The organism is Collinsella sp. AF33-16, from assembly GCF_003475325.1.
Taxonomy (GTDB): domain Bacteria; phylum Actinomycetota; class Coriobacteriia; order Coriobacteriales; family Coriobacteriaceae; genus Collinsella.
Genome location: NZ_QRQC01000012.1, coordinates 1 through 57,541, shown reverse-complemented (window position 1 = coordinate 57,541; position 57,541 = coordinate 1). Strand labels below are relative to the sequence as shown.

Annotated in this window: 57 protein-coding genes (1 of these 57 cut by a window edge); 10 read left to right on the top strand and 47 right to left on the bottom strand. The window is 59.4% G+C overall.

All coding sequences use genetic code 11. The features are described from left to right. From DWZ52_RS06010 to DWZ52_RS05985, 6 genes are all read left to right on the top strand, one after another. Positions 1–345: the end of a CDP-alcohol phosphatidyltransferase family protein gene (locus DWZ52_RS06010; RefSeq protein ID WP_089573364.1), read on the top strand. The gene continues 360 nt to the left of window position 1, outside the view; only the last 345 of its 705 coding nucleotides appear in the window; the start codon falls outside the window, past its left edge; it ends in the stop codon at positions 343–345. A 66-nt stretch (positions 346–411) separates the two neighbouring features. Next, positions 412–846, top strand: coding sequence for an FHA domain-containing protein (locus DWZ52_RS06005; protein ID WP_006236002.1), 435 nt, complete (start codon positions 412–414; stop codon positions 844–846). Between the two features lie 3 nt (positions 847–849). After that, a complete protein-coding gene (locus DWZ52_RS06000) occupies positions 850–1,728 on the top strand; it encodes a MerR family transcriptional regulator (RefSeq protein ID WP_055250118.1) in 879 nt (292 codons plus the stop codon). A 40-nt stretch (positions 1,729–1,768) separates the two neighbouring features. Then, the gene (locus tag DWZ52_RS05995; protein ID WP_118385119.1) at positions 1,769–2,299 is read left to right on the top strand and encodes an adenine phosphoribosyltransferase; all 531 of its coding nucleotides are present in this window, start codon (positions 1,769–1,771) and stop codon (positions 2,297–2,299) included. 32 nt (positions 2,300–2,331) lie between these two features. Next, complete coding sequence (locus DWZ52_RS10260; RefSeq protein ID WP_117639852.1) at positions 2,332–3,429, top strand: NlpC/P60 family protein; 1,098 nt, start codon at positions 2,332–2,334, stop codon at positions 3,427–3,429. 178 nt (positions 3,430–3,607) lie between these two features. Further along, positions 3,608–4,474, top strand: a complete 867-nt coding sequence (locus DWZ52_RS05985) for a DegV family protein (RefSeq protein WP_118385118.1) — start codon at positions 3,608–3,610, stop codon at positions 4,472–4,474. Between the two features lie 73 nt (positions 4,475–4,547). Here the strand turns inward: DWZ52_RS05985 and DWZ52_RS05980 are convergent, their stop codons facing one another. Together DWZ52_RS05980 and DWZ52_RS05975 are read right to left on the bottom strand one after the other, a co-directional pair. Next, positions 4,548–5,159, bottom strand: a complete 612-nt coding sequence (locus DWZ52_RS05980) for a DUF1836 domain-containing protein (protein WP_199579161.1) — start codon at positions 5,157–5,159, stop codon at positions 4,548–4,550. Positions 5,160–5,315: 156 nt separating this feature from the next. Further along, on the bottom strand, positions 5,316–6,251 hold the full coding sequence (locus DWZ52_RS05975) for an NAD(P)/FAD-dependent oxidoreductase (protein ID WP_118064899.1): 936 nt from the start codon (positions 6,249–6,251) through the stop codon (positions 5,316–5,318). 118 nt (positions 6,252–6,369) lie between these two features. Between DWZ52_RS05975 and DWZ52_RS05970 the strand changes: the two genes are divergently transcribed. Further along, positions 6,370–7,671: a glycosyltransferase gene (locus tag DWZ52_RS05970; protein WP_118385117.1), complete on the top strand. Its 1,302-nt coding sequence runs from the start codon at positions 6,370–6,372 to the stop codon at positions 7,669–7,671. Positions 7,672–8,061: 390 nt separating this feature from the next. Here the strand turns inward: DWZ52_RS05970 and dut are convergent, their stop codons facing one another. The 3 genes from dut to DWZ52_RS05955 are packed head-to-tail and all read right to left on the bottom strand — an operon-like array spanning position 8,062 to position 9,457. Continuing rightward, positions 8,062–8,505 carry a dUTP diphosphatase gene (gene dut, locus DWZ52_RS05965; RefSeq protein WP_055250109.1) on the bottom strand — a complete coding sequence of 148 codons (444 nt, stop codon included), beginning with the start codon at positions 8,503–8,505 and terminating at the stop codon, positions 8,062–8,064. Positions 8,506–8,509: 4 nt separating this feature from the next. Beyond that, a complete protein-coding gene (gene nrdR / locus DWZ52_RS05960) occupies positions 8,510–8,953 on the bottom strand; it encodes a transcriptional regulator NrdR (protein ID WP_022093781.1) in 444 nt (147 codons plus the stop codon). 51 nt (positions 8,954–9,004) lie between these two features. Beyond that, entirely contained in the window at positions 9,005–9,457 is a 453-nt protein-coding gene (locus DWZ52_RS05955; RefSeq protein WP_118385116.1) for a LysM peptidoglycan-binding domain-containing protein, read from the bottom strand. Between the two features lie 160 nt (positions 9,458–9,617). On the opposite strand from DWZ52_RS05955, the gene lexA reads away from it, so the two are divergent. Both lexA and DWZ52_RS05945 read left to right on the top strand, forming a co-directional pair. Continuing rightward, positions 9,618–10,262: a transcriptional repressor LexA gene (gene lexA, locus DWZ52_RS05950; protein ID WP_055250104.1), complete on the top strand. Its 645-nt coding sequence runs from the start codon at positions 9,618–9,620 to the stop codon at positions 10,260–10,262. Continuing rightward, on the top strand, positions 10,262–10,966 hold the full coding sequence (locus tag DWZ52_RS05945; protein ID WP_055250103.1) for a heparan-alpha-glucosaminide N-acetyltransferase: 705 nt from the start codon (positions 10,262–10,264) through the stop codon (positions 10,964–10,966). The genes lexA and DWZ52_RS05945 overlap by 1 nt, the downstream gene beginning before the upstream one ends. Here DWZ52_RS05945 and hflX read toward each other — a convergent pair. From hflX to pyrR, 42 genes are all read right to left on the bottom strand, one after another. Beyond that, positions 10,951–12,240, bottom strand: a complete 1,290-nt coding sequence (gene hflX / locus DWZ52_RS05940) for a GTPase HflX (protein WP_117654789.1) — start codon at positions 12,238–12,240, stop codon at positions 10,951–10,953. The genes DWZ52_RS05945 and hflX overlap by 16 nt on opposite strands. Next, the gene (miaA, locus tag DWZ52_RS05935) at positions 12,240–13,178 is read right to left on the bottom strand and encodes a tRNA (adenosine(37)-N6)-dimethylallyltransferase MiaA (RefSeq protein WP_118385115.1); all 939 of its coding nucleotides are present in this window, start codon (positions 13,176–13,178) and stop codon (positions 12,240–12,242) included. Before miaA ends, hflX begins: the two co-directional genes overlap by 1 nt. Further along, positions 13,178–14,548: a tRNA (N6-isopentenyl adenosine(37)-C2)-methylthiotransferase MiaB gene (gene miaB, locus DWZ52_RS05930; RefSeq protein WP_055285164.1), complete on the bottom strand. Its 1,371-nt coding sequence runs from the start codon at positions 14,546–14,548 to the stop codon at positions 13,178–13,180. The genes miaA and miaB overlap by 1 nt, the downstream gene beginning before the upstream one ends. Positions 14,549–14,597: 49 nt before the next feature. Further along, positions 14,598–14,915 carry a stage V sporulation protein S gene (locus DWZ52_RS05925; protein WP_117564291.1) on the bottom strand — a complete coding sequence of 106 codons (318 nt, stop codon included), beginning with the start codon at positions 14,913–14,915 and terminating at the stop codon, positions 14,598–14,600. Between the two features lie 74 nt (positions 14,916–14,989). Further along, positions 14,990–16,075 carry an ATP-binding protein gene (locus DWZ52_RS05920; RefSeq protein ID WP_118385114.1) on the bottom strand — a complete coding sequence of 362 codons (1,086 nt, stop codon included), beginning with the start codon at positions 16,073–16,075 and terminating at the stop codon, positions 14,990–14,992. A gap of 1 nt (position 16,076) precedes the next feature. After that, a complete protein-coding gene (gene rny, locus DWZ52_RS05915; RefSeq protein WP_118205712.1) occupies positions 16,077–17,627 on the bottom strand; it encodes a ribonuclease Y in 1,551 nt (516 codons plus the stop codon). Between the two features lie 257 nt (positions 17,628–17,884). Beyond that, on the bottom strand, positions 17,885–18,577 hold the full coding sequence (locus tag DWZ52_RS05910) for a regulatory protein RecX (RefSeq protein ID WP_118385113.1): 693 nt from the start codon (positions 18,575–18,577) through the stop codon (positions 17,885–17,887). Between the two features lie 11 nt (positions 18,578–18,588). Continuing rightward, entirely contained in the window at positions 18,589–19,737 is a 1,149-nt protein-coding gene (recA, locus tag DWZ52_RS05905; protein WP_022094695.1) for a recombinase RecA, read from the bottom strand. A 257-nt stretch (positions 19,738–19,994) separates the two neighbouring features. Continuing rightward, positions 19,995–20,525: a CinA family protein gene (locus tag DWZ52_RS05900; protein WP_117639874.1), complete on the bottom strand. Its 531-nt coding sequence runs from the start codon at positions 20,523–20,525 to the stop codon at positions 19,995–19,997. A 12-nt stretch (positions 20,526–20,537) separates the two neighbouring features. Next, the gene (gene pgsA / locus DWZ52_RS05895; protein WP_233541118.1) at positions 20,538–21,086 is read right to left on the bottom strand and encodes a CDP-diacylglycerol--glycerol-3-phosphate 3-phosphatidyltransferase; all 549 of its coding nucleotides are present in this window, start codon (positions 21,084–21,086) and stop codon (positions 20,538–20,540) included. A gap of 99 nt (positions 21,087–21,185) precedes the next feature. After that, positions 21,186–22,535, bottom strand: coding sequence for a 30S ribosomal protein S12 methylthiotransferase RimO (gene rimO, locus DWZ52_RS05890; protein ID WP_117776236.1), 1,350 nt, complete (start codon positions 22,533–22,535; stop codon positions 21,186–21,188). Between the two features lie 27 nt (positions 22,536–22,562). Next, positions 22,563–23,060, bottom strand: coding sequence for a YajQ family cyclic di-GMP-binding protein (locus DWZ52_RS05885; protein WP_022094699.1), 498 nt, complete (start codon positions 23,058–23,060; stop codon positions 22,563–22,565). 26 nt (positions 23,061–23,086) lie between these two features. Continuing rightward, positions 23,087–24,580, bottom strand: coding sequence for a RodZ family helix-turn-helix domain-containing protein (locus tag DWZ52_RS05880; RefSeq protein ID WP_089573380.1), 1,494 nt, complete (start codon positions 24,578–24,580; stop codon positions 23,087–23,089). Further along, the gene (locus tag DWZ52_RS05875) at positions 24,580–27,360 is read right to left on the bottom strand and encodes a DNA translocase FtsK (protein ID WP_233547273.1); all 2,781 of its coding nucleotides are present in this window, start codon (positions 27,358–27,360) and stop codon (positions 24,580–24,582) included. The genes DWZ52_RS05880 and DWZ52_RS05875 overlap by 1 nt, the downstream gene beginning before the upstream one ends. Before the next feature lies 1 nt (position 27,361). Continuing rightward, positions 27,362–29,032 carry a ribonuclease J gene (locus DWZ52_RS05870; protein WP_118385112.1) on the bottom strand — a complete coding sequence of 557 codons (1,671 nt, stop codon included), beginning with the start codon at positions 29,030–29,032 and terminating at the stop codon, positions 27,362–27,364. Positions 29,033–29,672: 640 nt separating this feature from the next. Next, complete coding sequence (locus DWZ52_RS05865; RefSeq protein WP_118385111.1) at positions 29,673–31,919, bottom strand: polyribonucleotide nucleotidyltransferase; 2,247 nt, start codon at positions 31,917–31,919, stop codon at positions 29,673–29,675. Between the two features lie 149 nt (positions 31,920–32,068). Continuing rightward, on the bottom strand, positions 32,069–32,347 hold the full coding sequence (gene rpsO / locus DWZ52_RS05860) for a 30S ribosomal protein S15 (RefSeq protein ID WP_099431792.1): 279 nt from the start codon (positions 32,345–32,347) through the stop codon (positions 32,069–32,071). A 138-nt stretch (positions 32,348–32,485) separates the two neighbouring features. After that, positions 32,486–33,235 (bottom strand): DNA repair protein RecO, encoded by a 750-nt coding sequence (gene recO / locus DWZ52_RS05855; RefSeq protein WP_118385110.1) that lies wholly within the window; start codon positions 33,233–33,235, stop codon positions 32,486–32,488. Positions 33,236–33,250: 15 nt separating this feature from the next. Then, positions 33,251–34,318, bottom strand: a complete 1,068-nt coding sequence (gene era, locus DWZ52_RS05850; protein WP_199579158.1) for a GTPase Era — start codon at positions 34,316–34,318, stop codon at positions 33,251–33,253. A gap of 12 nt (positions 34,319–34,330) precedes the next feature. After that, positions 34,331–34,708: a diacylglycerol kinase family protein gene (locus DWZ52_RS05845; protein ID WP_099431794.1), complete on the bottom strand. Its 378-nt coding sequence runs from the start codon at positions 34,706–34,708 to the stop codon at positions 34,331–34,333. A 9-nt stretch (positions 34,709–34,717) separates the two neighbouring features. Beyond that, the gene (ybeY, locus tag DWZ52_RS05840) at positions 34,718–35,227 is read right to left on the bottom strand and encodes an rRNA maturation RNase YbeY (protein ID WP_117654802.1); all 510 of its coding nucleotides are present in this window, start codon (positions 35,225–35,227) and stop codon (positions 34,718–34,720) included. Next, positions 35,224–36,210, bottom strand: coding sequence for a PhoH family protein (locus DWZ52_RS05835; protein ID WP_118385109.1), 987 nt, complete (start codon positions 36,208–36,210; stop codon positions 35,224–35,226). The genes ybeY and DWZ52_RS05835 overlap by 4 nt, the downstream gene beginning before the upstream one ends. After that, entirely contained in the window at positions 36,191–37,483 is a 1,293-nt protein-coding gene (locus tag DWZ52_RS05830; RefSeq protein WP_118385108.1) for a MiaB/RimO family radical SAM methylthiotransferase, read from the bottom strand. Before DWZ52_RS05830 ends, DWZ52_RS05835 begins: the two co-directional genes overlap by 20 nt. Positions 37,484–37,492: 9 nt before the next feature. Further along, a complete protein-coding gene (dnaJ, locus tag DWZ52_RS05825) occupies positions 37,493–38,641 on the bottom strand; it encodes a molecular chaperone DnaJ (protein ID WP_099431798.1) in 1,149 nt (382 codons plus the stop codon). A gap of 81 nt (positions 38,642–38,722) precedes the next feature. Next, positions 38,723–39,826, bottom strand: coding sequence for a DnaJ domain-containing protein (locus DWZ52_RS05820; RefSeq protein WP_199579155.1), 1,104 nt, complete (start codon positions 39,824–39,826; stop codon positions 38,723–38,725). Between the two features lie 58 nt (positions 39,827–39,884). Beyond that, positions 39,885–41,117, bottom strand: a complete 1,233-nt coding sequence (gene hemW, locus DWZ52_RS05815; RefSeq protein ID WP_118385107.1) for a radical SAM family heme chaperone HemW — start codon at positions 41,115–41,117, stop codon at positions 39,885–39,887. A 2-nt stretch (positions 41,118–41,119) separates the two neighbouring features. Continuing rightward, on the bottom strand, positions 41,120–42,163 hold the full coding sequence (gene dusB, locus DWZ52_RS05810; protein WP_118385106.1) for a tRNA dihydrouridine synthase DusB: 1,044 nt from the start codon (positions 42,161–42,163) through the stop codon (positions 41,120–41,122). Positions 42,164–42,167: 4 nt separating this feature from the next. Next, complete coding sequence (lepA, locus tag DWZ52_RS05805; RefSeq protein ID WP_118385105.1) at positions 42,168–43,979, bottom strand: translation elongation factor 4; 1,812 nt, start codon at positions 43,977–43,979, stop codon at positions 42,168–42,170. 96 nt (positions 43,980–44,075) lie between these two features. Further along, a complete protein-coding gene (gene rpsT / locus DWZ52_RS05800) occupies positions 44,076–44,342 on the bottom strand; it encodes a 30S ribosomal protein S20 (protein ID WP_022094714.1) in 267 nt (88 codons plus the stop codon). Between the two features lie 133 nt (positions 44,343–44,475). Next, on the bottom strand, positions 44,476–45,438 hold the full coding sequence (gene holA / locus DWZ52_RS05795) for a DNA polymerase III subunit delta (RefSeq protein ID WP_118385104.1): 963 nt from the start codon (positions 45,436–45,438) through the stop codon (positions 44,476–44,478). A 78-nt stretch (positions 45,439–45,516) separates the two neighbouring features. Next, positions 45,517–47,820 (bottom strand): DNA internalization-related competence protein ComEC/Rec2, encoded by a 2,304-nt coding sequence (locus DWZ52_RS05790; RefSeq protein WP_118385103.1) that lies wholly within the window; start codon positions 47,818–47,820, stop codon positions 45,517–45,519. Further along, a complete protein-coding gene (locus DWZ52_RS05785) occupies positions 47,817–48,530 on the bottom strand; it encodes a helix-hairpin-helix domain-containing protein (RefSeq protein WP_158550964.1) in 714 nt (237 codons plus the stop codon). Before DWZ52_RS05785 ends, DWZ52_RS05790 begins: the two co-directional genes overlap by 4 nt. Positions 48,531–48,743: 213 nt before the next feature. After that, positions 48,744–49,988: a tRNA uracil 4-sulfurtransferase ThiI gene (gene thiI / locus DWZ52_RS05780; protein WP_118385102.1), complete on the bottom strand. Its 1,245-nt coding sequence runs from the start codon at positions 49,986–49,988 to the stop codon at positions 48,744–48,746. Further along, positions 49,989–50,270 carry a DNA-directed RNA polymerase subunit omega gene (locus DWZ52_RS05775; RefSeq protein ID WP_035138532.1) on the bottom strand — a complete coding sequence of 94 codons (282 nt, stop codon included), beginning with the start codon at positions 50,268–50,270 and terminating at the stop codon, positions 49,989–49,991. It abuts the gene before it with no gap. 5 nt (positions 50,271–50,275) lie between these two features. After that, a complete protein-coding gene (gene gmk, locus DWZ52_RS05770; protein WP_099431806.1) occupies positions 50,276–50,845 on the bottom strand; it encodes a guanylate kinase in 570 nt (189 codons plus the stop codon). Continuing rightward, positions 50,846–51,154 (bottom strand): integration host factor, actinobacterial type, encoded by a 309-nt coding sequence (mihF, locus tag DWZ52_RS05765; protein WP_006236130.1) that lies wholly within the window; start codon positions 51,152–51,154, stop codon positions 50,846–50,848. It abuts the gene before it with no gap. 239 nt (positions 51,155–51,393) lie between these two features. Beyond that, positions 51,394–52,110, bottom strand: coding sequence for an orotidine-5'-phosphate decarboxylase (pyrF, locus tag DWZ52_RS05760; RefSeq protein ID WP_117564271.1), 717 nt, complete (start codon positions 52,108–52,110; stop codon positions 51,394–51,396). Beyond that, the gene (locus tag DWZ52_RS05755; protein WP_199408852.1) at positions 52,104–53,012 is read right to left on the bottom strand and encodes a dihydroorotate dehydrogenase; all 909 of its coding nucleotides are present in this window, start codon (positions 53,010–53,012) and stop codon (positions 52,104–52,106) included. Before DWZ52_RS05755 ends, pyrF begins: the two co-directional genes overlap by 7 nt. Positions 53,013–53,026: 14 nt before the next feature. After that, positions 53,027–53,794: a dihydroorotate dehydrogenase electron transfer subunit gene (locus DWZ52_RS05750; protein WP_117639908.1), complete on the bottom strand. Its 768-nt coding sequence runs from the start codon at positions 53,792–53,794 to the stop codon at positions 53,027–53,029. A gap of 116 nt (positions 53,795–53,910) precedes the next feature. Continuing rightward, positions 53,911–55,200 carry a dihydroorotase gene (locus DWZ52_RS05745; protein ID WP_117639911.1) on the bottom strand — a complete coding sequence of 430 codons (1,290 nt, stop codon included), beginning with the start codon at positions 55,198–55,200 and terminating at the stop codon, positions 53,911–53,913. Beyond that, positions 55,184–56,128 (bottom strand): aspartate carbamoyltransferase catalytic subunit, encoded by a 945-nt coding sequence (locus DWZ52_RS05740; protein ID WP_035138537.1) that lies wholly within the window; start codon positions 56,126–56,128, stop codon positions 55,184–55,186. The genes DWZ52_RS05745 and DWZ52_RS05740 overlap by 17 nt, the downstream gene beginning before the upstream one ends. Before the next feature lie 4 nt (positions 56,129–56,132). Beyond that, the gene (gene pyrR, locus DWZ52_RS05735; RefSeq protein ID WP_117583216.1) at positions 56,133–56,717 is read right to left on the bottom strand and encodes a bifunctional pyr operon transcriptional regulator/uracil phosphoribosyltransferase PyrR; all 585 of its coding nucleotides are present in this window, start codon (positions 56,715–56,717) and stop codon (positions 56,133–56,135) included. 451 nt (positions 56,718–57,168) lie between these two features. Here pyrR and rpmB point away from each other — a divergent pair, with 451 nt between their 5' ends. Beyond that, positions 57,169–57,357 carry a 50S ribosomal protein L28 gene (gene rpmB / locus DWZ52_RS05730; protein WP_022094725.1) on the top strand — a complete coding sequence of 63 codons (189 nt, stop codon included), beginning with the start codon at positions 57,169–57,171 and terminating at the stop codon, positions 57,355–57,357. Positions 57,358–57,541 lie beyond the last annotated feature (184 nt).

Below are 57,541 nucleotides of genomic sequence, written 5' to 3'. Positions count from 1 at the left end.
CTGGGCATCGGCACGCTTATCGTTCGTCATTATCACCGTCGCCCCATCGATGTCGTCTTTCCCGGAAAGATTGCCACTGCACTGCTCATGACCGGCTTCTCGCTCATGCTGCTCGGGTTCCCCGTTATTGACGGCCTGCATCTTTTACCTTCAACCCTTACGGCCTTCCCGGGCCTCAACGGAAGCTCGGTGCCCCTCGGCATCTTCTTTGTGTACGGCGGCGTGATCTTCTCCATGCTCACGGCTGTCATCTATTCTATTAAGGGCGGAGTGGCCATTAAACAGGCTCTCGCGCATCCCGAGGACGAGGACATCGACTTTCTGAACCCTGAAATCGAAGACTGATTCGTTGGGGTATGATTACGTACGGTTCATTATTTGCGGCACGTCCGCGATAAGTTAGGGGTTGTCATGGACAACATGGTTAACAATATGCCTCAGAATGATAAGACTGCTGACGCTACCTGCGTATTCCGCGTGCCTTCAAGCGACGTCACCGTTCCCGACCTCATGGCCAACGTGCGCATCACCGCACCCGTTCTGTCCATCGTCAAGGGTCCGCAGACTGGTGCCGCCTTTGAGCTCGAGGACGACGTGACCACCATCGGCCGCGATCCTGCGAACGGCATCTTCCTCAATGACATGACCGTTTCGCGTAGCCACGCGCGCATTATTCGCGAGGGCCTCGGCGCTCGCATTGAGGACCTGGGCTCGCTCAATGGCACCTGGGTCGACGGCGCCATTGTCAACGCGGCCCCGCTGCACGATGGTTCTTCCGTCCAGATCGGTACGTTTACGCTCATCTACCACGAGAGCACGCCGGAGCGCATCGAAACCGGTGAGTAGGGCATGGCCGAACGCAACTATCTGAGTATCGGCCAAGTCGTCAACCTTCTTCGAGGCGCATACCCCGATCTTTCGAACTCAAAAATTAGATTTCTAGAAGATGAGGGGCTCATTACCCCTCATCGTACGCCTAAGGGATACCGTCAGTACTCTAAGGAAGACGTTGATCGCCTGGAGGTCATCCTGCACTTGCAGAAGACCCGCTACATGCCGCTCAACGTGATTAAGCAGCGCTTGGAAAACGCCACGGACCTGTCAACGCTCGCTTACGAGGTGGGCTTGCTGTCCGATGTTCCGCTCAAGACGGAGCCCAAGGAGACTAAGCAAAAGCTGCATCCCATTGAGACCATTCCCGATATGCTGGGCGTCGAGATTTCGTTTATCCGCTCGCTCGCCGAGAACGACCTCATTCGCATCATCAAGAGTCCGCAGAATCGCGAGCTCGTCGATGGTCGCGATTTTCCAATCATCCGCTACTGCTCCGAGCTGTCACGCTTCCATATCGAGCCCCGCAACCTGCGTCAGTACGTGTCTTCCGCCAACCGCGAGTCCTCGATGTTTGAGCAGGTTCTCGTGAGCATGCTCGGTATGGATACCTCCGATGACGAGCGCGACGCCAAGCTCGAGCGTGCGTTTAAGAAGCTTCACGACCTGACCGAGGGTGTGCACACTGCGCTGCTCAAGAACCGCGTTTTTGAGTCGCTCAACGCCGTGGTCGAGGACGCCGACATCGATGCACTCGATGAGGAAATCGCTCGCTCCGAGTCCACCAAGGCCAAAAACGAAGAAACTGCCGCGCCGGCTTCGCACGAGGATTCTCTCGTAAAGCCGCTCAAGGTCGTCGCCCCTTCGCAATCCGGCACCGTCACCGCGGGCAAATAACCGCTGCTGATATTTCGGCAACCCATTGAAAGGTCATGCAATGTACGACTTCGAATCTCATATCGTCGACATCCCCGACTATCCCGAGCCCGGAGTCTTCTTTAAAGACATCACGCCGCTCTTTGGCAATCCCGAGGCGCTCAAAGCCATGACCGATACCCTCGCCGAGCACTTTGCCGACATGGGAATCACCAAGGTCGTGGGTCCCGAGGCTCGCGGCTTTATGGTTGGCGTACCGGTGGCTGTAGCCCTTGGCGCCGGCTTTGTTCCCGCACGTAAACCGGGCAAGCTGCCGCGCGAGACCGTAAGCCAGAGCTACGAGCTCGAGTACGGCACCGATTCAGTTGAGATCCATGCCGACGCTATCAGCTCTAAAGATACCGTGTTGATTCTGGACGACTTGGTCGCGACGGGCGGAACCGTCGAGGCAACAGGTAAACTGGTGCGAGATATGGGCGCAAAGCTTATCGGTTACGGTTGTATACTTGAGCTTGCGTTTCTCAACCCGCGCGAGAAGCTCACGCCGTCTGATGACGATGTGGAGCTCTTTAGCCTGGTGACGGTAGACTAGCCGTTACCCTTAGTTACTGGAAAGGAAGCTACATGCGCACAGCAAACAAGCACAAAAACATGGCACGCTGCGCTGCTACGGCAACCCTCGCTTGTGTTTTGGGCTTGGGCCTCGCGGCTCCTGCCTACGCCGATACCGCATCCGACCTTGCCGCTGCTCGTACGAAACTCGAGCAGATCGGCACCCAAACCCAGCAGATTTACGATGAGCTTGCCACGCAGACGCAGGCGCTCGATCAGACTGCCGGCGAGATCACGCAAAAGCAGCAGGAGATCGCCGATGGTCAGGCCAAGCTCTCGACCTATGTCGCCGGCGAGTACAAAACCGGCGGTCTGAGCCTGCTTCAGGTTTTGACGGGTGTCGATGATCTGAGCGATATGCTCAACCGCCTGTTCTACTACGGCAAGGTGTCCGACAAGCAGGCCAAGACCATCCAAGAGGTAAAGGAGCTTAAGCAGCAGCTCACCGATAAGCAGGCCGAGCAGGAGAAGAACGTCGCCACCACGCAAAAGAAGGTCGACGAGCTTAACGCCCAGCAGGCTGAAGCCCAGAACGTCGTAAATTCCCTGGATTCGCAGCTGCAGGCCGAGCTTGCCGCCGAGGCCGAGGCCAATGCCGCGCTGCAGGCCGGCATCAACGCCAGCACCGCCGAGAAGGCCACGGTGAGCAACGACACCGCCGGTACGACCGAGAACACCAACAATGGAGGCGGCGACACGCCTGCACCCACGCCCGCTCCTGCTCCTACGCCGCAGCCCGCTCCCGCTCCGGCTCCGGCCCCTTCGGCGCCGAGCCAGTCCGTTGACGGCGGCTCCGTTGTTTCGCGTGCCTACAGCAAGCTTGGTTGCGCTTATTCCTGGGGCGGTATTGGACCGAACAGCTTCGACTGCTCCGGCTTTGTGAGCTACTGCCTCACGGGTCGTTACTGCCGTCTGGGTACCACTGGTGACTTTATGGGCTGGACTCGTGTGTCTGATCCACAGCCCGGCGACGTCGTAGTTAACTCTTATCACACCGGCATCTACATCGGTAACGGCCAGATGATCCATGCTTCCGACTACAGCACGGGCGTTATCATCAGCTCCGTCGCAGCCGGTATGAACAACAACTACATCTTCGTACGCTACTAATTTATTACTACAGCGAACGAACATGGGCCTCGCGATCTTGAGTCACGAGGCCCATTCTTTTTGCCCCTACCGTTTGCCATAAAATCAGGATGGCTATCTAGTATTCAAAACTAGATAGCCATCCAATCAATCAAAAAGATGGCTATAATTGTTGAGGAACAAATAGAAAGGACCCTCAATGAGCTGGGCGCTTATCTCCGATTCGAGCTGCAATCTTCGCGATTGGCAGCCAACCGCACCTCATACCACCTTTGCATTTGCACCCCTTAAGATCCGAGTGGGGGAGCGTGAGTTTGTCGATGACCTCACGCTCGACGTTCACGAGCTCAATTGCGCCGTGCAGGCGGAGTCGAGCGCTTCTTCGAGCGCTTGTCCCAGCGTAGGGGAGTGGGCCGAGCTCTTCAAATTGGCAGACAAGACCATCTGCATGCCGATCTCTGAGGGCGTGTCGGGCAGCTACAACGCGGCAGCCACGGCTCGCGATATGGTTCTTGCCGAGGAGCCCGACCGACAGATTCATCTAGTCAATTCACGCGCAGCTGGCGGCAAAATGGACCTCATTTTCTTGCTGTTCGACCGCTATCTTGCAAGCAATCCGGATGTCTCATTCGAGGACGCTTGCGCATACTTCGATAGCCTTGAGCAGAACAGCAAAATCCTCTTCAGTTTGTGCAATTACGAAAACCTCGCCAAAGCTGGACGTATCCCTAAGGCAGCCGGCGTCATTGCCAACAAGCTCAATATCCGCATTTTGGGCACGGCGAGCGAGGCCGGTAAAATCGAACTCGTCGGTCACACGCGTGGCGAAAAGAAGATGCTCAACAAGATCATCGATACCATGGAAGCCGAGGGTTTTACGGGCGGCGAGGTCGTCATCGACCATGTGGAAAATGAGACAGGCGCCCAGGCACTTGCCAACCGCATTGTGGAGCGCTGGTCAGGCTCCAAGACTATCATCATGCCCTGTAACGGGCTAGATTCATACTATGCCGAAATGCATGGGCTCATTATCGGCTACGGCATGGGCGTGGCTTCGGGCCAATAAAGTCCAACCAAGCAAAAATACGGGCGGGACAAAGTGACAGCTGGCTCTTTGTCCCGCCCGTTTTATACGTCGGCTAGCTATTAAACCCATTAAACTTTAGATAGCTCATCAGGTACGCTTTCGAAACGAAGGATGAAACCGCACTGCGCACAAGCAGCGACTCACGCGTTACCTGATGCGCCGTATCGGGAACCGGCGTCTGCTCGACGGAAAACGCCGAACGAATCGATGCCTCGAGCTGATCGACCACATAATCGAAGGCCGTCGGGGCATCGTAGCTCAAACGCTGAATGTTAAAGAGTGCCTGCACCGCAGCAATAGGTAAGACCTGCTTAAAGAGGCAGATAGCGATCAGGCGGGCAATCTGCTCGCGGCCATATTGCTTTTTGACCGGAGCAGGCACCAGGCCGACCTTCACGTAGTTATTGATCATCGATGGCGTAATGACAGGGTGCTCAACGCAAATGGACAGCGGCTCCATCCACAGCGCAACATACTCAATGACCTGGTCGCGGTAGAGCGTCACATTGGGCAACTGGTCATAGCGCGGCAGACTCAACGTATTGAGTTTACGCACGATATCGGACTGAATAAATGCATCGGGCAGCACTGTGGGCTGAATATCCTCGGGCTTAATGCTGACCGACGAATCGGACATCGGAATAACGTATTTAGCGTGGTTCATAAGAGGCCTCCGTTCGTTTTCTATATTGTATTCTAGGTTATCTAGTTTTGCATACCACATAGCCGCCAAGAAAATTGGCGGGACAGTGCACTGATGCATCGTCCCGCCATTTAGTAAATTGATAACAACCTTACATAAGATATATTATCGTACTTATCAACGGAGAAACGCGTATGCGCTCGTTGCTGCTATGGCTCCGTCCGAAACAGCGGTCACAACCTGGCGTAAACGTTTGGAACGGATATCGCCAGCGGCAAATAGACCTGGCGTGCGGGTCGCCATGGATTCATCAGTCAGAATGCCGCCATCAGGCGCCAGATCGACTAGATGCTCAACAAGCTCGGTATGGGGCTGCGTTCCGGTAAAGACAAAGATGCCAAACGAGCCGGGCTCAAATGACTCGGTATGAGTCTCGCCGGATGCATTGTCCTTAAAGGTAATCGTCGTTGGCATGGCTTCGCCCGATAGCTCCACAATACTAGTTTGGTACCTAACTGTAATATTGTCCTTTGCGAGTACTTTCTGAACAACACCATCGGGCGCACGGAACTGGTCGCGGCGCAGCACGATGGTCACACTGTTGGCAATGTCGGACAGGAACAGAGCCTCTTCGCATGCCGAATTGCCACCACCGATTACAAAAACCTGCTTGCCGCGGAAAAACATGCCGTCACATGTCGCGCAATATGAAACGCCACGACCGCGATACGTATCCTCGCCTGCGAAACCTGCCGGACGCGGCGTGGCACCCATGCAAGCGATAACGCTCGAGGCCAGCGTATCGCCCATATCGTGATGCACCGTAAACAACGCTGCATCGGCATCGTAATCGATACCCGTAACCATGCTCCATGTAACCTGTGCTCCCAGGCCCTCTGCATGCTGCTGAAAACGCTCGCCGAGTTCGGCGCCACTCAGGAGCGGGAAACCCGGATAGTTCTCGACCTCATTGGTTGTGGCGATCTGCCCTCCCGACATGCCCTGCTCAATCACGGTCGTCGTCAGGTTGGCACGCGCAGCATAAATGGCGGCAGCATAGCCCGCGGGGCCGCCACCGATAATCGCAACATCGATCGGCTTATCGGTAGTCATGAAGCGTCCTTTCGTCGAAACGTTGTCGTTCTTTGCGCTCATACCCAAATTTACGTGAACGTGACACTCATGCACTACAATGATAAATCCGTATTACAAAGCTGAAGGGGTGTTATCGATGGACCAGGCGCTGACGAGTGACGACGCTCCCCTGCTCACGCACAGCACTCCCCAATCGGAGCAAACCACGCTCCTGGCTCAACAAAAACCTCTCGTGACCATCGTGCACGCCTCCGTTGGCTCGGGCCACAAGGCCGCCGCAAATGCGATTGCGCAGGCATTCGACCTCATCCGCGGCACCAATGGCATCCCCGAGGATATTAAGATTGAAGTGCTCGATATCCTTGATTTTGGACGTATTAAATTCGACGGCAATAAGACCGCGGCTTCTTTTACGGGAGCCACACGCCCCATTTACGACCTGACCTGGCGATATACGCTTACGGGACATCTTCTCTGGGGTGGCGGAACGGCATGGTCGCGAATTATGTTCCCCGCCTTCAACGAATATATTCGTAGCCGCAGGCCCATAGCCGTGGTTGCAACGCACATCACGGCAGCCAATGTTGCCGTGGGCGCCCGCGTAATTACGGGTATCGATTATCCGGTCATCTGCGTACCGACCGACTACGAAGTCGAGGGATGGTGGCCCCACAAGGACACCGATTTATTCTGTGTTGCCAACGAATTTATGGCCGAAACGCTGCGTCCGCGCAAGGTGCTCGAAACAAAGATTCGCATTACCGGCATTCCCATTCGCGCCGGATTCGACACGGATTACGATCGCGAGGAAGAGCTAGCTAAGTTCAACCTCCCCACCGACAAGACCGTCGTGCTGGTAATGGCCGGTGCCAGCTTGCCTCAACCGTACGTTCGCTTTCGCGCGGAGATGGACCGCACCCTCCCCTTCCTACGCAGCTTCGAAGACATGCACTTTGTCTTTTTGCCGGGCAAGGATAAGGAATACGCCGCCCGTCTCAAGACGCTCTTCGATGCCATGAAGCTCGAAAATGTCACGGTTCTTGACTATGTCGACGATATGGCGGCCCTTATGCACGGCTGCGACCTGGCAATTCTCAAATCGGGCGGACTCACCGTCACCGAGTGCCTATGCGCACATCTGCCGATGATCCTGCTGGGCAAATCATACGGCCAGGAAAAGGCCAACACCACGATGCTCACCGGCATGGGCGCCAGCATGCATGTCACCACCGCACGAGAACTCATCGTTACCCTACGTCACTTGCACGACCATCCCGAATCACTCAAAGCCCTACTCATCAACGGCGAAGTACTACGCCGCCCCCACGCAGCCGAAGACATAGCCATCGCAACCATGGAGCTCGTAGGCAAACCCCAAAAGCGCAAAAGAGCCTTCTGCCGCTTCTACTGGGGCGGAAAACCCGCGCATATCCGCTAGGCGATAGTCCGCTGCTCGGCGGGAGCCGCCCATATATCATTCCATGCTCAAACATTCTCGCTGCGCTGCGAAACTGCGCGTGGAACGATATATGGGCGGCTCCCGCCGAGCAGCTACGTTTACGTACTAGCAGCCATACCGGATCCCCACCATTAAAATCTGCAAAGGCGAAACCGAAAAATATAAATACAGTAAGTCGATGCGACAAAGGAGGCGTCCCTTCATAGCATCGACTTACTAGAAAAGTAAATATTGTTTCAAGCGAGTAGCCGCCCGCCCGGGGCTTACCTATATCGTTCCACGCGCAGTTTCGCAGCGAGCGAAGCGACGCGAGAATGTTTGAGCATGGAATGATATAGGTAAGCCCCGGGCGGGAGGGATACGGGCGCCCTAGGCGATGCCGCTGGAGCCGAAGCCTCCTTTGCCTCGGTCGGTTTTGTCTAGTTCTTCTACTTCTACGAGGTTGACCGTGGGGACTTCTTGGATGACGAGCTGGGCGATGCGGTCGCCTTTGTTGATTTGGATGTCGTTGGTGGGATCCAGGTTGATAAGGATAACCTTGAGTTCTCCTCGGTAGTGGGCGTCAATGAGGCCCGGCGTGTTGACTATAGACAGGCCCTGCTTGATGGCCAAGCCGCTGCGGGGCTGGACGAAGCCGGCGTAGCCGTCGGGCAGGGCGATGGCCAGCCCAGTAGAGACCAGACGGCGTTCGAAGGGCTTCAGGACGCAGTCCTCGTTGGAGCGCAAATCCAAGCCGGCATCGGTGGGATGGGCGTATTTGGGAAGCTCGACGGTGGGATCGAGACGCTTTATGTTGACGGTAATGTTGGGCATGGAATCACCTTAGCTTGTCGAGCTCTTGCAGAAACTCATCGACGTCTTTGAAATCGCGGTAGACCGAGGCAAAGCGGATGTACGCCACCTTGTCAATCTTGGCCAAGCGCTTGAGCACCATGTCACCCAACTCATGGGACGTGACGGCCGTCAGCGTGCGAGAGCGCAGCTCGACCTCGATGTCATCGATAATCTCATTGAGCTTCTTAGTGTCGATATCGCGCTTGATGGTGGCTCGCATCAAGCCGACGAGCAGCTTATTGCGATCGAACCGCTGCTTGGTTCCGTCTGACTTAATGACCTCGATTGGGTCTTCGCATCGCTCGAACGTTGTAAAGCGATAGTTACACGAGCAACATTCGCGACGGCGCTTAATGGTGTTATTTGACTCCTGCATACGAGAATCAACGACGCGGGTATGTGCCTTGCCGCATTTGGGACAGCGCATGGTACCTCCTCTTAAACGATAACAAGGGTACCATGCGCAGCGCGATAATGATTACGAACGAGCAGGAACCTTAAGATGCGCACCGGCGGCGAGCGAACCATGCTCCAGATGATTGACGTTACGGATCATGTCGGAAGTCTCTTGCGTGGAAAGGCCTTCGATTGGATATACCTCGGCAAGCGACCAAAGAGAATCGCCAGTCTGAACGCGAATGGTCTCGTAAGTAATGTTGGAAACGGACTCGGCATACGCGGCGTGACGAGCGCTAAAGACCGAAGTAGCGAGGACAAAGAAGAGCGTAAGCGCAACGGCGACGGCGACAATCGTCGGAACCTTCAGGGCAACGCGGGCCGGCGCGACTACAGCCTGCTGATTGCGAGCAGGCTGTACGGTCAAAGGTTGAATGCCGGAGCGGCCACCCTGAACAACCGTAAAAGCGGGTTCTGCAGGCGTCTCGAGCTTAAGGGCGAGGTTTCCCTGGACCATATTCGTTGCGTTCATCATGTTCTCCTCTCGCGTGTTTTGCTGAGAACAGTTTTATCAAGCCGCGCGGACAAAAATGTCTAGCGCGAGAACGAATGTTCGGTTATTATTATCTTCGAACAGTTGTTCCTGTCAAGCAAAATTCGAACATTTGTTTGACATGGGTAGAGAGGATGCCCTGATGGCTCGCAAAATTACCAAGCGTCAGCAGCAAATTTACGACTTCATCAAGGAATATCAGCAGGAGAAGGGTTATCCGCCCAGCGTGCGCGAGATGGCTTCTGCCGTGGGCCTTTCCTCCCCAAGCACCGTGCACGCCCATCTCTCTGCCCTGGAGGCGCGCGGGCTACTCAAGCGCGATGCCACCAAACCGCGCGCCCTGGAACTCTTTAACGAGGACGGTTCCTCTGTCTCAATTTCTAAATCTGACGAGCCCACCGCACCTCGCGGAACGGTCTCGCTACCGCTCGTTGGTCGCGTCGCGGCTGGGATCCCCATTCTGGCCGAGCAGAATATCGAAGACACGTTTACTATCCCGACCGAAATCGCGACTGATCAGGGTTCCTTTATCCTTGAGGTGCATGGGAGCTCAATGATCAATGTCGGCATCTTCAATGGCGATTACATCATTGTCCGTGAACAAAAGAATGCCATGAACGGCGAAATTGTCGTGGCCATGATCGATGGTTCAGCGACCGTCAAGACGTTCTACAAGGAGCAGGGACGCGTACGCCTGCAGCCTGAGAATGACACCATGGAGCCTATCTATGCAACGAATCCCGTTATCCTGGGCAAAGTCGTCGGCTTGATGCGCCGGTTCTCGTAATGCAAAAACGCATCACCATCTTTGATACCGTCCGCGGGTTTACGATGATTTCTATGGCAGGTTTTCACGCTTGCTATGATCTTGCCTACCTGTACGGCTGGGATATGCCTTGGTTTACCCAGACTGTCTTTCAAGACGTCTGGCGCGCCAGCATCAGCTGGGTATTTTTGTTTATCGCGGGTTGGATGTGTACTCTTTCGCGCAACAATATCAAACGTGCCGCCAAATACGCCTTAGCAGCACTCGTTGTCTGGTTGGCAACAACACTTGTCTCAGTCGACGATTCGGTTAATTTTGGCATCATCTACTGCATGGCCGCATGCACCGGCATCGTGGCGTTGACCGATCCCGTCCTTAAGAAGATAACGGCGAGATGGGGCATGCCCCTATGCCTTGTGTTGTTCGCCCTCACCTGGAGCATCCCCAAAACGATCTACCCTGTCCCCTACCTGGCGTGGCTGGGATTTCCGAGCCCTGGGTTTGTCTCGGGTGATTACTACCCCATCATCCCGTTTATCTTTATGTATCTTGCAGGATACTTCGCCGCACACATAGCGCAGGGAATCGATGAGACCGTCCCTAGCTGGGCCTACGCCAACCCCCTGCCGGCGCTCGCCAGCCTTGGACGTCACGCTCTCCCCTTTTATCTGCTGCATCAGCCCATCATTCTGGGCATTTTGGAGCTCGTCTACTCGGTGCGATAACGCTCGAGCCGCGGTGCAATACGAGCCGGCAACTTCGCCACAATGCGAACGCCGTCCTCGAGATATTCCTCATGCAGAAGGGTTCCCTGCTCATGCACCAGCGTGATGAGAGCGCCCTCACGATACGGGATATCAGCGGAGAGCAACACATCGGTGGCAGCTGCCTCGCGAGCAATCCGGTCGACGAGATCGTCGAGCCCCTCGCCCGTTTGGGCCGAGAACAGAACGGCCTCCGGATAGCGACGACGGAAACTCAATCGATCGACGCTATCGAGAAGATCGATTTTATTGAATACGGTCAGCGTTAAACGCTCTCCGGCGCCGATCTCATCAAGCACGCGGTCGACAGCCTCCAGCTGCCGCTCATAGTCCTCGTCAGACGCATCTACGACTTTGAGAATTAGATCGGCACCCAAAACCTCGGACAGCGTCGATTTAAAGGCATCGACCAGACCATGGGGCAGCTTTTGAATAAAGCCGACGGTATCGGTAATCGTCATGCCGCGACCGCCGGGCAGACGATACGAACGCGTCGTCGGGTCGAGCGTAGCAAACAGCTTGTCCTGCGAAAGTACCGTAGAGCCGGTCAGACGATTGAGTAACGTCGATTTACCGGCATTGGTATAACCGGCTAACGCGACGCGAAACGCCGGTGACTCAATGCGACTCTTGGATTGAACATCACGACGCTGTTCAACCTGCTTGAGCTCACGACGAAGCGCAGCGATCTTATTACGAATGAGGCGACGGTCGACCTCGAGCTGACTTTCGCCCTGACCAAAACGTGAGCCGATGCCGCCGCGCGTCTGCTCCTTGGCGAGATGGCTCCACATGCCACGCAGGCGAGGCAACAAATATTGAAGCTGTGCCAGCTGTACCTGCAGGCGTCCCTCACGCGTCTGAGCATGCAGGCCAAAGATATCCAGGATCAGTGCTGTACGATCGATAATCTTTACCGGCTCGCCCACGGCTTTCTCCAAATAGGATTGCTGCGAGGGGGTCAGGTCGTCGTCAAAAATAACGACATCGGCATCCATGCGATGCACCAGGCCGCACAGCTCTTCAACCTTACCGGAACCGATAAACGATTTAGGATACGGCTTTACCAAACGCTGCGACAAGCGTGCCACGCACTGGGCACCAGCCGTGTGGGCAAGGCGTTCCAGCTCATCGAGCGATCGATCGAGTGGCCATGCATTGTCGCGCCACTCAACACCAACTAAAATGGCACGCTCGGGCTCGGGTGCCGTGGGAACAAGGGGGAAACGGGCCATTAGGCAGCCTCAATACGATGCAGGATATCCTCAACGACCCCATCGATCGTACATTCATCCATATCAAACCACACGATACGGTCATCGCGCTTAAACCACGAAAGCTGACGCTTGGCATAACGACGCGAACGCATCTTAATGAGTTCGCGAGCCTCATCCATGCTCATCACGCCATTGAAAGCATCGATGATCTCTTTATAGCCAATTGCCTGCATCGACGTCAGGGCATCTCCCAGCCCCTGGTCCATAAGACCGCGGACCTCATCGACAAGACCCTGCTCAAACATCAGATCGACGCGTAGGTTAATGCGTTCGTAGAGCACCTCGCGATTTCGCGTTAGGCCAAACCATAACGCATGATAATGCTCGCGCGGAACACTAAACTGCGACTTTTGCTGCGCATAGGAAACGCCATCATCGTGCATTTCGAGCGCGCGAATCACACGCCGCACGTTATGGGGATGAATAACAGCAGCAGATTCTGGGTCACGCTCGGCAAGCAGCGCGTGCAGCGCTTCCTCGCCTATGCGCTCGGCAAGCTCCTGATAGCCCGCACGGCGATCGTCCTCAAGTTCACCCGAGGGAAAGTCCATCTCATCAAGGGCGGCCTTGAGATACAGCCCCGTACCTCCGCAAAAAACCGGCAGGCAACCCAAACCAAGGAGACGTTCAACATGCGCGCGAGCGTCAGCCTGATAAAGCGCAGCAGAATATGCCACACCCGGCTCTACAATGTCGACAAGACGCAGCGGCGCCGTACACTCATCGGGCGCCATCTTTGCTGTACCGATGTCCATGCCGCGATAGATTTGCATCGCATCACACGACAGCACTTCGGACGAAAGACGAGCGGCCAAACGGTCGGCAACATCACTCTTGCCTACCGCCGTCGGACCAACGATCGCAACGGCGGAAAGACCTGCCCCGGGAGCAACCATTAGCGCGGCTCGCCCACAACGGAGCCGGACAAATACCAGGTTTTGGCAACGTCAACGTCAACATCAACGATCTTGCCAACAAGCTGATCGATGCTGTAACCCTCGGGGATAGGCGCATGCACGGTCTGATTCTTGGGACTCTTGCCCAGCAGGACCGCGTCGTTCTTTTTACTCGTTCCCTCAATGAGCGCCGGCACCACAGTATGAAGCTCGCCCTGGTTATACTCGTGTGCCGTGGTCTCGATAACCTTAACCAGGCGGTTGAAACGCTCGAGAATAACCTCATGCGGCGTAGGATCGTCAATCTCTGCGGCCGGGGTACCGGCGCGCTTGGAATAGATGAAGGTATAGGCCTGAGCATAGCGGACCGTCTCGGCAAGTGAGAGAGTCTGCTCAAAGTCTTCTTCAGTCTCGCCCGGGAAGCCAACGATAATGTCGGTCGAGAGCGCGATATCGGGCATGCGGTTGCGAATGCGATCGACCAGGCCCAGATAGTCCTCGCGTGTATAACGGCGATTCATCTCTTTGAGGATCCGCGTCGAACCTGACTGCACGGCCAGGTGCAGCTGCGGCATAACGGCAGGCGTCTCGGCCATGGCGTCGATAGTCTCGGGCAGCAGGTCCTTGGGATGCGAGGAGGTAAAGAAGATGCGCTCCACACCCGTATCGCCCACGGCACGCAGCAAATCAGCAAACCGCGGCTTGCCAAACAGATCGCGACCATATGAGTTAACGTTTTGGCCCAGCAACGTAATCTCACGCACGCCTTGGCGTACCAAACCGGTCACCTCGTCGACAATCTCCTCGAAGGGGCGGCTCTTTTCGCGACCGCGCACGTACGGCACGATGCAGTAGGTGCAGAAATTATTGCAGCCCGTCATGATAGGCACCCAGGCGTGATACTGAGTCTCGCGATGCCACGGCATGCTCATGGCATCCGTATCCTCATGCTCATTGGTGCGGATATGACGCTTGCCGTCAAGGAACGCCTCGGCAATGAGCTCGGCCACATGAGCGATGGAATGTGTACCGAAGATGACGTTGACGTTATCGACGTTGGTGAGCAGGCCCTCGCCATCACGCTGCGCGATGCAGCCGCCCACGGCAACCACACGCTTGCCCGAAGGCGAAGGCGGCAGGCTTTTGCAGGAATTGCACTGACCGTACAGGCGAGTATCGGCGGCCTCACGCACACAGCATGTCATGAAGACAACGATATCGGCATGCTCGGGATCGAGCGCCATGAGGCAACCATACGAATCGAGCAGACCGCTCACGCGCTCGGAATCGTGCTGATTCATCTGGCAGCCAAAGGTGCGGATAAAGTAGGTTTTACCGGCAAGAATATCGCGTACGGAACGCTGGTCCATGTGCATAAGTCCTAACGATGGAAGGGAGGCGAATCGAGGCAAGCAGAAGCTATGCCACAGGCTTAACATCATCAATGACGACGTTATCCATAGCAGCTCGATTGATCTGGTGAACGTAGATAGAAAGGCGGATGGCCGTGCGCGACTCCCCGTTAATGAGGATGTCGGAGAACACAGGCGCGCAGGAAATATCAAAACCGGTTGGAATCAAAAAACCGCGCGCGATAGCCACGGCCTTAATGGCCTGGTTGACAGCACCGGCACCGACACATTGGATGTTGACGGGTACACCATCCTTGACCATGCCGGCGATGGCGCCGGCAACGGACGCGGGCGATGATTTGCTTGATACCTTCAGGCAATCCATGAAGAAACTCCTGCGTTTAAAAGTACGTTTTAACTGCAATAACTTTATCGTACCGAGTGGACTCGGTAAAGGCACTATTCCTCTTTGGCAAGATCGAAGGTCACAGTGATTCGATCACGCGAAACGCGAATCTTTGGGTCGCCGCAAAGGTTGAGATAGTACCGGGCGGCAAGGTCATTAAAGTCGCGCTCCACAGCACGCGAAAACTGTGCCATGTCATCCTTGGCAATACGTAGCCCACGACGATCCTTCGCGAGATCGACAGGAGCCGGCGCATGCGAGGATGAGTCACGCTCGCGCAGCAGACGCGCAGTCACACCGCGAACGGGCTTAATCTGCCCTGCCAAAATGCGATGAGCCGTGCGCTCGGACATCTCAAGACCCAAACCCGAACAGATACGGATAAAGTCCTCGGCATCAGAGGCAAGGCCTAAACGGTCGACAACCGGAAGCTCGCTCTCGTCATCAATAAACAGGAGACGAGACGTATCGAGCCGACTTGACGCCTGAGCATAAAGAGTCGCGGCAATCTCAGACGGAGAACCAAGATAGATATCGCAACCACGCAGCTCCTCGAGCGCAAACTCACAGGCAGCGCGAATAATATTATGCGGACCGCGAGCACAGACATAACGTCCGTCCTCATCCTTGACGGCCTGGGGCCAGCTGGACTGATCGGCACGTTCGCTGAGGCGGTCGGCCGCAACGCTCACCTTAAAGGCTGAGCCAAGATCGACACCGGACGTGACCACACGGGCCTCGTCGGTGTTCTGCTTGATCGAAAACAATGCCATGCCACGACCGTGAACGCCCCAACGGTCCATCTTCATGCTCTCGAGCTTGGAGGTAACGCGGGCATCAAAGATTCGCTCTTGCATATCCTGCGGAACGCCCGAACCGTTATCCAGAAAGACAAGCGTGCGGACGCCATCTTCCTTGGTCGTGGCGAGATAGACCTTGTCGGCGCCAGCATCGCGAGCATTACGGAGCATTTCGATGACGATATCCTCGACATGCTGAATGTCGTGCTTTGCCTGGCGCCGCTCGGCCTCCGAAACGCGGAGGCGGACATACCCCTCGCCAAGGTTCTCCTCGACGCGAAGGTTGCCCTCCCCCGACATCGACGCGATAAATGAGATGAGCTCGTTCGCGTCGCTCATGTTATTTAGCGATATCGACAGCGCGGCTCTCGCGAATCACGACGACGCGCACCTGACCGGGATACTCCATCTCTTCCTCGATCTGATGGGCGATATCGTGAGCCAGAACCGTGGACTGGGCATCAGAAATCTTGTCCGGCTGAACCATGACGTGGACCTCGCGACCAGCCTGCATGGCATAGGTACGCTCGACGCCGTCATGGGAGTTGGCGATCTCCTCGAGCTTCTCAAGACGCTTGATGTAGTTCTCGGCAGACTCGCGACGGGCACCGGGGCGAGAGGCAGAGACAGCATCGGCGGCCTGTACCAGGACATCGAGCACCGTGTTGGGGTCGACGTCGGCATGGTGAGCCTCGATAGCGTGGACGATAACGGGCTTCTCGCCATAACGGCGGGCAAGCTCGGCGCCGATGACGGCATGCGGGCCCTCGACGTCATGGTCGATTGCCTTGCCCAGGTCGTGCAGCAGGCCGGCGCGCTTGGCGGTCACAACGTCCAGGCCAAGCTCGGAAGCCATCACGCCGCACAGGTCAGAGACTTCGAGGGAGTGCTGAAGCACGTTCTGACCAAACGAAGTACGGTAGCGCAGGGCACCAAGGGTCTTGACGATCTCGGGGTGCAGGTCGTGAATGCCGGTATCGAAGGCAGCCTGCTCGCCAGCCTCGCGCACGCGCTGCTGAACCAGGTCGGCAGCCTTGTGATACATCTCCTCGATGCGGGCGGGGTGAATGCGGCCGTCGGCGATGAGGTTCTCGAGGGCAACACGGGCGGTCTCACGACGGACCGGGTCGAAGCTCGAAAGAACGACGGTCTCGGGCGTGTCGTCGATCACGAGGTTGACGCCGGAAACCTGCTCGAATGTCCGGATGTTGCGACCCTCGCGACCGATGATACGGCCCTTGAGGTCATCAGAGGGAATGTGCACGGAGGTAACGGTGACCTCGGCAGTGTGGTCGGCAGCGCAGCGCTGAATCGCCAGGGACAGAATCTCCTGGGCGGTCTTGTGGCACTCGGCGCGAACCTGCTGCTCGGACTCGCGAATGATCGTGGCGGCCTCGTGGGTGACCTCGCCACGAACCTTATCGAGGAGCTCCTTGTGGGCGTCCTCGCGGGTAAGGTCGGCGATACGCTCGAGCTCAGAGGTCTGCTTTGCGCAGAGCTCCTCAAGCTCGCGAGAGCGCTTCTCGACCTGGCCGGCCTGGCTGGACAGCTGATGCTCGCGCTTATCAAGAGCATCGTTGCGGCGATCGAGAGATTCCTCGCGCTGCATCACGCGATTTTCGAGCGTGCGAATCTCGCTCTTACGCTGCTTGTCCTCGGCCTCGGCGGCCTGCTTGTTCTTGATGATCTCTTCCTTAGCCTCGAGCAGAGCCTCTTTTTTGAGGGTCTCGGCCTGACGCTTGGCATCACCGATCAGGGACTCTGCCTGCGCGTGTGCCGACTGAATCTTTTCGTCGGCCTCGTGAAGACTACCCTGCTTGGCGGTGCGCATGTAGGCAATGGCGGCGACGGCACCCAAAACGATGCCAACGAGCGCTGCAATGATAGGCATGCTCACTCCTTTTTATGGATTCGTTACACAACAAAGCGAACCGTCCTTACGAACGGCTCGCGACATTTGAGTAATATGGGCGCAGCTTATGCGGGTCGGATACAGATAAACATATAAACAAACTCATCACAGATGAGCACATATCACAAAGCAAATGACAGTGTTTATCGTACGTTGAACCACAACAACTGTCAAATAAATGGCCCCAGCACGGCGGCTAAAACGCGGTGAACGGCAGGGCCACAAAACACATACGCCTAAACCGCACATTCCTCACGTTCGGCATCGAGACGTGCCTTAACGGCATCGGCGGCGATGTGATACGAGAAGCCCTTGCCCATCAAAAACCGAACCAGTTTTTCGAATCCGCGCGTCTCTGGAACACGCCGCTTGGCGAGCAGGGCTGACGCACGCGCCAAATCGTCTTCGACGGCAAAATAATCCTCGGGATAACCGGGAATGTCATCGAGCACGACATGACGACGCTTGAGCTCGGTCTCGATTTTACGCTGTCCCCAACCGCGCCGCTTGCGTTCCTCGATAAAGTACGAGCAAAAGCGGTTCTCGTCTAAAAAGCGATACTCGGTGGCGCGCTCGACGGCGAAATCGATCGCGAGCTGATGAAAGCCGTAGCGAGCCAGCTTGTCACGGACCTCACCCGTCGCATGGTCGCGGCGCGATAACATCTCGGTCACCATGGTAAGCGCACATTTACGCTCGATGAGCTGCACCGCATCACGAAAGTTATCCCAATCACAGGGAAGATCGGGGCGGTTTTTGACATACAGCCGCGCGACCCGCACGGGGATCCAAATGGACCGCTTAAAACCGCCCTCAAGCTCGCAATCGATATGTGCGCAAGGCTTTTTGGACGCATACCCGCTCGAGAACGAGGAGGCCGCCTTCTTATCGGGAAAGACGACCGTGGCCTCGGTCACCGTATACGACATGAGCGTAACCGCTACTCGTCGTCATCATCGAGCATGGCGGAACCATCGATGGCGTAAAGCTCGTCAAACTCCTCAGGCGCAGGCTGATCGGTCAGCTCGACTTCGGACGGAGCATCGTCATCAAACTCAAGCCCGCAGGCAAGGCGGACCTTATGTTCAATCTCATCAGCGCAATCGGGGTGTTCGCGCAGGAACGCCTTGGCGGCCTCGCGACCGTTGCCGAGCTTGTCCTCGCCATAGGCAAACCAGGAGCCCATCTTCTTGCAGATGCCGCACTCGACAGCCATGTCCAAGATCGAGCCCTCCTTAGAGATGCCCGTACCGTACATGATGTCGAACTCAGCAGAACGGAACGGAGCTGCCACCTTGTTCTTAACGACCTTGGCGCGCACGCGGTTACCGATAACCTCGTCCTTAAGCTTAATGCTGTCGATGCGGCGAATGTCGATACGCACCGAAGAGAAGAACTTAAGGGCACGGCCGCCCGTCGTGGTCTCGGGGTTGCCGAACATGACGCCGATCTTCTCACGCAGCTGGTTAATGAAGATGCACGTCGTGTTGGACTTGGACAGCGAGCCGGCGAGCTTGCGGAGCGCCTGGCTCATCAGGCGAGCCTGAAGACCGACCGTAGTGTCGCCGATTTCTCCCTCGATCTCGGCACGCGGGGTCAGCGCGGCGACGGAGTCGACGACGATGGCATCGATGGCACCGGAACGCACAAGCATGTCAACGATTTCGAGCGCCTGCTCACCCGTATCGGGCTGGGAAATGAGCACCTCGTCGATATCCACGCCGATGCGTGCGGCATACGTGGGATCGAGCGCGTGCTCGGCATCGATAAATGCCACAACGCCACCCATTGCCTGGGCCTCGGCCAAGATCTCGAGCGAAAGCGTCGTCTTACCGGAGGACTCGGGACCGTAGATCTCGACGATTCGGCCGCGCGGCACACCGCCGATACCCAGTGCGGCATCGAGTGCCAGAGCGCCCGTAGGGATGGCCTCGACCTCGAGCTCGGGGCCACCGTCGCCGTACCTCATGATGGAACCCTGGCCGAATTTCTTCTCGATCTCGGCCTTGGTGGTGGCGATCATCTCATCGCGCTCTTTACCCGTCGTGCGAGCATGAACGGTACGTACGGGACCTGAATTCTTGGCCATGAATAGCCCTCCTCTTAACAACCTGCATCGATAATAAACGAACGGCTGTTCGTGGTCAACCGTTCAGGCCAATCATATGCAGGCAGTCTTTCCAAAACCCAACCAAACGCCGACCAAACACTGACCAAATGCTTGACCACAAAGGGCCGAATAAGAACAAGGAAGGCAAGAATACACCTATAACCAGCGCAAACGCTAAATTCGTCAGGGGTCCCTATCTCCACAATTAAGGGGCCCTAAGGCCCCTGAAAACACGTCTATTCCATAGAGTTGAGCACAAGGGCAATGCGTCCCAATGCCTCCGCGACCGCATGGGCACGAACACACGAACGGTCGCCCTCATAGTGGCAGCGCACAGAGTCCACGACCGGCACTTCCCCATCAGCCGCGCGATACGCCCAGCCAATATAGAAAGTGCCAGCCGGATCGTCCTCAGTGCCGCCGCCGGGGCCGGCATAACCCGTTGCGCTCACGGCAATATCGCTCTGGTACAGCTCCAGCGAACCCGCCGCCATCTCGCGCGCGGTCTGATGCGACACCGCGGTATAGCGGTCGAGCGTCTCCTGATCAACACCCAAAACGCGATGCTTGATCTCATCGCAGTAGGTCACCGCACCGCCACGCAGCACCGCCGAGGCGCCCGGGATATCGGCAATCGTCGAGGCGATCATACCTGCCGTCAGCGACTCAGCCGTCGAAACCGTCACGCCCCGAGCGCTCGCGCGCTCGACAATATGACGCGCCAGCTCCTCGTTATGTGCGGAAATCTGCTCAAAAGAGTCCGTCATACCCACCAGAACCTAGACCGAAAAGACGATCTTGCGGCAGTTCCAGAAGTACTGGGCGCCCGAGATAACGGTCAGGACAACGGCAACGGCGTACAGGAAGCGCGACACCGAGTAGATGCCGAGCGTCAGCATCAGCGGGCCAAGGTGCAAGCCGGCCATCGCAAAGACGCACAGGTAACCGCAGATGGAGACCATCGTGGTCGCCGTCTTGTACTTGCCAAGCTTATCGGCGGCAACGACCACGCCGGCGGCACTCGCAACCATGCGCAGGGCACTTACCAACAGCTCGCGGAACAAGATGATGAACACGGACCAAACCGACACGGCGCCAAAGTCCAAGAACAGCAGCAAGGCCGAGAACACGAGCAGCTTGTCGGCAATGGGGTCCAAGAATTTACCGAAGTCGGTAATCTCATTGCGCGAACGCGCCAGATAACCGTCGACCTTATCGGTGCACGACAGGATAACATACAGAATGAAGGCTGCAGCGGCGAGCGGGCCGTCGAAGGTGCTCCAATCTGTACCGGCAACACTCGTGTGAGAAAGCGCCGACACGATCATGAACACCGGGATAAAGACGATGCGCACACACGTCACGATGTTGGCGGGCGTCCAAACACTCGTCAGTTCCTTATTGCTCTCGTTTGCCACGATGCTCTCCTACTCCACAACATGACCGATAAGCTCATAGCAGAAGCTATCGGTAAACTCGACCGTCAGAATATCGCCCACGGACGCCTCGCTGGCGTCCAAGTGCACCGCGCCATCGGAATCGGGCGCTTGGAACCAAGCATGGCCGATCAGCTCGGCGCCGTCCTCGGTCTCCTCGATGCCGTCGACGATCACCTGGGCGCGCTCGCCCACATGTGCGGCGGTGGCGGCAAAACCGAGCGACTCGGCCAGGTCCATGGCCTCCTGGGCGCGCTCGAGCTTGACCTCCTCATCGACCTGACCCTCCATCTTAGCGGCCAGGCTGCCCTCCTCCTGCGAGTAGGCAAAGACGCTCGTGTAGTCAAAGCCGACGGTGTCCATAAAGTCGATAAGGTCGCGGAACTCGTCGTCGGTCTCGGTCGGGAAGCCGACCATGGCCGTGGAACGGATCACGATGCCGGGGATACGCTCACGCAGATCGCGGAACAGGTCCTCGAGCTCCTGGCGCGAACCAGAACGGCGCATAGCCTTGAGGATGCGCGCGTCGCAGTGCTGCACGGGGATATCGATATAAGGCAGCACCTCGGGCGTATCGCGAATCGTATCGATAAGCTCGTCGGTCATGCCCTCGGGCTGCAGATAGAGCACGCGGACCCAGACGTTGTGCGGGCGCACGGCCTCGGCGACGGCATGCAGCAGCTGCGCCAGATTGCGCGGCGAGCCATCGGTGACGTCTTCGTCGGCAAAGTCGGTGCCCCAAATACCCGTGTCCTGGCCGATCAGCACGATCTCGCGCACACCGCCGGCAACCAGGTCGCGTACCTCGGAGATAATGCTCTCGGCATTGCGCGAGTGATAACGACCGCGGATATACGGGATCATGCAGAAGCTGCAGAAGCGGTTGCAGCCATCGGAAATCTTGACGTAAGCAACGGCGCCCTCGACAGTGCGCTTGACTTGCGGAATATAGGCAGCGATCTCACGCTCGACACCCAGCACGCCATCGATGACCGCCACGATGCCGTCCTCCTCGTCGGCCTTCACAAAGGCAGCGACCTCGGGCAGCTCGTCAGGCAGGTCGTCGCCATAGCGCGACGGCACACAGCCGCACATGACGATGGGACAAGAACGAACGCCGTCCTGAACCTCGTTGGCGAGCTCGAGCGTGGTCTCGATGCTCTCGGACGTTGCGGAGGCGAGGAACGAGCATGTATTGACGATGGCGATATCGGCATCCTGTGGGTCGAATGCCTCCTCGTAGCCCGCGGCGGTCAAAAGAGAACGCATGCGGTCGGTGTCAACCTCGTTCTTAGCGCACCCGAGGGTGATGTAGAGCACGGAGCCCAACGGTGTATCCATGTTGGAGAGCAGTCCTTTCGAATGATATTAGCGGTAGTTGGTGAACTGCAGCGGCTGGCCGTAGTCCTGGTCGCGCAGGAACTGGATCACGGTCTGCAACGCGTCCTTCGAAGCGGAGGAAACACGAAGCTTGTCGGCCTCGATGGTCACCTTGACCTTGAGCTTTTGATCCTTGATGTCCTTGTTGATCTTCTTGGCGGTCGCCTGGTCGATGCCCTCGACGATATGGCCGAGCACGCGCACGGTGCCGCCCGATGCCGCCTGCGGAGCATCCCACGAGACAGCCTTGAGGTCAATGCCGCGCTTGATGAGCTTGGAGCTCAGCACGTCGATAATCTGCTTGGAGACAAAGTCGGCCGGGGCGTTGATCGTAAAGAGCTTGTCGCCCTTCGAAAGCTCGATCGTGGCGCCGGAATCCTTCAGGTCATAGCGCTGGGAAATCTCGCGCGTGGTTTGCTGGAAGGCGTTGTCGACCTCTTGCATGTTGACCTCGGACACGACGTCGAAGCTGGAATCTTTAGCCATGATGTTTCCTTTCGCGTACGAGCGGCTTAATAGCTATCGTACGAATAGTCGGTAGAATCGGTGGGCGTCTGGCCGTCAGTTGCGGTATCGGCGCCATCCGTGGACTGGGCATCGGTGCCGTCGGTGGTGTCGGCACCATCAGAACTTTCACCATTCTCGGAATCAGTCGTCTCCTTCTTGGGAACGGTGATCGTCACACGCGCCACGCCCGAGGTCTTGGTATCGTAACGGACCTTTTCGCCGTTCTTGGTAACGGTGACATCGGAAGGCTTGGACGTGGTGATCTCGATCGAGGACTCGGGCGTGTACTCCTGCTCAAAGGGGCCAGTCGCCTGGGCGCCATAGACCGACTTTCCGTCGACCTTGACCTCAATCCACGCGGTCTTTCCCTTGGCAACGGAGACCTTAACCTTTGTGACCTCGTTCTCTTCCTTCTTGGCCGTCGTCTTGGCGGCGTCCGAATCAGTCGACTCGTCAGTCGGCTCATCGGTGTCTTCGTCCTCGTCGACCGTTTCGGTCTTCTTAGAAGACTTCTTGGTCGTCGTCTTGGTAACAGCGGGCGTCTCGGGCGTGGTCTCGGGCGTCGAAGATGCGCAGCCGCGCAGAAGTACCACGATGAGCACGATCAGCAGCAACGCCACGGCACCGATGCCGGCGTAGACGATACGCGGATCGAGACCGTTGTTTTGAGGAGTACGGGAACCGCCGCGTCCACGACTGGAACTGCTGCGGCCGCCTCCCTGAGGCATACGACCACGATTGCTGTCGGAACGGCCGCGATAGCCACCCTGGCCCTGAAGGCTGCACTGACCCGAGCGGGGCGCAAGTTCACCGCGGCCTTGATAGCCACGCTGGCCCGCACGCGGAGCCGAAGAGCGCTGGCCATACGGCTGTGGTTGAGAGCGAAGACGCGGCGTCACCTGCGTGGTATCGGCGTCCGCATAGCCACTGCGAGAGCGTCCGGTGGAGATACCACGGTGACCGCGATCAGAATAGCCGCCGTCGCCGTAGCCGGCACGAGGGTCACGCGCCACGCCGCGGGCAGCGGGAAGCGCACGGTCCTCGGGCATCGGCGTACTGCGGAACCGGTCACGCTGCGAGCGAATCTCCTCGCCCGAACCCGTCTCGGTAATATAACCGGCCTGCTGAGGACGCTGTCCATAGCGGGTCGAACGACCGCCCTGAACCATCAGGAAGCGCCCGTTATCGACAGAGGAACGCGAATTGACATAGCCGGCGGCGTCCTGAAAACGACCGCCCCGCTGCGACGTCTCGCGCTCGTATGCCATCAGCTCGTCAAAGTAGGCATTGACGACCTCGCGTGGATTGAGGCCCAAAAAGCGAGCATAGCTCGAAATCATGCCCTGCGCATAGCCGCGCGGCGGCATCGAAGCAAAGTTACCGGTCTCGAAAAACTCGATGATCTGCGGCCTGATTTTGATGGTGTTGGCGACCTGCTGAATGGAAAGGCCCATTCGGCGACGCTGCTCGAGCAGCATGTCACCAAAGCGTGCAGCCATCAGAATCCTCCAAACTCACGATCTTCACGTGCCATCTCGGCGTCGACAGATTCCAGCGCGGCAAGCCCCTCCTCGTCCAACAGGACCTCGCGCGGCTTGGAACCGTCGGGCGGGCCGACGACACCCTTTTCTTCCAGCATGTCCATAATACGCCCGGCACGCGCATAGCCAACCTTCAGACGACGTTGCAGGCCAGATGTGGAGCCAAGCTGCGATTCCACCACAATATGGGCGGCTTCCCAAATGAGCGGATCATCGTCTTGCGGCTCGGCTACTCCGGTGCGGACAATGCCGCCGCCACCCGCCATGGACATGGAAGCGGGCGCCACGGCAGACAGGATCTCCTCGTGGTAGTCTGGCTCACTCTGCGACTTGACGAACTCGACAATCTCGTTGATCTCATCATCCGAGACAAAGCAGCCCTGGATACGGCGGGGCTTGCCCCAGTCGACCTTGGAGAACAACATGTCGCCCAAACCGGTGAGCTTCTCGGCGCCCATCTGGTCGATGATGACGCGCGAGTCGATGCCCGTGGCGACGTTAAAGGCGATGCGGTTGGTGATGTTGGCCTTGATGAGGCCCGTCACCACGTTGGAGCTGGGGCGCTGCGTGGCAACGATAAGATGAATACCGGCGGCACGGCCCAGCTGTGCAATACGCACGATCGAGGCCTCGACATCCTTACCGGCGACCATCATCAGGTCAGAGAGCTCGTCAATGATAATGACAAGGTAGGGCATCTTTTGCGGCGGATTGTCGTAATGCTCAAACTCGCCAGCAGCCTGCTTTTCGTTGTAGGTCGAGATCTTACGCACGTTGAGACGCTCGAAGACCTTCAGGCGACGCTCCATCTCGGACACAGCCCATTGCAGAGCGCTCGCGGCCTGCTTGGGCTCGGTCACCACGGGCACATAGAGATGCGGCAGACCGTTATAGCCCGCAAGCTCGACGCGCTTGGGGTCGACCATGATCAGGCGAACGTCCTCGGGAAGGGCGCGCATGAGCAATGTCGTGATGATGGAATTGATCATCACCGACTTACCAGAACCGGTCGTACCGGCAATCAACAGGTGAGGCATCTTGGCGAGGTCGGCGACAACCGGCGTGCCCTCGGCGTCGCGGCCGATGGCGAGCTCGAGCGGACCGCCCTTCACATAGGGCAGCACGTCGCCCAGATTGACGTTCTGGCGCTTGCGGTTGGGAATCTCGATGCCCACGAGCGAGGTGCCGGGGATCGGGGCAAAGATACGCACCGACTGGGCAGCGAGCGAAAGCGCGATATCGTCCTCGAGGCTCGAGATTTTGCTCACACGCTCGCCCTCACCGGGCTGCAGCTTAAAGGTCGTCACCGTGGGGCCGGCGATCCAGCCGACCACGCGGGCACTGCGGCCAAACTCAAGCAAGGTGGATTGCAGTGACTCAGCGGTCTGCTCCAGCTCCTTGTCCGAAGACGCAGCGGAAGCCGACTGCGGGTTGGCATGCAGGATTTCGAGCGGCGGAAGCTTGAGGCCGTCCTCTTCTTCGCCCTCGGCGTCAGTTGCGGTGTCGCTCGCTCCCCCATTGTCAGCCGCAGCAGGAGCGGCAGAGGCCGTAGAGGTTGAGGCGTCAGCGACCTTGGGGTGCTTCAGGAAGTCGGGGATCTGGGGGGCGGCCGAGACGGGATTCACGGAAAACGGCGGCTCGGACTCGTCAACCTTGTCCGGATCGTCCTCCATCGAAAGCTGTCCGGTGACCTGGCCGCGCTTTGCATGGCGACGCGGCAGCAAAGTTGTCTTTGCGGTCTCAATCGGAGCCTCGTCGTCCTCGTCATCGCCCTCGGTGAGCTCAATCTCGCTATCGGACCAAGACGGGTCGGGCTCACTCGTATTGAGCTTGGGAACCGTCTTGCCCTTCTTGGCATGACGGCGCGGCAGCAGCGTGGTCTTGGCCCGCTCGGCTTCAACCGACTCGGATACGTCGACAAACGGGTCATCGTCCTCGTCGTCATCCAAAACCGGGTCGACATCGCCACCCATGACCGTGGTCACCGCGGCGTCAGTCCCCTTCTGGCGCAAAATGCTCAGGTGCGGACGAGCGACGCCGGGAACCGACAGGGCCTCTTCATCGCCCCACGGGCTCGCATTAACATCGGCGCGGCGACGCTCGGCAAAATCGGCAGCGCGATCGCGCGCGGAACGCAAAACACCGCCCACCGAAAAGCCGATAATGACCAAGCCCACGACGACAAGGCCCAGCAGGACTACCATCGCGATAGGCTTACCCAGGGCATTCTGCAGCGCACTCGCAATAAACGCACCGATGTAGCCACCCGAAGCGGACAGATTTTGCGGCGTGAACATAAGGTCGCACGAGTCGCTCGTACCCGGCACCATCAGCGAAAGAATGGAGACGACGGCGACAAAGACCACGGCGCCGCCCGCAACAGAGCGCACGTTGAGCGGCGAGTCCTCGCCCAAAAAGAGCGTGGCGGCAAACAGCAAAATGACGATCGGCAACACGTAGGCGCCCAGACCAAAGCCCAGGTGGTAGAACCCGGCAACGGCAGCCGTAACGGGCGCTGTTGCCGGAGAAATCACGGCAATAAAGGACGCAATCGCCAAAACGGCAATGACCACGCCGGCGATATCGCGATTGGCTGAGGGCTCGACCAGGGGCTCGAACTCATCAAACTCGGACTCGTGGCCCTTATTGGCACGCAGATGGGAACCGGCACCCTTAGCAGATGCCGGTTGGTTATTGGCCTTATTGCCTTTGGCGTTTTGTGCAGATCCGCGCGCCAAACTAAACCTCCATGACGACCGGGATGATCATCGGGCGGGTGCGCGTACGGCTCCAGATAAAGTTAGAGAGCGAATCGCGTACGGCCTTGCGAATGGCATCGGAACCGCTGCTCGTAAAGCCGAACTTGCCCTTCTCGATCGTCTTCATAATGGATGCGGAGGCATCCTCGGAGAACTGGTCGTCGATGGCAAACGAGACACCACGGCCCGAGAACTCGATGGCCTCGATCTTCTTGTGCTTAAGCGAGACGATGGCAACAGCGGTAACCATACCGTCGTTGGCGAGCTTCTGACGATCGCGCAAGACGATGGGGTCGGTATCGCCGATACGCAGGCCGTCGACGTAGACGACGCCGGACTCGACGGGCGTACCGCGCTTAACGATACCGCCACGCATCTCGAGCGTGTCGCCGTTGTCGAGGATAAAGATATGATCGTCCTTGAGACCCATCTTGCGGGCCAGCTGGGCATGGGCGCGCAGATGCACGGCTTCACCGTGAACCGGCATAAAGTACGTGGGCTTGGCCATGGCCATCAGGAGCTTGAGCTCCTCCTGGCTACCGTGACCGGAGACGTGAACGAGAGCGCGGTTCTTATCCCACACGTCGCAGCCGAGCTTGGCCAGGCTGTTGACGACCTGCTGAACGGCCTTCTCGTTACCGGGGACCGGCGTTGCCGAGAGGATGACGGTATCGCCCTCGTGGATGGAGAGCGTCTTGTGCTCGCCGTTGGCCATGCGGGACAGGGCCGACAGCGGCTCGCCCTGCGAACCGGTGCACATGACGACAATCTTATCGTCGGGCAGGTTATCGATATCGAAGGCATCGATGATATCGGCGTCATCGATGTTGAGGTAGCCCAGCTCACGCGCCACGCGGGTGTTCGTGAGCATGGAGCGACCGGTCACAACGACCTTACGGCCGCACTTGCGGGCGGCATCGCAGATCTGCTGCAGACGATGGATGTGGCTCGAGAACGACGCGACGAACACGCGACCCGGGGCGTTCTTGATGGCGTGCAACAGGTTGGGACCAACCTCGGCCTCGGACTTGGTAAAGCCGGGAACCGTGGCATTGGTGGAGTCGGAAAGCAGCAGGTCGATGCCCTGCTTGGCAAAACGGCTGATAGCGGCATAGTCGGGCGTGACGCCGTCGATGGGCGTCTGGTCGAGCTTAAAGTCGCCGGTGTGCATAACGGTGCCCTGGTTGGTGCGAATGAACACGCCCAGAGCGCCGGGGATGGAGTGCGTCATCGAGAAGAAGTCGAGCGAGATGCCGCCGAGGTTGACATGGCTGCCGCCCTTGACCTCACGGAACTTGGGTGCGCGGATGCGGAACTCGGAGAGCTTGCCCTCGATAAAGCCGAGCGTCAGCTTGCTCGAGAAGATGGGCACCTTATTGTTGAGGTCCTGCAGCAGATACGGAAGCGAACCGGTGTGGTCCTCGTGGCCGTGGGTGACGATGATGCCGCGGAGCTTCTCCTCGTTCTCAAGAACATAGGTGTAGTCGGGAAGCACCAGGTCGATACCGGGCTGGGAGTCATCCGGGAACATGAGGCCAGCGTCGACGAGCACCATGTCGTCGCCGCACTCGAAGACCGTCATGTTCTTGCCGATGCCGTCAAGGCCGCCAAGCGGGATGATCTTCAAGGGAGATGATTTTTTAGCTACCATAGGTTAGTGTGGTTTCCTTTCTTCGAAACGGGTCTGGAACAACCGACGGGGCGCTTCTGGCAAACCGACCGCCGGGAACATACAAACATGCATCGCAGAGTCGATGCAATAACCACAGTATGATACCCATTTGCCCACCAACAGACCACCCATGCATCAAAGCCCCATCCAAACCGGTCTATCCCGCCGGTTTCCCGTGGGGCGGGCACTGATGAAGTTTCCTGCTCTACAGTCCTGCTCACGACGGAGGCCACATTAAGTGGCCTCCTGTTCGTGCGGAACTCGCGATAAACTTCATCAGTGCCCGCCCCACGGGAAACCTGCCAAAAAGGGACAGGTTTATTTTGGTCGGTTTTATCTGGGAAGATGCTGCTGCGGCTATCTACAGATCTGAAATCTGACTACTGAATAGACTGTCTAACTAAATAGCGAGCGGCACTAACCAGTCCTTTTGCTTGCGCCCGGGAGGGCCGCATATGAAGTTTATCGCGAGTTCCGCACGCAAAGGAAAGCACTTAATGTGCTTTCCATCTTGCGCAGGACTGTAGAGCAGGAAACTTCATATGCGGCCCTCCCGGGCGCAAGCAAAAGGGCGACCCCTGTCCGGAGTCGCCCTTGCGGTGCTGGTTATGTACGGCTGTTACTCGGCGTCGTGGTGGCGGCGGGGCTTGCGGCCTCCGTTGTCGCCGGGACGGCGCGGACGGTCACTGCGCTCGGAGCGCTCGCGTCGCGAACGCTCACGGCGCTGGAAGTGCTCGCCGTCACCCTCGGAGGCACCCTCGGCGCGAGCCGGGGCCTCGGGCTTGTCGAGACGATCGAGCGAGATCTTGCCGCGATCGTCGACCTCAATGACGACGACCTTGACCTCGTCGCCCACGTTGAGAACATCCTCGACCTTCTCCACACGACCCTTGGCGACGCGGGAGATGTGCAGCAGGCCGTCCTTACCGGGCAACAGGTTCACGAAGGCGCCGAAGGGCTGGATGGAGACCACGCGACCGGTGTACTCCTCGCCCGGCTCGGGAACCTTGATGATGAGCTTGATGCGCTCGACGGCCTGGTCGACGGACTCGCCGGTGCCGCCGACGAAGACGGTGCCGTCCTCCTGGATGTCGACCGAAGCGCCGGTCTCGTCCTGGATGCCGCGGATGACCTTGCCGCCGGAACCGATGACGTCGCGGATCTTATCGGTCGGAACCTGGATGGAGACGATGCGCGGAGCGGTGCTGCGCGTGGTGTGACGCGGCTCGGGGATCACATCGAGCATCTTCTGTAGGATGAAGGCGCGACCCTCCTTGGCCTGCTGCAGGGCGCGGGCCAAGATATCGAAGGTAAGACCGGTGGCCTTGTTGTCCATCTGCAGGGCGGTGATGCCCTCGGTGGTACCGGTGACCTTAAAGTCCATGTCGCCCAGGAAGTCCTCGAGACCCTGGATGTCGGACAGGACCACGGTCTTGCCCTCCTCCTGAATCAGGCCCATGGCGATACCGGAGACCGGGCGCTTAATGGGCACGCCGCCGTCCATAAGGGCGAGCGTGGAGCCGCAGGTCGAAGCCATCGAAGAGGAGCCGTTGGACTCCATGACCTCGGAGACGACGCGGATGGCGTAAGGGAACTCGTTCTCGTCGGGGAGCACCGGAAGCAGGGCGCGCTCGGCCAGGTTGCCGTGACCGATCTCGCGGCGCTTGGGGCTGCCCATGCGGCCGGTCTCGCCGGTGCAGAACGGCGGGAAGTTGTAGTGGTGCATATAGCGCTTGCCCTCGGTGGGCTCGATGGTATCCAGACGCTGGCCCTCGTTGAGCATACCGAGCGACAGGACGGAGAGCACCTGGGTCTGACCACGCTGGAACAGGCCGGAGCCGTGGACGAGCGGCAGGTAGTTGTCCTTCACCATGATGGGACGAATCTCGTCGGCGGCACGACCGTCGACGCGCTCACCGGTCTCGACGACCATGGTGCGCATGGCCTTCTTCTCGAGCTTCTTGAGCGCCACGGGGATCTCGCGCTCCCAGGCGGCCTGCTCCTCGTCGGTGAACTCGGCGCGGATGGACTCCTTCAGAGCCTCGACCTTACCGATGCGGGAAAGCTTGTCGGCGTCGCGCAGGGCAGCGGCCATCTCGTCGTAGTGGGCGAAGATGCGCTCCTGGACCTCCTCGACAGGCTGGTCGAGCGGGTACTCCTTCTTGACGATAGCGCCGTTGACCTGCTCCCACTCGGCGACGAACTCGTCTTGGGCCTGGCAGAAGGCAGCGAGGGCCTCCTGGCCAAACTTCATAGCGGCGAGCATGTCGTCCTCGGAGATCTCCTCGGCGCCGGCCTCGACCATCGAGATGAAGTCGGCAGAGCCGCCCAGCTCCAGGTCCAGATCGGAGTTCTCGCGCTCCTCATAGGTGGGATTGACGATAAACTCGCCGGTCTCCACGTTGCGGCCGATGCGCACGCAGGCAAGCGGGCCCTCGAAGGGCACGCCGCCGAGCGTCATGGCCAGCGAAGCACCCATGACGTTGATGACGTCGAAGGGGTTGACCTGGTCGGCGACGAGCGAGGTAGCGACGATGTGCACCTCGTTGCGGAAGCCATCCGGGAAGCTCGGGCGGATCGGGCGGTCGATCATGCGAGCCGTGAGCGTGGCCTTCTCGCTGGGACGGCCCTCGCGCTTAAGGTAGCCACCCGGAATGCGGCCGGCGGCGTACATCTTCTCGTTGAAGTCGACGGTCAGCGGGAAGAAGTCGTAGTTCTTACGCTCCTTGGAGACGACCACGGTGTCGAGCATCGTGGTGTCGCCCTGCTTGACCAGACAGGCGCCGGTGGCCTGCTTGGCAAGCTCGCCGGACTCAAAGGTGTAGGTCTTGCCGTACAGCTCAAAGGTCTTGGATACGAGTGTCATTGTTCTCCTTTACCCCACAGGCCCCTTGCCTGCGGGCTTCTCATGTGACGCGGGCCCCCTGCCCCCGCCACGCTTCAGAGCGTGATTGTTCACGCCCTTACACAAAAAGAGCGCCCCGCTGCGCAGGACGCTCTTAGCATGTACAAATCCTACTGGATGTTGTCGCGGATGCCCAGAGCCTTGATGAGCTCACGGTACTCGACGATGTCGTTCTTCTTGATGTAGGAGAGAAGACGACGACGACGGCCGACGAGCATGAGCAGGCCACGACGGGTGTGGAAGTCCTTCTGGTGGGACTTCATGTGCTCGGTCAGCTCCTTGATGCGCTCGGTCAGGATGGCGACCTGAACCTTGGGGTTGCCGGTATCGACCGGGGTGTTACCGAACTGGGCAGTCAGCTCCGCCTTGCGCTCTTTGGAAACAGTCATTGTTTCACCTTTCGTTTTGCGTCGCCCACGGGCGACTCGATTCGCCTCGGACTGGGAAGCCGCCGGTGGAGCGAGCAACCAAGGTCGAGGTACCAACAAGTCGGTATGTTACCACAAGCAGCCCGTGCCTGCGCATCATCACCGACCCAACATGAATTCCATCGCACGGAGGCGCTGATCGGTGTGCGTCGCAGCCCACACATGCGAAAGCCCGAGCAAGAACGCCGCCGTATGCGTGTCGATCCTCTCGGCCATAAGCGCATCGAAGGTCATGGACATGAGGGCGCGCAGCCATGCGACCTCACCGGTCGACACCAGCTCGGCACCGGGCACGCTCGACGCGCACGACCCGCACATGAGGCCGCCCGCCTGGGGCGAAAAATACGACAGCATCGGGTCTCCGCACAGCACGCATGCCGAAAAATCGGGTCGGTAGCCAACGTGCGACAGCAATTTAAAGACAAAGGCCGCCACGAGCAGGTCCATATGTGCCGCGTCGAGCCCGCTGCCGACAAGTGTGAGCGCCCGCTGCGTGATGGCAAAGGTAAACGGATCCTCGGCGTCCTCGAACGAGCACACGCGCGCGACCTCGGCGATCGCGCTTGCGGAGCATGTCATCTCGTAATCGGGCGCGGCGCCAACCGGCGCTTCCAAAAGCTCGGCCTGAGAAACAACGTCGAGCGAGCGTCCATGCGCGAGCAACATATCGACGGTACAGAACAGCTCGCAGCGCGCAGCCAGGCGTCCGCCGGGTTTGCGGGCGCCCTTTGCCACGGCACGAACCTGCCGACCCCGCTCGTCAAGCATCGTCAGGATCAGGTCCGTCTCTTTGAGCTTCGTCTTATCGAGCACGAGCACTTTCGTGCGATATGTACGAGAACCTGCCATACGCGCCGCGTGTCCCTAATCCTCGGCGTTATAGCCAAAGCGGCGAATCTGGGCCTCGTCGTCACGCCAGCCGGCCTTGACCTTCACGTCCAGCTCCAAAAAGACCTGGGTGCCAAAGATGCGCTCAAGGTCGCGACGGGCGTCGATGCCGATATGTTTGATCATCTCGCCGCCCTTGCCGATGATGATGCCCTTTTGGCCCTCGCGCTCGACGTAAATGGTGGCGTGCACGCGCAGCACCTTCTTGGTCTGCTCAAGCGCATCGCAAATCACACCCACGGAGTGCGGGATCTCATCACGGGTGCGGCGCAAGACCTTCTCGCGCACAAACTCGGCAACGAGCGTCTCATCGGAAGCGTCGGTACCCATGTCCTCGGGGAACCAACGCGGACCCTCGGGCAAAAAGTGCGCAACGGTCTCGATGAAGGCATCGACGTTAAAGTTCTTGACCGACGACGTCACGATCTCGTCGTCATATTCCATAAGCTCGTGGGCGGCCTTAAGCTGCTCCATGACCTGTGCGGGGGCGGCTTCATCGGCCTTGGTGAGCACCAGGACCTTCTTGCAACGGGCGCATCTGACGCGCTCGGCAACCCAGGCGTCTCCCCTGCCGATCGGTTTGGTGGCATCAATCAAAAACGCGACAACATCGACATCGTTCAGCTCGAACAGCGCACTTTTATTGAGCTCGGACCCTAGACCGTCCTTGGGCTTGTGGATACCCGGGGTATCGACAAAGACCAGCTGGTAGCCGGGGCGGTTGACGACGGCGCGCATGCGGCGGCGGGTCGTCTGGGCCACCGGCGAGGTGATGGCGACCTTTTTGCCATAGCAGGCGTTGAGCAGCGTTGACTTACCGGCGTTGGGGCGGCCGACCAAGGCCACGAAGCCACTGCGGAAACCGGGCTCAACGTCGCCAAAGCCCGCGAGGCTGTCGTCCTCGTCGCACAGGGCGTCGAGTTCCTCGTCGCTCATGCCCTCAAACGGGTCGAACTCCTCGACTTCCTCATAGGCCTCGGTCGCCTTAGCATCCGGGGACTCGTCGTCCAAAATTTCATCGATAGGCTGCATATTGTCGGACATGGGAATCCCTTTCTAAATAAAGCCGAGCGCGTGGGCAAATACCAGCAAGCCCACAATCGCGGCGGTGATTGAAAGTACGTATACCGAGGCGGCGGCGATGTCCTTGGCGCGTTTTGCCAGCGGATGGAGCTCCTGGGTCGCCAGATCGACAATGGCCTCCATGGCGGTATTGCACAGCTCGCCGTGAATCACCAGGCCGCAGCAGATGATAATCGTGGCCCACTCGGCAATGTCGAGCCCCACGATGCAGCCGGCAATGACGGTGCACACGCCCGCCACGAGCATGACCTTAATGTTGCGCTCGGTCTTGACGGCGGTGACGAAGCCCTCCATGGCGTAAGAAAACGACTTTAAAAAGGACGGATGGTCCTTGTTCGATCCGGGAATCATAGACGGCTCCTAGTCGTGGGCATGGTTGGTGATGGGGCCGACGTGGACTAGCTTGGGGTCCTCGCCGCGCTCGAGCGCCAGATCGCGCAGGATGGCGTCCTCGCGGGCCTCCATGACCTCGGCCTCGTCGTCCTCGATGTGGTCATAGCCCAGCAGGTGCAGCATTCCGTGTACGAGCATCAGACGGCACTCATCAGCGGGACTATTGCCAAAACCGGGGGCCTGACGGGCAATAACCTGCGGGGCCAAGATAATATCGCCGAGCTCGAGCGTCTCATCGGCGGGAATGTCATCGTCAAAGGCCGAATCGCACTCAAACGAGAGCACATCGGTGGTGCGGTCGATACCGCGCCACTCGTGGTTGAGCTCGTGCATCTCGTCCTCGTCGACATACGAAAGGGAAATCTCAACTTCACGCTCAACGCCCTCGGCGGCAAGCACGACCTCGCAGATGTGCTCCACCTCTTGCGCGTCGAGCAGCGTATCGAGCTCGGCATCGTTGCTGATCAATACACTCAACGGGACTCCTTTCGGTCGCGCGAACGCTGCTCACGCACGTCATCATAAGCATCATATGCCTCGACGATACGACCCACCAGGGCATGACGCACCACGTCGGCACGCTCGAGGTGAGAAAATGCCACATCGTCGACACGGCCCAAAATCTTCTCGACATCCGCCAAGCCGCCACGACGACCCACCAGGTCGCGCTGGCTGAGGTCGCCGGTAATCACGAACTTGGAGTTGAATCCAAGGCGTGTCAGGAACATCTTCATCTGCTCGGGCGTGGTATTTTGCGCCTCGTCGAGCACCACGAAAGCATCGCTCAGCGTACGACCGCGCATGTAGGCGAGCGGGGCGATCTCGATCACGCCCCGCTCCATAAGCTCATCGGTGCGCTCACGATCCATCATGTCAAAAAGGGCATCGTAGAGCGGGCGCATGTACGGATCGATCTTTTCCTCGAGGGTGCCGGGCAAAAAGCCCAGGTTCTCCCCTGCTTCGACAACCGGACGCGTCAAGATCAAACGGCCCACCTCATGGCGCTTGAGCGCGGCAACGGCGAGCGCCATGGCCAGATAGGTCTTACCGGTACCGGCAGGACCCAAGCCAAAGGTGATGGTATGCGAGCGAATGGCATCCACATAGCGCTTTTGCCCAAGCGTCTTGGGACGAATGACACGACCGCGGTATGAAAGCAGCACGTCATCGCGAAGCGATGTGGCCTCATGCTCGCCGTCGCGCAAGACGGCCAGGCAACGCGAGACATCGTCGGCAGACAGGGTACGACCGGCCGCCGCCTCGCGAAAAGCATGTTCGAAAAAGCGAGCCACGAGCTCGACCTCGTCCGGGTCGCCGCTCACGGAGATCCTATCGCCACGGGCGACCACGTGAGCGCGAACCAAACTCTCGAGCGCACGAAGGACGCCGTCGCCGGCGCCCAAAACGCGCGAGGGATCAACTCCCTCGGGAACGGTAAGTCTAATCTTCGAGGCTTCCATGGACCTCCCTGCGCGCATGGACCAAGCCGGAATCATCGACTCCGATGATAGCAACATCGAGCAGGCACGGGGCTGTAAGTCCACAGGTATCGTCAAGACGGGCATGATGGAACGAACCGAGCGTCAGGTTGTCACCATACTCGAGCACGGCACGCTCGACAGTGCCCACGCGACGACGAGCATCGGCAATAGCGAGCTCCTGCGCCGCGTCTCGCATACGGCGGCTGCGCTCGGCCATAACCTCGGGCGGCACCTGGTCGGGCATGTCGGCAGCAAGGGTACCGGGACGCTTACTGTAGCGGAACACGTGCATACGCGAGAACCCCACGCGGCGGCACAGCGCCAGCGACTCCTCGAACTCCTCGTCCGTCTCACCAGGAAAACCGACGATGACGTCGCACGAAAGAGACGCCTGCGGCAGAATGGCGCGAATCATGCGCACCGTGTCCTCAAAGGCCTCGGCACTATAGGGACGACCCATGCGATGCAGCGTCGCCGTACAGCCGGACTGTACGGGCAGGTGCAAAAACGGGGCAATACGCTGCGGATAGCGCGCCATAACCTTAAGCAGGCGCTCAGAGATATCCATGGGTTCGACCGAGGAAATGCGCACATGCGCAATAGTCGTGCGCTCCATGATGGCCTCGAGCAGCTCATCGATTTCGACATGCTCGTCGGTCGCGCTCTTGCCATCGTAGGCACCCAGGTTCACACCGGTCAGCACCACCTCGGGCACGCCGGCCTCCTGGGCCTCGCGAACTTGCTCAAGCACGGACTCGACGGGCACGGAACGCTCGGGGCCGCGGGCCTTCCACACGATGCAATAGGTGCAACGGTGGTTGCAGCCGTCCTGGATCTTCACGCCCAGGCGAGAGCGACCGAGCGCATCGACCACCTCGCCATCGCTGCAGGCGGGAACGCTATCGGACTCAACGCCCAGCACCTCGCAGACACGTTCGGCGACATCGATCTTGGACGGCTCGGCGATCACGCGATCCGAAAGCTCCAACAGCTCCTCGGGATGCAAATTGACCACGCAACCGGTCACGAGCACATAAGGCTCGTTTGGATGGGCCAGCGCATGACGGACGGCCTTACGGGTCTTGGCCTCGGCCTCGCCCGTAACGGCACAGGTGTTAATGACGATCAGATCGGCATTCTGGGGCTCTACCATAGCAAAGCCCAAGCGCATAAGATCGGCAGTGATACGGTCAGACTCAACCCGGTTGACACGGCAGCCGAGGTTGACGACGGAAATATGGGGTGCGAGCACGCGGGCTCCTTAATCGAGGATATCGTCGAGGGCACTCTTGATACGGTCGGTCACCGACTTCTTACCGGAAGCGACGTCATCGCCCATCTCATCGGCAAAAGCACGGAGCAGCTCGCGTTGCTTATTGGAAAGATTGGTGGGAACGACCACGCGCAGTTGCACGATCAGGCGGCCACGCGAACCGCCACCGCCAATGCGCGGCATGCCGTAATTATTGACGCTCACGGTGTCGCCGTACTGGGCGCCGGCGGGAACCGTCACCTTAACGACCTCGTCGGGCATAATGCCCTCGACCTCGATCTCGCAGCCGAGCGCAGCCTGCGCAATCGAGATATCGCTCACCAGGTACAGGTCGTCACCGTTGCGCTTAAAGCGCTCATGGTCGGCAACGCGCACGTTGACAATCAGGTCGCCCGAAGGCTCGCCGCGAAGACCGGCCTCACCAAAGCCGCTCACACGCAGCTGGCGACCGGTCGAAACGCCGGCGGGAATATCGATGTCGATCTTTTCGTGCGAAGGCGTGCGGCCCTGACCGTCGCAGGTCTCGCAGGGATGGTCGATAACCGTGCCCTCGCCATGGCAGTCGGGGCAAGGCGAGGAAGACTGAACCTGGCCCAAAAACGATCGCTGAACCGTCGTGACGTAGCCCGTACCGTGGCAGCGGCCGCACTGCTTTTCCTGTGCACCCTCGGCCCTACCGGTACCGTTGCAGTCCTCGCAAGGAGCAAGGCGATCATAGCTGATCGTCTTTTTGCAGCCGAGCGCCGCCTCCTCGAGCGTCACCGAAAGCGAGATGGCCATGTCACGTCCGCGACGACGCTCACGACGGCTGCGGGCGCCACCGCCGGCACCGCCGCCAAAAAACGACGAGAACAGGTCGTCCATGCCCATGCCACCAAAGATATCGTTGATGTCGACATAACCAGAGCCACCGGGGCCGTCCGCGGTGCCGTAACGGTCGTAGTTAGCACGCTTCTGCTCATCGGAAAGAACGGAATAGGCCTCGTTGAGCTCCTTGAACTTGGCCTCGGCCTCGGGATCGTCCGAAACATCCGGATGTACGGTACGGGCCTTCTTTAAAAACGCACGCTTAATCGTCCGCGCGTCGGCATCCCTGTCGACGCCAAGCACCTCGTAGTAATCCCTATTTTCCGACACGACCGAATCCTTCCGACTTTCATTATTGTCACAGTGCGTCCTATACCCAAGCTGGGCCGACCGCAAACAAAGGGTTTGATGTTATTGCATTTGATACGGCGAAAGCATGGCCCGTTGCGAGCAGCTCGCGAACCAAACCGACACGAGCGCGAACATGAAGCCGTTGGCAAAACCGTTGGCAAACTGCATCGCACCGCGCTTCCACCACAGCAGGCTGCGATGAAGCACACCGTCCGAAAGCACCATGAACAGGCCCATGGTAAACGGAATAAAGCACATCACGGCAAAGGCCGAGAACACGCCCGAGATGGCCGACAGCACCAAAAACGGCGCCACAATGCCCATCAAGTAAAAGCCAGTACGAGCTTTGCCTTCCAAGCGCTCGGCCTCAACATGGGCGCGGCCGACCAGGTCGCCGCCCGCGGCACCGTTGGTGCCAGCATGACCCATGCCGCCAATGCGGACCTCGTCGCCATCGTGCGTGCCGGCAGGAAACTCAATCGTCTGCTCGGAGGTCACACGGGTTCGCCCGCTGCCACCGCAATCGGGGCAGGGGTCGGCCACGACCTTACCGGAACCGCCGCACTCGGGGCAGACCGACTGGAACGTGCCCGCACCAAACAGGAAGGACAGGTCGACGTCGATGTGGCCGCGGCCACCGCAGCTCGGGCAGGTATGGGCATGCTCAGACGAAACGGAGCCCGAGCCGCCGCAGTTGCTACAGGTATCGAAGCGCGTGTAGCGGACGGTCTTGCGGGCACCGCCCTTAGCCTCCTTGGCGTCGAGTTTGATATCGACGACCACGTTGGCGCCGTTCTCGGGATTGTAGGCAGCCTGGCCGCGACGCTGCTGGCCCCAGGCGCCACCAAAGGGAAAGCCGCCCTCAAAGGGATTGCCATAGCCCGTGCTGCCGGCGTAGCCGCCACCATAGGGCGAAGCCGTAGGAGCACCGGCAAAGGGATTGCCAGAACGCATGGCGTCGTAGCGCGCACGTTTTTGCTCATCCGAAAGCACGGCGTAGGCCTCGGAAACCTCTTTAAACTTTTCCTCGGCATCCGGCTCTTTATTGACGTCCGGATGGAGCTTACGGGCCTTTTGCTGGAAGGCCTTTTGAATATCACGCGAGGTGGCGTCCTTGGAGACACCCAGAATCTCGTAGTAATCTTTTTCGTTCATCGTCGCCATGCGCGGCAACCTCCTGCTCACAGCAGCGTATATATTCCGGTAATTCTACCCGAGCGGCCTAAGCTAGATCCCAAAACAGCTCGAACAGAACATTTCCATCGAGCCAGCCCAGATGGGTCGGCGCCAGACGGGCACAGGTGCGGCCAGCGATGACATCGACAGAGGCGATAGGCCCCGCATGGGTATCACCGTGCTCGGGCACCCAAGTGGCAAGCCCAAGCTCAAGAGCGCGATCACAAGCCGCTGCCAGTTCATCGGCAGGGATGACACGAGACGCGCGAACCAACAGGTCGGAATCAACACCGCGCGTCATGCGACAAGCGAGCATCAGGTCCTCGGCCGCCGCCTCGCGCCGCGACAGATACTCGGCATCAAACATCGTCGCGGCATCGTCACGTTGTACCAAACGCACGCGGTGAAAGTCACCACGGGGAGCCACGCCGGGAAACAGTCCAGCCAAGCGGTCGAAATCCTCGTCGTCGAGCATGCCCGCGGCAGAACGACCCAGGCCCAGGTAGCCCCGACCAGTCCAGTAGGCGATATTATGGGCACATTCATGCCCATCGAGCGCGTAGCTCGCCACCTCATACGGATGGTAGCCGGCCGAACTCAGCCGCTGGCGCGCAACGTCCATGCATGCGGCCTGGAAATCCTCATCGGGCTCAAGCGACTCGTCACGGCACACCATGCGGTAAAGCGGCGTGCCCTCCTCGAGCGTGAGCGGATAGACCGACACATGGTGCGGGGCCGCCTCAAGCACGCCATCGAGCGTATGCTGCCAGCTCGCCATAGTCTGTCCGGGAAGCCCGCACATAAGGTCGCACGACACATCGAGCCCAACATCCTTCACCGTCGCGATAGCCGCAAGTGCCCGATTAGCATCGTGAATGCGGCCAATAGCAGCCAGCTCGGTATTGTCGAGGGTTTGCACGCCCAGAGAGATGCGTGTGACACCCGCCTCGGCAAGCGCGGTGGCGAGCTCAGCGGTCAGGGACTCAGGATTGGCTTCGCAAGTAAATTCAACGGGTTTGCACCACATGGAGATACGCCGGGCAAGTTCCACCAGGCGCTCCCCTGCCAGCGATGGCGTGCCGCCGCCAGTATAGACCGTGCGGACCTGCGCAAGCGCCCCGGCGTCGCCAAAGGAATCGAGGCGCGCATACAACTGCTCAAAATAGGAATCGAGCGCGGCATCCAAATCACACGCAGCAAAGCTGCGCGAGTCAAAGTCGCAGTACCGGCACTTTTGAGCGCAAAACGGCACGTGCACGTACAGCGCGGTAACGGCCACCGTTAGGCCTCCAACGGATGGGCAGGCACCGACTCGCCGGCGGCAAGCGCGGCCTCGCAGGCCACCACGTCGCGCTCGATATCATCGACCAGCGCCATAAACTCCTCGTACGTAGAGCAACGCACCACCTGAGCGCGCCAGGCGGCGGCATGGGGCATGCCCTTTAAGTACCAGCTTGCGTACGTGCGAGCACGCGACATGAGCGGCAGAAGCTCGTGCGTCAACGTCAGGTGCTCGCGCAGAGCCTCCAGGCGCTCGACCGAGGAGCGAGAAGGAACCGGCGTGCCATCGAGTGCAAGGGCTCGGGCATCGCCGAACACCCACGGATTGCCGTAGATGCCGCGCGCGATAAACACCGCGCTGGCACCCGAGCCGTGCAGATGCTCAGCAGCGTCCTCGGCCGAGAACACATCGCCCGAACCAATCACGGGAATCTCGACAGCGTCGGCAACCTCATCGACGACCGACCAATCGGCCTGGCCCGTGTAGAGCTGCGTGGCGCAACGACCATGCACGGCGACTGCGGCAGCCCCTGCGCCCTCAAGCATCTGGGCAAATGTCGCGGCATTGCGGTCCTCGGCATAAAAGCCCTTGCGAATCTTGACGGTCACGGGCACGTGCGCCGCGCCCACCGTGGCCTCGACGATCTTCTCGGCCAGGTCGGGCGTGCGCATGAGCGCCGAACCCTCGCCCTTGGTGACAACCTTGCGGGCGGGGCATGCCATATTGATATCGATGAGCGACAGGCGATCGCCAACGCGCTCCTCGACGGCGGCGACGGCGCTCGCAAACTGATCGGGCTTGGAGCCAAAGAGCTGCACGCAAATCTGCTGCTCCTCGTCGGTCGGCAGCACCAGGCGCCACGTTTTGTTGCTGGCATAGGCAAGGCCTGCCACGCTCACCATCTCGCTGTAGGCAAGGTTGGCACCGCGGCGGCGACACATGATGCGATAGGCGGGGTCGGTAACGCCCGCCATGGGAGCCATAAGGAACGGCTGCTCGGCATAGGCGCCCAGCAGCCGCAGACTATATTCGGAAAGAGCCATAGACCTACTCGTCCACCTTGAGGATCGCCATAAAGGCCTCCTGCGGGACCTCGACCGATCCGATGGCCTTCATACGCTTCTTGCCCTCTTTCTGCTTCTCGAGCAGCTTGCGCTTTCGCGAGATATCGCCACCGTAGCACTTAGCAAGAACGTCCTTGCGACGCGCCTTGACGGTGGAACGGGCGATGATCTTGTTGCCGATAGCACCCTGGATGGGCACCTCGAACAGCTGACGCGGGATGATCTCCTTGAGCTTGTCGCACAAGCCACGGGCCAGGCCATATGCCTTGTCCTTATGGACGATAAACGAAAGCGCGTCCACCTCGTCGCCCGAAAGCAAAATATCGAGCTTCACGAGCTCGGAGGGACGGTACTCGTTGAACTCGTAGTCGAGCGAGGCATAGCCCTTGGTGCGGCTCTTGAGCTGATCGAAGAAGTCCAAGATGAGCTCGGCGAGCGGCATATCGAAGCGCATCTCGACCGATTTGCTCGTCAGGTGGATCATATCGGTTGTGACGCCGCGGTGCTCAATGGCGAGCTGCATGACGGCACCCGTGTACTCAGGCGGGCAGATGATCTTTGCCTTGAGGTAGGGTTCCTCGATACGATCGATGCGCGTGGCCTCGGGAAGGTCCTGCGGACTGCGGACATCGATCATCTCGCCGTCGGTCTTGTAGACGTGATAGTCGACCGAGGGACTCGTGGCAATGAGGTCCAGGTTGAACTCGCGCTCCAGGCGTTCCTTGACGACTTCCATGTGCAGCAGGCCCAGGAAGCCCACGCGGAAGCCAAAGCCGAGCGCCACCGAGGTCTCGGGCTCCCACACCAACGACGGGTCGTTGACGTGCAGCTTATCGAGGGCGTCGCGCAGATTCTCGTAGTCCTTGTTGTCGATCGGGAACAGGCCCGTGTAGACCATGGGCTTGGCCTCGCGGTAGCCCGGAAGCGGCTCGGGGCAGGGGTTCGAGGCCCACGTGAGGGTATCGCCCACGCGCACGGCCTCGGGGTCCTTCAGGCCCGTGACCACGTAGCCCACCTCGCCAACGGTCAGCGCGTCGACCGGGGTCTCGGCAGGACGCTTGACGCCCACGCCGTCGACCAAAAAGTCGCCCTTAACCTGCATCATAAGCAGGGTATCGCCCTTTTTGATAGAGCCGTCAAAGACGCGCACCGTGGCGACGACACCACGATACTCGTCGAAGTACGAATCCAGGATGAGTGCCTTGAGCGGCGCGTTCGCATCGCCCTTGGGCGGAGAGATCAAAAAGACAATGGACTCCAGCAGATCGTGGATGCCCTCGCCGGTCTTGCCCGAGACGCACACGGCATCATCGGCAGGGATCGCCAGGTCATCCTCGATCTCGGTCTTAACCTCGTCGGGATGCGCCGAGGGAAGGTCGATCTTGTTGATGGCCGGAACAATGTCCAAGTTGGCGTTCATGGCGAGCGTCGCGTTGGAGACGGTCTGCGCCTCGACACCCTGGGTGGCATCGACGACGAGCACCGCGCCCTCGCAGGCGGCCAGAGAACGCGAGACCTCGTAGGTAAAGTCAACGTGGCCCGGCGTATCGATCAGATTGAACTGATACGTCTCACCATCGTCGGCGTCATAGGAAACGCGGACGGCATTGGACTTGATCGTAATGCCGCGCTCGCGCTCGATATCCATGGTGTCGAGCAGCTGCGACTCCATGTCGCGTTCGTCGACGGTATGGGTGAGCTCGAGGATGCGGTCACTGATCGTGGACTTGCCATGGTCGATGTGCGCAACGATCGAGAAGTTGCGGATGTGGGAAATGTCAATTGAAGTATTCATGCGGACTATCTTACCCGAGCAGTACAAAAAATGGAGCCTGTTCCATAAAACAGGCTCCATTTATGCGCGTAATCTGTGTGGTGTGAAATTTACAACTTAGGCGTTGATGCTGTTCACGAGCTTGGCAAGACCGGACTTGCGGTTGGAAGCCTGGTTCTTGTGGATAACATGCTTGGCGGCAGCCATGTCGAGACGCTTGGTGACGGTCTTGAGGGCAGCCTGGGCCTTCTCGGCGTCGCCCTCGGCGACGGCGGACTGGACGTGCTTGGTCAGCGTCTTGAGCTCGGACTTGACAGCCTTGTTACGCATGCGAGCTGCCTCATTGGTGCGGATACGCTTCTTCTGAGACTTGATGTTTGCCACTTCTGGAGTTCCTTTCGAGTTCCTTGCAAAAAATGTATGACACCTCTGAGACACGGTGAGGTCATGCAAGCGCCTACTATAGCACGCTCCCTCTCAAAGGGATAGAACGAATTTGTCAAATAGGCAGGTATCATCACGATTTTCTCAAGATGTTCGTAATCCAGAGCAAAAGCGCCGTCTGAGAATCGGCCGAACCCTTGAGCGCGAGCTCCACATCGACCGCACCCTCGAGCGCTGCGATGAGCTCTGCCATCGAAAAGCGACGCGCCCAGGTAAGGTGATTCTTGACCTGCCAGGACTGGAGCTTGAGCGTTGCGGCCAGCTCGCGACCCTGTCCGCGCGCATCAAGCGCCTTGGCGACGATCAGCTCACGGATGCGACCGCACAGCAATGTGTAAGTCCACACGTAGCTCTTGGAGGGCAGGAGCTTAAAGAGCTCGAGCGAACGCCGCATATCGCGAGCCGAGACGGCGTTGAGGAAGTCCCAGGGTTGGACCTCGGCCGTACGTACAATCCAGCGCTCAACATCGGCAAGTTCAATCTGGGGCGCCTCGACCATCTGGGCAAGCTTAGCCAAGTCGTTATCGAGCATGCGCGTGTTTTCGCCCGAACGCGAGACGAGCTCCTCGGCGGCCGCCGTCGAAATCGACTTACCGCGCTGCGTCGCCATCTGCTGAACACGGCGCGGCAGTTCCCAGCGCTTGGTACCCGAGCAATCGACGATAGCCTTCTTGTCGATCTTGGCGATTGCCTTATACAGGCGCGCATTCTTGGCAAGTGAGTCGGCGATGATGAGGCAGACCGTTGTGGGGCTGGGACTCGCCAGATACCCAACGAGCGGCTCCGAGACCGCCTTGGCGAGCTTTGAGCAGCCATCGAGGATTACCAGACGAAACTCACTGCCCATGGGAAAGGTGTTAAGCGATCCGATAATGGACTCGATATCGGGGTCCTTGGTCATGTCGCGCTCGTCGAGGTTGAACTCGACCATGCCCGACTTTTCCAGACGCGCTTTCATACGCGAGACGGCGTGATCGCGCTTGACTCCGTCGGTACCGACGATCAGATATGCCGGCAGCAGACCGGTTTCGGACATTGCGCTCCCCTCCCGCAGGCCTTCGCATTCGTTCCGTGCCATTCTAGCCCAGGGGCCCACCGCACGCCAACGACGTCGTCACGGTCGCTGGCATCGCATCGCAAAACCATTCGCAGTCGGCGTGACGGTAATGTCGCCGTGTTCGATGGTACACGCGAACACACCACCCGCTTCCTTCACGGCATCGATGCAGGCATCGGACGGATGGCCGTATCGATTTCCCTCACCGGCGCTTGCGAGGGAAAGCTCGGGCGTCAGAATGTCCAGCAACTCACCATCGACTGAAACCTTGGAGCCGTGATGCCCAAGTTTAAGGACATCGATGTCCCCCACCTCCTGCACGAATTCCCGCTCTTGGTCGAGCTCAGCATCACCGGTGAGAAGTATTCGCAGGCCCTTACCTTCCTGAACATAAGAGAGCAGCAGGACAAGCGAGTCCTCATTTCCCTCGCCATCCACGGACTCGAATGGCCACATCACGCGAGCGCAAAATGAGCCGATGTCGACCGTATCCCCACGACGCACCTGCCGATACTCCACGCCAGGTCGGTTCAATACCTCGGCAGGAGCATCCTCCAGCGCATCCGCCGCCACGGCAATCGTTCCGACCGAAAACTGTTCGAGCACGGCAGGCAAACCACCCCAGTGGTCCTCATCCCAATGCGTCACAAAAACGGCATCGATATGGTGCACGTTATTGCGAACCAACGCCGCAACCACACGCTCGTCGAGCCCGCAGTCGACAAGTGCAACTGCGCCGCCTTGGCGGATAAGAATCGCATCGGCCTGGCCCACATCGAGAACCGTCACCGAAGGCGGAGCGAATCGATCCCAATAGACGTACGGAATCGCAGCCAAGAGCATCAGGCATGCAAGCCCCACCGCCATAGGACGTGCACGGGGACGCGGCCACCAGACCAGCAGAACCGCCAGAAAACACGGCACTAGGTAAATCCACATGCTATCGGGCGGCACGCTCACGTATGCACCCGGCACGGCGGCAAACAGCTGCTCGAAGAACAGCGCGCAACGGGCGGCAATCATGGGCACAACGAGCGCCCAAGTCCGCAACGGTGCCACGAACGAAAAGGGAACCAGCACGATCGACACAGCGAGCAGTACGCTCACCACCGGACCGAGGACCGCATTTGCCAGCGGAGCAATGAGCGAGAACGTACCGAAGGCAGGAACGGTAATGGGAAGTGTCGCCAGTTGCGAGCACAGCGTGACGGAAAGCATGCCGGCAACGCCCGATGGCAAGCCCAGCTCACCCAAAGCGTAGGTCGCATAAGAGCAAAAGCACAGAATGGCTAAGACGCTGGCACATGAAAGCTGAAAGCCCATCTCAAACAGCACCGTCGGCCGCAGCAGCACAAAGATGGACATGGTTGCGAAGAGCGCCGAAAGGCCGTGCCGGCGACGCCCCGCGCCGTTTACGACAAGCGTCGCGAACACCATGCAGCACGCGCGCACAGCCGAGGGAGACGCGCCCGTAAAGGCAGCGTAGCCCACAAGCGTTATCGCCAATATCGCCCGCTGAAGACCACGTGAGCACCGAGTCTTTTGCAATACACCCTCGATTACAAACCCCACGATAGCCAAATGGCTGCCCGAGACGGCGATAAGATGCGCCGTTCCCGTCACCGAAAACCAGTCGCTCGCCGGCTGGGCGCGCAGCTCGGCCGAACGACCGCAGACGACTCCAGCTATGAGCGCACGCGCCGGGTCGGTCGCAGGCAAGATGGACGCAAGCAGCTCATTTCGCAGTCGAAGCAGCGGCCCCGGAGAGCCCTCGTCGACCGACACCAACCGGATGACCTTCACTTTTCGGAGCTCGCCTCGAAGCACGCGTGAGCGACCATACGCATCGTTCTCAAAACGTAAAACGCGACCGATAACACGCACGTGCGCCCCGACCTTGAGCTCACGATCACACGATAGGCGAACCGTTGCCAAGTTCTTACCGTCCGCGCGTGCCTCGCAGGTATAGGAATACACGTCGTCGTTTATGGATGGATCACCCTGCACGACAAACTCGAGGCCGCTTGCCGCTCGACCGTCGAGCGCCCTCGAGGCGCTGAGCGCACCCACAGCCCACCACGCCGAGACGACCGCTCCCGCCACGAGACCGACGGACGCGGCATACAGCCACCGCTTCAAAGGGGCAAGCCGCGCACAAGAGTGAGCCAGCACAACGAAAACCGCTGCCGCAACGGGAATGGCCCATAGCGGCCCGACCGCCGTCGCCCGCTCCCTCAGCAGCACATCAGCGGCTATGCTGAGCACCAAGGCGCAGCTCACGCACATGCCGGCACACAGGGCCATCGTCCACGGAATCAGGGGCCGCGGAGGCATCACGTGCTCTCGCTCGGTCGTACTCATACGCAGATGCAATCTTTGATTTTGGCAAGCTTCTTCTCGCCGATTCCCGACACGCGCATCAGATCGTCAACCGAAGCAAAAGCACCGTTCTTTGTCCGTTCATCGATAATCGACTGTGCCATTGAGGGACCGATGCCCGAGAGCGTCTGCAGCTCTGCCGAGCTTGCCGTATTAATGTTTACTAGGCCTGTTGCGCCACCGACGCCTGATGATGCGGAAGTCCCACCATCAACACCGGCTTCCGCAATGGACACCTGCTGCTCCCCTACCGTTGGAACGTGAATTTTTTGTCCATCAGTGACCTTGGATGCACGATTAAGCCCCGTAACGTCTGCTTCGGGCGCCAGCCCACCGGCGGCATCAATCGCCTGAGCCACCCGCGCCCCGTCTTTGAGGCGATATACACCGGGTGACACCACGGCGCCATCAACATCGACATAGACCTCTGCCGCGGCAGACGCCTTAGGCGAAGAGCCTTCAGATGTCTTTCCACTCGAAGCATCGCCGGATCCCGGCTCCACTAACGTGCCCGAACCATCAGTGCGCTCAAACGACACACCGCCGGCACCGCCGCCAAAGTTCGCCATTGCCAGTCCACTCGCCATCGCAATGACGACCAGTATCGCCATCACCACTGCCTTATGACCGAGCAGTTTGCCCGCCCAGCGGTCCATCTTTTTGACTCGTTCGTGTTGTTCGCGCTGCGCCATAGCAAAACCTCCCAACACCATCGTGTCAGGAAACGAACGCCGCAGCTTCCGCACGTCCACACCAGTTTTCGCGGTCAAACCAAAAGCTGACCTAAACCTTGCGAAAAAATGTCCATTTATTCAGACACACGTCAGCGAATGAACATCTTGGCATCATTTGCCCAGATACCAAAAGACCGACGATACAGGCGCATCGTCGGTCTATACACAAATTTACTCGTGATCTTGGTAAATCTCACGCGGAGCAAGCTCCGAATGTTTGCGTTTTAAGGTCTTAGGGGCCTTATATATGTTGCTCTCGAAGTCGATGTACTCGGTCTGCTTGAGCAGGCGCTCAATCATCTCCTCGTGGTCGAACAGCTCCCAGGCCTCGTGCACGGCATCGAGTTTGGCGTGCGTCTCGGGACGACGCGGCATAAACAGCGTGCAGCAGTCGGGCGCCGCCTCGGTGGAAATATCGAACGTGCCGATTTCCTGAGCGCGCGCAATAATCTCCTGCTTGTCCGAACCGATCAACGGACGGAACACGGGGATCCTGACGGCCTCGTTGACGGCCATGATGTTCTCGAGCGTCTGGGAGGCAACCTGTCCAAGCGATTCGCCCGTAACGATGGCCTTGGCACCCTCGATGTGTGCAATGCGCTCAGCAACCGAATACATAATGCGGCGATACATGATCACGCGCAGGTTGCTGGGACAGGTGACCGAAATCTCACGCTGGCAGTCGCCAAACGGCACCACGTACAGGCGGCCGATCTGGACACCCGGCTCAAGCGCACGGATGATATCCTGCACCAAATACTCGCTCGTATCGGGCGTCTGCGGACGACCGGAGAAATGCACCGGCACGCAAACCGCGCCGCGGCGCGCGAGCATCCAGGTCGCCACCGGAGAATCGATACCCGAGGACAGCAGCGTCACGACCTTGCCGGCAGAACCCACCGGCAGACCGCCCACGCCGTGCTCGGAGCGTGCGTACACGTAAACGCTACCCTGGACCACCAGTACGTGCACCATTGCATCGGGGTCGTGCATCTGGACCTTTTTATCGGGGAAGGCCTCACACAGTACCTCGCCCACCTGACGATTGATATCAATCGAGGTGAGCTCATAGTCGGTATTGGAACGCTTGGCGTGCACCTTAAACGAATCGAAGGGGCCAAACTCGCGCAGCGCCTTGACGGCGGCGGCGCAGTACTCCTGCGGGTCGCGGTTGGTGTGGTACGCCAGGGACACACGGGCAACGCCGGGGACGGTGCGGATGACACGCGCCGCCTCGTCGGCCTGATGCTCGTTAAAGGTCACGAGGATATAACCGGAAATTCGAGACACGGCGTTCACGGAAAAGGCGGCCAAGGCCGCCTTGATGTTATCCATGAGGATATGCTCAAAATGTGCGCGGTTCTTGCCCTTCAGTCCAACCTCGTGATAGTGGACCAGGCAGACGCGAGCTGCCATTTAGGCTTCAGCAACCTTGTGGCCGAGCGCCTTCTCGTAACGGGCCTCGTCGTAAGAGATGTCGCCGTCGACAATCTCGTCCATAGCCATCGAGATGGTATCGGCACCGGAAAGCCCGATGGTGATGTCATCGACATCCTGGACGGCAAGCACGCGGTTGTGCTGGCCACGCAGCATGCTATTGATGTCGCAGGCGCGCTTGGAGGCAAGCGAAGCGAGCAGGAAGCGGTTGTGATCGGTCTTCTCCAGAAGATCGTCAATGCAAGGCTTTACAACGGACACGGACCTCAGATCCTTTCATGCATATCGAGAACGCGAACGAGCTCATCGGTCGCGCGGTCGAGATCGTCATTCACCACGACGTCGTCGTAGCGGTCGGCAAGGGCAAGCTCATCGGCGGCGTTTGCCATACGCAGCTCAATCGTCTCGGGCGTCTCGGTACCGCGACCGACTAGACGCTCGCGGAGCACCTCAAGCGAAGGCGGCTTGATAAAGATCAGCACGGCCTCGGGGAAACGCTCCTTCACCTGCAGGGCGCCCTGGACATCGATCTCCAAAATCAGAGACGAGCCCGAGGCGAGCTTGGATGTGACCTCGCTCACCAACGTGCCGTAGCAGTTACCGTGGACCTCGGCCCACTCAACAAACTCACCGTTTGCCACGCGGCGGTCGAACTCCTCGCGCGTCAGAAAAAAGTAGTTGACGCCGTCGACCTCACCTTTGCGTGGTGCTCGCGTGGTAGCCGAAACCGTCAGGCCCAGGTTCGAGCGGCGCTCGCGCACACGAGTGACGAGCGTACCCTTGCCTGCGCCTGACGGTCCAGAAATCACAAAGAGCTTGGAATCCTGAGCGCTCACTTATTTGGTCAGCTGCTCGAGGAGCTGCTCGCGCTGACGGACGCCGAGGCCCTGGACGCGACGGGTAGCGGAGATACCGAGCTCCTCCATGATCTTGGCGGCCTTGGCCTTGCCATAACCAGGGAGAGACTCGATGAGAGTGGAAACCTTCATGCGGGAAGCGATGGGGTCATCGGAGTTGAGCACGGACTCGAGGGACTTCTCGCCCTTCTTGATCTGCTCGCGAAGCTCAGCGCGGGCGTGACGTGCGGCAGCAGCCTTCTCAAGAGCCTGCTTGCGCTGCTCGTCGGTAAGCTGAGGGAGTGCCATTCGTACCTCCAAATAGTTGGGTTATATCTGATTCAATAATTAGCATTTTAGCACGTAGAACGTACAAAATGCCCAATCGCGGCTCCATAGGTTAGACGATACCCGCAAAAAGTGCAATATACTGCGCCCAAAGTTAAGCCCCTGACCTGCGATTCCACACAAAGGATGGGAAAGTTTACGCAGGCACAGGGGCTATTTTGTGCTAATGAGACCCAAAAGTGGTGACTTAGGGGAATCTTTTACGCGACGTTTTCGACCAGCTCGGCGACGATGGCGTCAAAGGCGGCAACCGGATCGTCGGCACCGGTGATGGGACGGCCCACCACAATGTGGCTTGCGCCACGCTCGATAGCCTGGGAAGGCGTCGCCACGCGGGACTGGTCACCAAGGGCGGCACCCACCGGACGCACACCCGGAGTCACGATCAGGGCATCAGGACCCAGCAGCTCACGCATGTCGTGAGCCTCCATCGGCGAGCACACGATGCCATCGATGCCGTTGGCCTGAGCGAGCTTTGCCAAGCGGGCGGCCTCCTCGGCCACGGGGGACTCGACGCCAATCTCGCTCAAGGCATCCTGATTCATGCTCGTGAGCACGGTGATGGCAACGAGCTTGGCGCGGTCCTCGCGCGCCTCCTCGGCACCCTCGCGGCAGGCAGCGAGCATAGCGCCCGAGCCCAGGCCGTGGACCGAAAGCAGGTCGGCACCGGCAAGCGAGGCCGAGCGGGCAGCGCCGCGCACCTGATGCGGAATGTCATGGAACTTAAGGTCGAGGAAGACCTTAAAGCCAAGGTCCTTAAAGGTCTTGACGATCTGGGGGCCCTCAGCGTAATAGAGCGTCATGCCGACCTTGAGCCAAGCGGCATGGCCCGAAAGCTCGTGGGCGAGCTCGAGCGCACGCTCACGGTCGCAGTCGAGGGCGACAATAACACGGTCGCGGGCATCATTCTCTAGCATTCGAAAGCACCCACCAGCTCGTTGATATCCTTCACGCCCTGGGACTCTGCCCAAGCCTCGAGCTCGCGCGCGATCTTAATCGAAGCGCACGGATCGACAAAGTTGGCCATACCGACCGACACGCAGGTGGCGCCGGCCAGGATAAACTCAGCCGCATCCTCGCCGGTCATGACACCGCCGACACCGTTGATGGGGATATCGACGGCCTGGGCAACCTCCCAGACCATACGCACGGCGATGTGGTGGCACAGCGGGCCCGAAAGGCCGCCCTTGGGCTTGGCCACGCGGGACTTGCGGGTATGGACGTCGATGGCCATGCCCTGGATGGAGTTGATGACCGAAAGACCGTCGGCACCGGCAGCCTCGAGGGCCTTAGCGATCTCGGCGACGTTAACCGGCGCCATCTTTACGAACAGCGGCTTATCAGTCACCTTGCGGCAGGCAGCCATAACGGAAGAGGCGCCCTCGGGCGTGGAGCCCATGGCGGCACCGCCGGCGGCGATATTAGGGCAGCTCACGTTGATCTCGTAGCCGGCAGCCCAGGGGCACAGCTCGACATACATCTCGAGTGCGCGGACAAACTCGTCAACGGAGTGACCGGCAACCTGACAGATGACCTGGCAGCCGTCCTTGGACAGCTGTTCGAGCCACGGACCGGACTCGCGGGCAAAGGCGGCCACGCCGGGGTTCTGAAGACCCACGGAGTTGATCATACCGCCGGGAATTTCGGCCATGCGGGGCGCGGGATTGCCGGGCCAGGGCTCGGCAGCGCAACCCTTGGTGGTGATGGCGCCCAGCTGGGAAACATCAAAGAAGTTCTGGAACTGCCAACCGTAGCCAAAGGTACCGGCTGCGGTGTTAATGGGGTTCTGCATCTTGACGCCGCCGAAATCGACGGCCATGTTAACGGTACCCACTAGAAGACCACCACCTTGGAAGCATCGAACACGGGGCCGCACATGCAAGCACCCTTCATACCGTCGACCGTCTCGACATTGCAGGTGTTGCAGGCGCCAAAGCCACAGCTCATCATGCGCTCGAGGGACACCTCGCAGTACGCACCGGCCTCGGCGGCAGCGGCGGCGACTTTCTTCATCATGACAGCGGGGCCGCAGCTGGCGACGTAGTCGTAGCCGCCCTCGCCAAGCAGCTCAGCGGCAGGATCGGTGCAAAAACCGTGCGTGCCGAGCGAGCCGTCGTCGGTGCACACGTTGACCGTATCGCACAGCGCGCGGAACTCATCGACTCCCACGGCCTTGGACGCGGTGCCAAAGCCCAGGCACACGTCGACGGCCACACCCTGCTCGACGAGCATGCCGGCAAGGCACAGCACGGGCGGAACACCGATGCCGCCCGCAACGAGCAGCGCCTTCCTGGTGCCCTCGGGAACAAGCCAGCCGCGGCCGCCAGGGCCCAGCAGGTTAGAAGTGGAACCGGGGGCCATCTGCGACAGACGGCGGGTGTCGTCGCCCACGACGGCGTACCACAGCTCGACGGTGCCGGCCTGGGCGTCGGCGCGATAGAAGCTCAGGGGCACGCGAAGCAGCGAAGAGGCATCGCCGGGCACGGCGATGTTCACAAACTGACCGGGCTTGAGCGCACTTGCAAGCTTGGGGGCCGAGATTACGAGCGAGAAGATGCCCTCGGCGATCTCCTTGTTCGAGACGACCTCGAAGTCGTGCATGCGTGCAGTGGAAGGTGTGGGCATAGACGCTCCAATCCCCCATGCGGTTGCATGGTTCAGGCGAACAGAAAGCGCGGCACCGCAAGGGCGCCGCGCACAAAAGCGATAAGGCTATGCTAGCAGATGCAGCCGTCGGCGAGCGTCTGCTTGCCGCCGACAAACACATCGGTGGCACGACCGGTGAGCGTGCGGCCGGCAAAACCGGAATTCTCGGCACGCGACTCGTAGCCGTCCTCGCCGACCGTCCAGGTGGCAGACGCGTCGAAGACAGTCAGGTCGGCAACGGAGCCCGCCTTGACCTGAACCTGGTCGAGGCCCAGGATCTCACGAGGCTTGATGGCCATGAGCTCGACCATGCGACCCATGCTCATCTTGCCCGTGTTGACCAGCTCGGTGAGCACGAGCGACAGCGAAGTCTCGAGGCCGATCATGCCGAAGGGCGCAAGCTCGAACTCGCGGGCCTTCTCCCACGGAGTATGGGGAGCGTGATCGGTGACGATAGCGTCGACGGTACCGTCGATGACGCCCTGACGGATAGCCTCGGCGTCCTCGTCGGTACGCAGCGGCGGGTTGACCTTGAGCGAGGTGTTGTAGGTCTCGTCCAGGTCGTTCTCGGTCAGGAACATGTGATGCGGCGTGGCCTCGCAGGTGACCTGCACGCCAGCTGCCTTACCGGCACGCACGAGCTCCAGGCCATGGGCGGTGGAGATGTGCTGGATGTGCAGCTTGGCACCGGTCAGCTTGGCGATCTCGATGTCGCGGGCGATCTGGAGCTCCTCGCCGGCAGCCGGCCAGCCCTCGAGAGCCAGACGGGTCGAGACCTTGCCCTCGTTGATCTGGCCGTGGCCGACCAGGTCCTCGTCCTGGCAGTGGCTCATAAAGACCTTGCCGAACATCTTGCCGTAGTCCATGCAGCGACGGAGCATGCCCGCGCCCTGCACGCCACGACCGTCGTCAGTGAAGGCGACGGCGCCGTGGGCGACCATATCGCCCATCTCGGACATGGCCTCGCCCTTAAGACCGCGGGTCATGGCTCCCGACGGATAGACGCGGCAGTGGCCGACCTCGGCAGCGCGGGACTTGACGAACTCCACGACGGTGCCGTTATCGGTGACAGGATCGGTGTTGGGCATGGCGCACACGCCGGTAAAGCCGCCCTTGGCAGCTGCACGGGTGCCGCTCTCGATGTCCTCTTTGACCTCGTAGCCGGGCTCGCGAAGGTGAACGTGCATATCCACCAGGCCGGGGACGAGATATTTGCCGGAAAGGTCGCGGACCTCGGCTCCCTCGACGGCGAGATTCTCGCCGACCTCGGCGATCTTATCGCCGTCAATCAGGACGTCAACGACACCGTCAAGCTCGACGGACGGGTCGACGACGTGGGCATTCTTAAGAAGCAAGGCCATTATCGGCACCTCCAAGCAGCAGATACAGGATAGCCATACGCACGCAGATACCGGCGTAGACCTGCTCCAGGATGACGGAGCGTTGCGGGTGGTCGGCCATATAGGAGTCGAACTCGACGCCGCGGTTGATGGGGCCCGGGTGACAGATGATCGCGTCGGGCTTCATGAGCTTCTCGCGGTCCTTGGTCAGGCCGAAGAGCTTGTGGTACTCACGAATGGTCGGGAACGGAGCGCCCTCGAGGCGCTCCTGCTGCACGCGCAGCATGTAGACGACGTCCAGCTCGGGGAGTACCGAATCGAGGTCGCTCGTCACGTGGTCGCAGCCCAGGACCTCGGGCGCCGGCGGCAGCAGCGTGCCGGGGGCGACGGCGTAGGTCTCGCAGCCCATGATCTTAAGGGCGGGGATCAGCGAGCCGCAGACGCGGGAGTGCGCGATATCGCCGACGACGGCGACCTTAAGACCGTGGAAGTCGCCCTTGTGCTCCCAGATGGTGTACAGGTCGAGCAGGGCCTGCGTGGGATGGTTGTGCTTGCCGTCGCCGGCGCAGATGACGCTCGCGGGCGAGTTCTGCGTGACGATGTAGGGAGCGCCGGCGTGCTTATCGCGCACGACAATGCAGTCGATCTTATAGGCGTTGAGGGTCTCGACGGTATCGACGAGGCTCTCGCCCTTGACCGTGGAGGTCGAGGAGCCGCCGAAGTTGAGGCTGTCGGCCGAAAGACGCTTCTCGGCGAGCTCGAAGGAGCTGCGGGTACGCGTCGAGGGCTCGTTGAACATGTTGACGATGGTCTTACCCTTGAGCGTGGGGACCTTCTTGATGGCACGCTCGTTGACCTCGGAGAACGCCTTGGCGGTCTCGAGGATGAGCTTGATGTCCTCTTCGGAGTACTCGGTAATGTCGATCAGGTGCTTATGATTGAACGCCACGGTACTACTCACCTCCCAGCGGCGCGGAGCCCACGTGGGAACCCGGCGCGACGTCGTTGATCTCGACAGCGGTACGGCCGTCGACTTCCTTCATATATAGGTGCACGTTCTCCTCGTGCGACGAGGGAACGTTCTTGCCGACAAAGTCCGGCGAGATAGGGAGCTCGCGGTGACCGCGGTCAACGAGAACTGCCAGCTCGACTCGGCTCGGACGGCCCAGGTCCATAACGGCGTCCAGAGCGGCGCGGATGGTGCGACCCGTGTACAGGATGTCGTCCACCAGCACGACGCGCTTGCCGTCGACGCTGAAGGGAATGTTGGTAGCGTGGATCGCGGGAGCGAAATTGGTCGCATAGTCATCGCGGTAGAAGCTGATGTCGAGGCTGCCGAGCGGAACGTCGACGCCCTCGATCTCCTTGATCTCCTCGGCGAGCTTCTTTGCCAGAAGGTCGCCGCGCGTGACGATACCGACCAGAGCGAGGTCTTCACAGCCCTCGTTGCGCTCGAGGATCTCGTGCGCGATGCGGGTCATCGCTCGGTTGACGGCGGTCTCGTCCATGATGACCGCCTTGGGGGAAGTCGTGCCCATCGATCTCCTTCCTCACATGTCTTGACTGCTGACACAGTCAAAAAAATAGATGCCCGACCGCTCAAAGCGGACCAGACACCCACAGGAAGGGCTGCTCTTTGGCAGCAATGTAATTCCATGTGGGTATCTCGTACCCCTTTAATGGTCAAGGGATAGTGTAGCCAACCTCGAGCTTAATTGCGAGCATAAATACAGAGCAATCCGTAAACGGGCGCAGGCGCTCCATAAACCTATATATATTTGTGGGACGAGCTTGAAAACGCACGCACGAGCTGGCATAATCCCCTCTGCTGCACGCAAATCGGATCTACGTCCAGGGCCGTAGCGTGAGCACTATCGCCAAAAGAGGAATATCTCTGTGTAGATTGCGCACAGGGAGCGACTTCTGTGCTATAGTTCAGGCTTGTTTGTTAACGCGACATGTTCGTTTGTCGCCCAAGGAGGGTCAGTTATGTCCAAAGTTTGCGAAGTTTGCGGTAAGCACCCCGTTGCCGGTCGCTCCATCAGCCACTCTCACCGCGTCACCAACCGTAAGTTCCGCCCCAACATCCAGCGCGTCTACGTCGTCGTCGATGGTCACCGTCGCAAGATGAACGTTTGCTCCACCTGCCTCAAGTCCGGCAAGGTTGCGCGCTCCTAAATAAGGTCTTACCAACAAGTACCTCGGACTCTCCGGGTCAAAGACCTCGCGTTCACATAGAACTATAAGAAACCGCTTTCTTTTGAGGAGGCGGTTTCTTTTTCTATCTATCCAGGAATGCAAAACCAGAGCGAAAAATGAAATGCGTCCCAAATCTTGGACGCCCTAAATAGCGACTAGGCCG

Bases quoted from the DNA above. Each gene is read 5' to 3' on its own strand.
- DWZ52_RS05920 (WP_118385114.1), bottom strand. From the start codon at position 16,075: ATGAGCGACGCGAACGAGCTCATCTCATTTATCGCGTCGATGTCGGGG.
- DWZ52_RS05970 (WP_118385117.1), top strand. From the start codon at position 6,370: ATGGACCAGGCGCTGACGAGTGACGACGCTCCCCTGCTCACGCACAGC.
- DWZ52_RS05870 (WP_118385112.1), bottom strand. From the start codon at position 29,032: ATGGTAGCTAAAAAATCATCTCCCTTGAAGATCATCCCGCTTGGCGGC.
- lexA (WP_055250104.1), top strand. From the start codon at position 9,618: ATGGCTCGCAAAATTACCAAGCGTCAGCAGCAAATTTACGACTTCATC.
- DWZ52_RS05985 (WP_118385118.1), top strand. From the start codon at position 3,608: ATGAGCTGGGCGCTTATCTCCGATTCGAGCTGCAATCTTCGCGATTGG.
- DWZ52_RS05980 (WP_199579161.1), bottom strand. From the start codon at position 5,159: ATGAACCACGCTAAATACGTTATTCCGATGTCCGATTCGTCGGTCAGC.
- DWZ52_RS05945 (WP_055250103.1), top strand. From the start codon at position 10,262: ATGCAAAAACGCATCACCATCTTTGATACCGTCCGCGGGTTTACGATG.
- recO (WP_118385110.1), bottom strand. From the start codon at position 33,235: ATGGCAGGTTCTCGTACATATCGCACGAAAGTGCTCGTGCTCGATAAG.
- rimO (WP_117776236.1), bottom strand. From the start codon at position 22,535: ATGGATACACCGTTGGGCTCCGTGCTCTACATCACCCTCGGGTGCGCT.
- DWZ52_RS06005 (WP_006236002.1), top strand. From the start codon at position 412: ATGGACAACATGGTTAACAATATGCCTCAGAATGATAAGACTGCTGAC.
- DWZ52_RS05975 (WP_118064899.1), bottom strand. From the start codon at position 6,251: ATGACTACCGATAAGCCGATCGATGTTGCGATTATCGGTGGCGGCCCC.
- hflX (WP_117654789.1), bottom strand. From the start codon at position 12,240: ATGGCCCGTTTCCCCCTTGTTCCCACGGCACCCGAGCCCGAGCGTGCC.
- recA (WP_022094695.1), bottom strand. From the start codon at position 19,737: ATGGCCAAGAATTCAGGTCCCGTACGTACCGTTCATGCTCGCACGACG.
- pyrR (WP_117583216.1), bottom strand. From the start codon at position 56,717: ATGGGCACGACTTCCCCCAAGGCGGTCATCATGGACGAGACCGCCGTC.
- pyrF (WP_117564271.1), bottom strand. From the start codon at position 52,110: ATGCTAGAGAATGATGCCCGCGACCGTGTTATTGTCGCCCTCGACTGC.
- DWZ52_RS05880 (WP_089573380.1), bottom strand. From the start codon at position 24,580: ATGGCTGCACGCTTTGGTGACATGCTGCTCGAGCAGCGTCGCCGAATG.
- DWZ52_RS05835 (WP_118385109.1), bottom strand. From the start codon at position 36,210: ATGGAAGCCTCGAAGATTAGACTTACCGTTCCCGAGGGAGTTGATCCC.
- DWZ52_RS06000 (WP_055250118.1), top strand. From the start codon at position 850: ATGGCCGAACGCAACTATCTGAGTATCGGCCAAGTCGTCAACCTTCTT.
- rny (WP_118205712.1), bottom strand. From the start codon at position 17,627: ATGCCTATCATTGCAGCGCTCGTTGGCATCGTTTTGGGTGCCGTCGCC.
- DWZ52_RS05885 (WP_022094699.1), bottom strand. From the start codon at position 23,060: ATGGCTAAAGATTCCAGCTTCGACGTCGTGTCCGAGGTCAACATGCAA.
- DWZ52_RS05925 (WP_117564291.1), bottom strand. From the start codon at position 14,915: ATGGATTGCCTGAAGGTATCAAGCAAATCATCGCCCGCGTCCGTTGCC.
- thiI (WP_118385102.1), bottom strand. From the start codon at position 49,988: ATGGCAGCTCGCGTCTGCCTGGTCCACTATCACGAGGTTGGACTGAAG.
- rpmB (WP_022094725.1), top strand. From the start codon at position 57,169: ATGTCCAAAGTTTGCGAAGTTTGCGGTAAGCACCCCGTTGCCGGTCGC.
- miaA (WP_118385115.1), bottom strand. From the start codon at position 13,178: ATGGTTGCTCCCGGGGCAGGTCTTTCCGCCGTTGCGATCGTTGGTCCG.
- dusB (WP_118385106.1), bottom strand. From the start codon at position 42,163: ATGGCTCTTTCCGAATATAGTCTGCGGCTGCTGGGCGCCTATGCCGAG.
- DWZ52_RS05900 (WP_117639874.1), bottom strand. From the start codon at position 20,525: ATGACGGACTCTTTTGAGCAGATTTCCGCACATAACGAGGAGCTGGCG.
- DWZ52_RS05755 (WP_199408852.1), bottom strand. From the start codon at position 53,012: ATGGCCGTCGATTTCGGCGGCGTCAAGATGCAGAACCCCATTAACACC.
- DWZ52_RS05910 (WP_118385113.1), bottom strand. From the start codon at position 18,577: ATGTCGTATACGGTGACCGAGGCCACGGTCGTCTTTCCCGATAAGAAG.
- nrdR (WP_022093781.1), bottom strand. From the start codon at position 8,953: ATGCGCTGTCCCAAATGCGGCAAGGCACATACCCGCGTCGTTGATTCT.
- DWZ52_RS05785 (WP_158550964.1), bottom strand. From the start codon at position 48,530: ATGGCGCAGCGCGAACAACACGAACGAGTCAAAAAGATGGACCGCTGG.
- DWZ52_RS05995 (WP_118385119.1), top strand. From the start codon at position 1,769: ATGTACGACTTCGAATCTCATATCGTCGACATCCCCGACTATCCCGAG.
- rpsO (WP_099431792.1), bottom strand. From the start codon at position 32,347: ATGACTGTTTCCAAAGAGCGCAAGGCGGAGCTGACTGCCCAGTTCGGT.
- dut (WP_055250109.1), bottom strand. From the start codon at position 8,505: ATGCCCAACATTACCGTCAACATAAAGCGTCTCGATCCCACCGTCGAG.
- pgsA (WP_233541118.1), bottom strand. From the start codon at position 21,086: ATGATCGTGTCGGCGCTTTCTCACACGAGTGTTGCCGGTACAGATTGG.
- DWZ52_RS05845 (WP_099431794.1), bottom strand. From the start codon at position 34,708: ATGATTCCCGGATCGAACAAGGACCATCCGTCCTTTTTAAAGTCGTTT.
- lepA (WP_118385105.1), bottom strand. From the start codon at position 43,979: ATGAATACTTCAATTGACATTTCCCACATCCGCAACTTCTCGATCGTT.
- DWZ52_RS05745 (WP_117639911.1), bottom strand. From the start codon at position 55,200: ATGGCCTTGCTTCTTAAGAATGCCCACGTCGTCGACCCGTCCGTCGAG.
- holA (WP_118385104.1), bottom strand. From the start codon at position 45,438: ATGTCCGAAACCGGTCTGCTGCCGGCATATCTGATCGTCGGTACCGAC.
- era (WP_199579158.1), bottom strand. From the start codon at position 34,318: ATGTCCGACAATATGCAGCCTATCGATGAAATTTTGGACGACGAGTCC.
- DWZ52_RS10260 (WP_117639852.1), top strand. From the start codon at position 2,332: ATGCGCACAGCAAACAAGCACAAAAACATGGCACGCTGCGCTGCTACG.
- miaB (WP_055285164.1), bottom strand. From the start codon at position 14,548: ATGGACCAGCGTTCCGTACGCGATATTCTTGCCGGTAAAACCTACTTT.
- DWZ52_RS05790 (WP_118385103.1), bottom strand. From the start codon at position 47,820: ATGAGTACGACCGAGCGAGAGCACGTGATGCCTCCGCGGCCCCTGATT.
- mihF (WP_006236130.1), bottom strand. From the start codon at position 51,154: ATGGCACTCCCTCAGCTTACCGACGAGCAGCGCAAGCAGGCTCTTGAG.
- DWZ52_RS05955 (WP_118385116.1), bottom strand. From the start codon at position 9,457: ATGATGAACGCAACGAATATGGTCCAGGGAAACCTCGCCCTTAAGCTC.
- DWZ52_RS05820 (WP_199579155.1), bottom strand. From the start codon at position 39,826: ATGGCGACGATGAACGAAAAAGATTACTACGAGATTCTGGGTGTCTCC.
- DWZ52_RS05750 (WP_117639908.1), bottom strand. From the start codon at position 53,794: ATGCACGACTTCGAGGTCGTCTCGAACAAGGAGATCGCCGAGGGCATC.
- DWZ52_RS05865 (WP_118385111.1), bottom strand. From the start codon at position 31,919: ATGACACTCGTATCCAAGACCTTTGAGCTGTACGGCAAGACCTACACC.